This window comes from Paenibacillus solisilvae, assembly GCF_042656405.1.
Classification (GTDB): Bacteria; Bacillota; Bacilli; order Paenibacillales; family Paenibacillaceae; genus Paenibacillus_Z; species Paenibacillus_Z solisilvae.
This window is the reverse complement of the sequence record NZ_JBHSOW010000056.1, coordinates 1-57,671: the sequence shown is the minus strand read 5'-3', so window position 1 is coordinate 57,671 and position 57,671 is coordinate 1. Positions and strand designations below refer to the sequence as shown.

Genomic DNA, 57,671 nt, shown 5'->3' with positions numbered 1-57,671 from the left:
TCCGGTGTTTTCTGCTTCATCGTAATGGCCTGAAGGTCATTCTCGATCACGTCCTTGATTGTTGCCGGCATCACGCTGTCGAACACTAAGGCGTCGCCGTTCTTGGTCAGCTCGATCATTTCCTTCAAATATTTGCTTGTGTCCTGAGGCATATCTACCGTAGCCGGGACTACGATGCCCTTGCTCATCAGGTTCTGGTACAATTCAGGAGCATAGAAGTACTGCAGGAATTTGAGCGCCGCTTCTTTCTTCGCTCCTGTTAACTCTTTGCTCAGCCCGATACCGTATTGGATGACTCCGGCGCTTTTGCCCGCTGTGCCTTTTCCGCCTTCGATGGACGGGAAGAGTGCGATGCCGATGTTGTCCGGGTTTTCCGTGTTGCTGACGCGGAATTTGGTGTCGATCGTCGAGCTTGTCATCGTCATCGCCGATTTCTTCTGCAGGAAATAATCCTGCACCTGTACTTCGTCCATCGTGTTCAGGTCGGAGTTGAAGGCATCGGCTTTGTTCAGCTCATCGAGAATGCCGAGCGCCTTCAAATAGTCCGGATCTGTGAATTTTGCTTGACCTTCCTTTACCTTGGTCAGGAAATCGGTTCCGGCACTGCGGTCTCCAACTGCCGACATGAAGGTGGACTGCAGCGGCCATCTGTTCTTGTTGCCGATACCCATCGGCGTCACGCCGGATGCTTTCAGCTTCTTCACCAAATCCAGGAAATCGGCGTAGGTGGTCGGAAACGCATTGTAACCGACCTTCGCCAGCATATCTTTGTGGTAGTAAATAATATCGACAAAGGTCATTTTCGCCGGGATGGCGTACTGCTTACCGTCTACGTTGTAACCGGCCAATGCCTGAGCGGGCAGGATATCTTTCCAATTATCCATAATTTCGTCAATCGGCATCAGTACATCCGCATCGATATACGGGTCCATATCAATTCCGGGAAACAGGATGAACATATCGGGCATGCTGTTTCCGGCCGCTTCCGTGCGCAGCTTGGTGCGGTATTGCGCGGAAGGAATGTCCTGTGCTTCGATCTTGATATTCGGATTCAGCTCCTGGAACTTCTGAATCCGTTCCTTGTACAGCTGGTTGTCTACGTTAGGGCTCGACCAGTTATCCTCCATCGTGAGCGTAACCTTCTCATCGGCTGCCGCCTGAGGCTGACCGTTGTCCGCCTTGTCGTTTCCGCAAGCCGTAATGGTTAGCAGTGCAACGGAAGCGGCGGCAAGCAGTGACTTTTGAAACAAACCTTTAATCATACACATTCCCCTCATCCAATGTTATTTTTATTAACATCAACCTTACAGGACTATTATATAATGAGCGCGATTGCTCTTACTATCCCGGCCAATTATGATAACATCCAAATTTTTAATGCAAATACAGGCTTTCGCGTTGCTGCACCGCGCGCTGGGAGCTGCCTGCGGTGTGAAAAAGGCCGGAATTCACCACGCAGCCACTTCTCCGTCCGCCCTTGGTTCCGTCCCGCCTGCCAATACGCCGGTTGAGGGATCTCTCCAGATGATCTGCCCCCGGCCGAACATACCCGAATCCAGCGCGCGCTGCACCACATCCCCCTTTCTGGCCAGAGCCTGTGCGATTTGATCGGGGAACTGCGGCTCCACTTCAATTATCTTTTCTTTCATCCACCGCCATCTTGGCGCATCCAGGGTTGCCTGAGGGTTAAGATGAAAATCGATGGCATTCATGACGATCTGCACATGCGCTTGCGGCTGGATCAATCCGCACATTACGCCGAAGGGACCGACCGGCAACCCATCCTTCGTAATAAAACCCCGGAATGATCGTATGGCAGGTCTTCTTCCGTGGCTCCAGGACGTTAGCGTGTTCAGGGTCCATGGAAAATCCGGCCCCCCGGTTCTGCATGCAGATTCCCGTTCCGGGAATGACGACCCCGGACCCAAAGTCGCCGGAATGGCTTTGAATGAAGGAGACCATGCTGCCCTCTCCGTCCGCCGCTGCCAAATAGACCGTACCTCCCGTAGGCGGCTCTCCGGCCAATGGAAGCAAAGCTTCCATACCGATCAGGGATCTTCGTTCCTCAGCGTAAGCTTCGGAGAGCAGTTCCTGGACCGTAACCTTCATATTTCGCGGGTCCGTAATATATTTTATACCGTCCACATAGGCCAATTTTACAGCTTCTATCTGCTTGTGGTAGGTGGCTACGGTATCCTTTGCGTCAAAATCCATGCCTTTGAAGATATTGAGCGCGATCAGAGCGACGAGTCCTTGTCCGTTCGGCGGAATTTCCCAGATATCGTAGCCTCGGTAATTTACGCTGATCGGGTCTACCCACTCCGGACTGTATTCAGCCAAATCCTCTCTGCCAAGGAAGCCCCCGTGCTTGCGGAAGAAAACATCGATTTTCTCGGCCAGCTCTCCGCGATAGAACGACTCCGCTTTTGTCATTGCAATAGATCGCAGCGTACGGGCGTGATCTGCAGAGCACCAAATCTCACCCGCGGCGGGAGCACGGCCTTGCGGAGCAAATGTGTCCATCCAGGGATCATATAATTCATTCTTCAATGCACGGATGTTGTCATAGCCCTTCTTCCAGTATTTAGCTATTGTCGGAGATACCGGAAAGCCGTTCTCCGCGTATTCGATCGCCGGCTTCAGCACTTCATCAAATGGAAGACGACCGAATCGCTCCGACAACGCCGCCCAAGCGGCCGGCGTTCCGGGAACGGTTACCGGCAGCATGCCATAGGCCGGAATTTTGTCGTATCCGGCTGCACGGACTTTTTCAAGCGAAATCGAGGCGGGAGAAGGCCCGCTGGCGTTCAGGCCATGCAGCTTGCCATCGACCCACACAATTGCGAAGGAGTCGCCTCCGATGCTGTTGGAATTCGGCTCGACGACAGTCAGACAGGCAGCCGTCGCGATTGCCGCATCCACCGCATTGCCCCCATTCTTGAGCATATCGAGGCCCGCTTGCGCGGCAAGCGGCTGGGTGGTCGCGACCATTCCTTTTCTGGCGTAGGTTACCATCCTCCTGGAGGGGTATGGATTCCATAAGGAGTCATAATTCATACTGCTTCTCTCCTTCTTCATGGATTCAATCAGCGGGTTGAGACTCCAAAAGCTGTTGAATGCGCTTTATTTTTTGTTCACGAAAAGTTAATGTGTCTATTATAAACGGTGTCATTAAAGATCGATATCCTACGCAAATATAAAAATATCCCAAAATATTAAACGGGTTTGACGCTCCCTCACAATATATTATCTCCCATTACGAACAGTTTTCGAGGCACATCACTAGCAGCGGCGCTGATCCGTCGCTCGTCAATCCCAAACGGCGGCTCCAGCTAGGGAGATCCTGCTTACTCTTCATCCGACTTGCAGATCGGGCAGGGGCTGACCTGCAACCCGGTTAGCTGATGTTTTTACATTTCAACCTTAGCTTATTTCGTCATGCACTGATTCTGGTTTTAAACCATCATTATAAAAAAAAGAGCAGCCCACATCGGCTGCTCTGCTTCTTATATACGGATATTCAGTTGAATGTAAACAGTTTAACACAGGGCAGGGTTCAAGCTGTCTACTGACAGGGCGTTTAAGAATGATCCGCAGGGAGAGATCGGGCTCTCATGAAATGGTAAGCCGTTCCTGTCAGAACCAAAACCGCTCCAATGATTCCGAAGCCAACGGACAAACCAAAGATGCCCGATACCGCTCCGATAAAAAGCGGATTAATAAATTGCACCGAACGGTTAGCCATCGTGCGGATGCTCATTCCCATGCCCTGCTCATGCGTCTGTACAGTGTTTGCAACCATAATAAGCGCCATCGGCTGATTGATGCCGGTACAAGCTCCCCAGATGAAGATGACTACGGCTATGAACCAAACCGCAGGCTGCAGCGAAAGACCAGCCAAACATAGGCCTCCTGATACGATGCAAATAACCATCATCCATTGATAGCCTACGAATTTGAGCAGCGTTCCGACGAATGGACGGATAATAACAGCCGCAGCGCCCGATAAGGACAGCAGAACACCTACCTGCGTATTGGATAGCCCGCCCGTTGAAAGATAAATCGGCAGAAACGTCCCTCTGATGTCGACGAGGATGAACAGGATTCCGTTGAGAAGAATAGCCATGAAAAACAACCTGTTGTTCTTCATTAGACTTATTCCAATGACATAGCTTTTCCAAAATTGGTGTGTTCTGCCCATGCTCCTGACCGCATTCGACAACGCAGCTTTCGGCAGGAAGAAAGCGTTACCGAATGCGAAAGCGCTCAGAATTGCGTACAGGGAAAACACGTTAGCATAACCGCCATTATCCGAAAGTATTCCGCCCAGCACCGGACCCGACAATTGAGCAAGTGAATTAACAAAGGCGAAATTGGACAAGATATGATCGCTTTTTCCCGAGGTTTTCACTTTACTTGCTTCTATCGCCGCCGATGCCTGAAGAGCCCCCCAGGTCAATAGAGCCCCAAATCCGTTTATGATTTGTCCTGTCAGGAAGAGAAACAGGATACTCTGATTCCCGCCCACAATATACATGAATCCGCTCGCTGTACAGAGCGCGGTACCGATAAGCACCGACTTTCGGGTACCGATCCGGTCAATAAATCCGCCTGCCGGCATCGCGAATAAGAATGGAATAATCGAATTGAGAGCCAGGAAAAATCCGACCATCAGCGGCGGATAGCCTTGAGAACTGAAGTACAAGACATTGACCGGCCAAACCATGCTGATTCCAAGCCAGTACAAGATGACAGATAAAAAGAGTACACCGAAGGCCCCCCAATAGAGGGGCTTCTTGTTGGACGGATCAAATTCAGCCGAAGTCATATATCATCATTTCCCTTTGTTCGGTTTCATGTCGACCTCGTAATAATTAACCTGTGAAATCGGGTTGATATTTACATTGATCACATAATCGTAACTCGGCCAAATCGTATGCGCGGAATAATACGGCATGTATGGCAAATCTGTCATAGCGATTTTCTGCACTTCCGCGTATAACTGCTTTCTTTTTTCCGGATTTGTCTCGGAACGCGCAGCTTCCAGTTTGGTTGTCAGAACCGGGTTATCGTACCTTGCTCCGTTAAGTCCTTTGGGCACTGTATAAGACGGGTGCAGGTAGTTGAACAGTATCGTGTCTGGATTGATTGCAGGCAGCAGTCTTGAAGATATTTCATAGTCGCCCTGATTTCTCCGCTTGTTATACGTTGGCGAATCCACAAGTTCAAATTGCAGGTCGATGCCCACTTTTTTCAGATACTCTTGTTCCAACTGCAGATCTTCGGTTATGCCAGATGACGATGTTGTAAGCTGATGGATTGTAAAGCCGTTCGGATAGCCCGCTTCAGTAAGCAACTGCTTCGATTTTTCCGGATTGTAATCATACCTTGGAACATCGCTTGTATATACATCCATCCATTTTGGCAGCAAGTTTATGGTCGGCGCTTCCAACAGAGGATAAGTGGTCTTGATAATTGTAGGCCAATCGATTGCGTAAGCATAAGCCTGCCTTACCTTAACGTCATTGAGAGGCTTGACGGTCGTGTTGAATACCATGACATTAACGGCCCTGTCTTGACGGGTATTCATTAGAAAACCGGCTTGCTGCAGTCTTTCAATCGTTTCCGTACGATCAATTCGCATCGCCAAATCAACTTCACCGTTCTGCAGCGCAATACCGGCCGTGTCATCATCCTTGATGATGGAGAAAATGATTTTGCTGATCGGCGCCGGACCTTTGAAATAGTCGGCATTGCGAGCAAGCACGATTTCCTGGTTCGTTTTTAAGCTTTCCAATTCAAACGGACCGGTGCCGACCGGATTCCATTTGTACTGGTCTCCATACTTTTCTACGGCTTCCTTTTTAACAATTTGCCCCTGGTGATAGTTGGCGACGATATGAGGAAAATTGCCGTCCACTGTTTTCAGCTTATAAACGACCGTGTAATTATCGGGGGCTTCGACCGATGCAACGTTGGCGAAGTCGTTTGCGTATGGTGAAGCTGTTTTCGGGTCAATGATACGCTGGTAGGAGTATATGACATCGGCAGCCGTAAGTTCACCATATCCTTTTTGCCACTTGACCCCTTTACGCAAATGGAACGTCCATGTTTTATTATCGCTCGATTCCCATTTATCCGCGAGATCGGGAATGATTTGACCTGTCTTTGAATCATACGACACCAAACCGCTATAAATGTTGAAAGCGATATTTTCGTTTTCTGTCCGGAAAACTGAGGCAGGATCGTATCCGGCGGGATCGTCATAAGTACGGACGCGCAGCACTTTGTCTTCAGCTTTCCCCGTATCCGCGGAATTTGCTGAATTGGTTACAGCCGCATCTTGTTTGGAATCGCTGTTACTGGAACAAGCCGCGAAAATTAAAGTAAGAGATAGAAGCAATACCAACACACGAACAACTCCGAATCCTTTTTTCATAGTATGGCTCCTCTTCTTCTATTTTTAAGATTTTACTCTAACAAATTAGTTAAGCATCCCTTGGTTTTCTTAAGAAGCGGGTTTATCTTTCCTTTTATAACTTTGCCGGCTCCTTCTCCTTTCCGGAGGCAATTTCTGCAAAATATGCCGATGCTTCAAACCGGTCAATGACATCAGCGTATTTTTGATGTAAGTCGAACAGATTCACGTAGTGGGACATCTGGGTACGGTCAAAACAAGCTTCAGCCACGACACCCATATGATAGCGGTTCGTTGCGCCGTCAACTACCGTTGCCCGGACGCATCCGCTCGTCGATTCGCCACAGGCAATCAGCGTATCGATGCCCATGGAGCGAAGCTGATAAGCGAGCACCGTTCCATTAAACGCGCTCGGAGATGCTTTGCGAAGTATGACCTCTCCCGGCTGGGGTGCAACTTCTTCAACGATTTCGCTCATTCTTCTGCGAAGTTCCTCCGGGATGTTCGTCGGTCTTCTGCCTATTCTGCCGCCCCAACCGATTACACCATCCGTATCAAGTTTCGTGATGTGGATGACCGGAATGTTGTTCGCCCGGGCTGCGGCTAGCAGCTCTGCCGCACGGTCCACGGCTTCCCAGCCCTCGAGTCCCATGGCGCCGGGAAGATACTTGATTTGCTCTAGCAGCGGCTCTCTCTTCAATCCGAGAACTCCATAGTAAATGTCGATAAGTAGAAGTGCTGGGCTTTTTCCGAACCCGAAAGGTTGTTTTTTACCCCATAATTTGTAATGTTCTTTATCTTGCTCGGTAAAGAATCGTTCCCATTCTTTCGTCATATCCATTTCAAAATTCCTCCCTGTGTTTTGTTATAAAGCTCTTTCATTCGACTTTGACTGCGGCTTGGAGAAGGGCTTTTTTTGATCCCCCTCCGTTGGTTCGGCGCCTGGCGTTTTCAACTTCCATTTCAACGAGGTAAACAACGAAAATCCAAACATTGCTGCAACAAGAAACCCGCCTCCTGCATAAAAAGCAATCGATAACCCGAGCGTTTGACCCAAGATGCCGAATATAGCGGGGCTCAAAATTTGCGATATTCGATTCATGATCAGACGCATCCCCATCAGCTTGCCACGATTTGGCCCCTGGTCGTCGTCGACCATAATCATGATACTCACCGGCTGATTGATCCCAACCGCGCCTCCAATGATCATAACCACAATAATGATCCATGCCATGTGCAAACCTGCGAGCGGCGTCAACACAACACCAATAGAGGCAATAATACCGGCAATTATCAGTATTCGCTCCATAGACGCAAGGCGCATAAACCAGCCTAAACCGTATCTGGATAGCATACTTGCAAAACCTCGTATTGAAATAATGACTGAAATAAGTAATGTAGAGTATCCAAGCTCATCCAAATAAATCGGCATAAAGCTCACATACAGCGATTGAATGTACATAATCAGGAAAGTAGCGATCAATCCGAACTGAACGGAGCGAATTTTCAATAAATGCCAACCGCTGATGTAACTGTCAAGAATACCTTTTGTATTCAGCAGATCCTTAGGTTTCACGGACTTTTCAGCTTCTGCATGTTGATAGCCTTTGGAAATAATGAGCAATAATATAATAAACAGAACTGAGGTCACGCCGGCAGCGCCGAAAGTGAATTTATAGCCGAACAGTTTGTTTGCAAATAAAGAAGTTATTCCCCCGCCGATTAACGGACCCAGCATCCCGCCGGCAGACATCCACATCGAATATTTATTGATGCTGCCGTTGCGCTCCTTTTTGCGCCCTTCAGAAACCAGCACCTGGAAGCATGACGACATGATAAGGACGCAAATACCCATAAATATTTGTGATATTGCCATCATCCATAAACTCGTGGCAATCATGTTGGTAAACAGCGATAAACTAAGCGATACACTTCCGTATTTCAACATTCGGACGGGACCGACCGAGTCAATCAGCTGTCCAATCGGCATCGCGATAAAGATAGGCAGAAGCGCACGCATAGTGACCAAAAACCCGATCGAGGCATTAGAGGCGCCGACTTCCTGCGCATAGAGCGTGAAAAAGGGCTGCGCCATGCCGGTAATGGTATAAAAAAAACCGCCGCCGTAAATTCCAAATTTCCGATAAAACTCAGGAGACAACATAACAAGATACCTTTCTGTTCACTCGATAATCATCGAGTTTTGGTTTTTCTTTCATGCATCTTTCCGTTACTAGAGGACAACGGGAACTAAACGCGCATCCTGCTGGAGGGTTCGTCAAACTAGGCAGTTCTCCTTGAAGCAATTCAATATTCCTGCTCTCCTCCACCCTTGGGTCCGGCACGGGAACGGCGCTAAGCAGAGCCTTCGTATACGGATGAACGGGATTATTGAATATTTCTTCGGCCGGTCCGTACTCAACGATTTCACCCAAATACATAACCGCAATCGTATCGGAAATATAGCGTACGGTTGACAGGTCATGGGAAATAAAAATAAAACTAAGTCCCATCTCGTCTTTTAAATCGCATAACAGATTAATGATTTGAGCCCTGACGGAGACGTCCAGTGCCGATGTCGGTTCGTCTGCCACAATGACAGATGGATTCAAAGCAAGCGATCTTGCAATGCCGACGCGCTGGCGCTGTCCGCCGCTTAACTGACTAGGATAACGGTCCAAATAAGAAGATTCGAGTCCGACCTTTTGAATCAACTCTCCCACTTTCTGTTTGCGATCCTCTTTTGTGCCGATCTTTTGCACATTGAGCGGTTCCCCGATGATTTCACTGATTTTCATTTTCGGGTTGAAAGAAGAATAGGGATCTTGGAAAACGATCTGGATATTTCCCTCTATGTTGATGCTTCCTGACGTAGGCTCATCCAGATTCAGCAGCATCCTGGCGGTTGTGCTTTTGCCGCAGCCGCTTTCCCCAACAATGCCGATCGTTTCGCCTCTCTTAAGGGTCATATTAATGCCGTTGACGGCGCGTACTACCGTACTTTTCTTCCACGGGGCCAACGATGTTTTTGTAAAATGCTTGCTCAAATCCTGGATTTTCAAAACAGTGCCGCTTGCATCATTTACTTCCTTATTTTTTTCGGAATCCATTTTCTTGACGGAATATTCCTTTTTTTTGTAGCTCAAAAGTTCAGCGATTTTTTCTTCTCCTTCGCTCATTAACCCATTTTCCAACCAGCAGGCAGCCGATTGATTGCCGCCCCGCAAGGTCAAATCGGGCGAATCCCGATAACAGCGGTCGGTAGCCACAGGGCATCGTTCTTTATAAGAACAACCTGTAACTAGCAATTTCATATCGGGCGGGAAACCTTGAATTTGCAAAAGCCGATGCTTTTTTTCCCCGGCAACGCTTGGGATCGTCTTGAGCAAGCTTTGCGTATAGGGATGCTTCGGCTGACTGAAAATTTCGTGGACAGTTCCGAATTCAATGATCTTTCCGGCATACATGACCGCGACTTTTTGCGCGAACCGGGCAACCAGCCCCAAATCATGAGTAATGAACATCATGGCGGTGCCTGTCGTTTCCGCCAATTCCTTTAAAAGCTGGACAATTTGTGCCTGAATAGTTACATCCAGAGCAGTTGTCGGTTCGTCGGCAATGATCAGCTTTGGGTTGCAGGATAGAGCCATCGCAATCATGACACGCTGCCGCATACCTCCGCTGAGTTCAAACGGATAAGAGGATATTCGTTTATCCGCATCAGGAATGCCAACGCGTGTCAAAAGTTTAATGGCCAAGCTGCGCGCATCTTTAGCGTTTAATTTCAGATGCATCCGGATCGGCTTTACCATCTGATCTTCGATCTTCATGACCGGATCTAACGACGCCATTGGATCTTGAAAAATGGTACCGATTGCGCTTCCACGGAACTTATTTAAATCCCGTTCTCCCAGTCCGATGAGCTCCTTGCCTTCCAGTTTGACGCTGCCTGACACCACTTTGCCGGGAAAAGCCAGCAATTGAATCAGGGACATAGCCATTGCGCTTTTCCCCGAACCGCTTTCGCCGACAATGGCTAAACGTTCTCCGCGCAGCAGTTCAAAAGAAACGCCGTTAACCGCCTTCACAGTCCCCGAATCCGTAAAGAAGTGAGTATTCAAATCGCGAACTTGCAATATCATTTTCTTTTGAATCCCTTCCATCTCCATGTTGCGTCCTCCTCAAGTCATTCATGTGAGCTCCGTTTATTTCCTTGCTTTCGGATCCAAAGTTTGGCGAATACCGTCGGATAAAAAATGAAGGGAAATTGCGATGAGAAAAATAGAGAGCCCCGGCATCGCTGAGATCCACCAAGCTTGCTGAAGGTACTGCTGTCCTTCCTTAATAATATTTCCGAGAGACGGCTCCGGAAGCTTAATTCCTAGTCCTATAAAGCTCAAACTAGCTTCGAGCAATATCGCGTTGGCAGCGGCAATACTAGCGGCTACGAGCAGCGGTGCGATCGTATTCGGAACGATGTGTTTGGCCATAAGCCATCCCCGGGAGGCGTTCACAGTCTTGGCGGCTTCAATATAGGTTCGCGATTTTAAGCTGAGTACGAGTGAACGCTGCAGACGAATGAGCCTGGGTACGTCCGCCACCGTAATTGCGATGATCACGGGAACAATTCCAGCTCCGAGAATGGCCACCAGCATGATAGCCAGCAAAAGCGATGGGAAAGCAAGGAAAATATCGACGATCCCCATGATGATTCGGTCCACATACTTTCCGTAAAAACCCGAGATTGTTCCCAAAACAACTCCAAAAATCAGTGAAATGAGCGCAACCGAAAAGCCCACAGTTAGAGAAACTTTACTTCCCGCCAGTGTTCTGCTGAGCACGTCTCTACCAAGTTTATCTGTCCCGAACGGATGTTCCAGCGAAGGTTTTTGCAAGCTCGCCTGCACGTTAGACTCCAAAGGCGGCTGCAAGGGGAGCAATTGAGCAAACATAGTTGCAAGCACAAAAGGAATTAGGATGATCGCAGCATACAATACGCTTTTATTTACATTAAAAAACCGCAAATATGGAATAGATATATGTGCCGGTTTTCCCGCTGGGCTGAACGGCGTACCTACAGCTTTCTGATTCATTTCAAATCCCTCCTCTTGTTCAAATTAGGCTATATCTGTACTCTCGGATCGACTTTTTTGTAAATCAAATCCGTAATATAATTCGCTGAAATGAAAATAAAGGAGTAGAATAAAATGCCATTTTGGACAAGCGGATAATCCCGGCTGTTAATACCGCTGATAAGCAAAGTTCCGGTTCCCGGTATGGAGAAAATGTATTCCACAATAACCGCTCCGTTTAGCAGGTTTGCGAAGCTTAAACTAATTACAGTGATAATCGGCAGCATGGAATTTTTTAATGCATGCCTGAATATCACTACAATTTCCGACAGGCCCATCGATCGCGCCGTCCTTACGTAATCCTCGTTCAACACTTCAAGCACCGAAGTACGTGTAATCCTCGCCAGAGTGGAAATCTGTGAAAGGGAAAGAACAATAACAGGCAGCGCCAACCGTCTAATCAGCATGAAGGGATCATCGAATTGAATCGCGCCGCTTGCCGGCAGCAAGTGCAGAGTAAGGGACAGTAACAGCATCAGAAGCAGCGAGGACATGAAAGAAGGCATTAATTCCCCCACCATCGAAGCCGAGGTGAGGGCATTATCCAGCGTCCGCTTTCCTTTATTAGCGAGGAAAGCGGCGATCGTTCCAAGCGGTATGGCGATCAGGATGGAAACAATAAGAGTTAATACGGCCATCGTGAACGTGATTGGAAGAGCTTTCAAGATCAGCCCCGTAATAGGGAGGGAAGTCGTGAGCGTATTTCCCAGATCAAATCTTATAATGCTTTTAAGATAGTCGAGATATTGAATCCAAAGCGGAGCATTAAGCCCCAGCTTTTGCCGAAATACCTCTAAGGCCTCTCCGGAAAGGTTGTCCCCAGCCATAGCCGCTGACGGGTCGCCCGGAATCATACGAATGGAGAAAAACACCAGCGTAACTACGCCTAGCATCGTCACAATCAGCTGCAAAGTTCTTTTTATGGAATAGCTGAGCATCTTTTTCACCACCCGGACTGTTTTTTACCAATCAAATCATGCGATTCAAAGAGATTCGTTATATCGTTTTCAGCAGTTCACGGTTCGCGAGATGTTCCAACACCTCATCAATGTGCATCACATCGGCGTATTTATGGTGCAGATCAAACAGACTGATTTTGTGGGATAATGGACTGCGGTCAAAGCAACATTCCTCCACAACAACGGAATGGAAGCCGTGGGAGTATGCATCGACCACGCTGGCGCGTACGCAGCCGCTCGTGGATTCCCCGCAAACGATCAAGCTGTCAACGCCCATCATCGTTAAATACGCAGACAACGGAGTGCCGTAAAAACCGCTTGCCCTTGTTTTATAAATGATCAAATTTTCCGGTTCCGGTTTGAATGCATGGTATATTTCATAGGCGTCATCGCTTTTCACAGAAGTCGATTTACGGTTTGTTGACGAAAATGCCCCCGTCATCCTTGTTTTTTGGTCTCCCGTCAAATAAATGATAGGAAAACCAAGCGATCTTGCGGCCTCGACTAATTGTTTAGTAGGCTCAATGGCTTCCCAAGCATGAATACCGCAGGAGCTTGGATACTCCTTTTGCAGCTCAATAACCGGCCGGGCACCTCCTTCGTAAGCAAGGTTATACAGGTCGACCACCAGCAGGGCAGGTTTTTTTCCTACATAAGTTTCTCTCCGATACGTCTTATAAATTTCCAACAGTTCTTCACTAACCATTTCTTTCCAACAGTGATCTTCAAAATCGTACTTCATTTAAAATTCCCCTCTCCATTTAGCAAATTTGTAATACTCTTGAATGTTATGATATGTGACATCATCAGGACGTTTCCTGATATTTGTTAACATCATATTCTAATTTAAATGTCAAGTAAATTACCGAATATGAATGGTTTTATTGAAAAAACGAATGAAAGCGAATGCATTTGTCTGGAATTCTAGAATTTCAATGACAAATCCATAGTTTTACATGTTAAAATGAATATATTGCGTTATATTACATGACATCAATTATTAAAAACCTGGAGTGATGCGGAATGAATTTAGAACAAATCAGCACCTTTCTGTCCGTCTATCAAGTAGGGAGTTACACTAAAGCTGCAGAACTGTTGTATTTGCCTCAGCCGACGATTTCCCACCGCATCAGCCAGTTGGAAAAGGACTTAGGGAAGTCTTTGCTGATTCGCGGGAAAAGAAGAGTAAAGCTCACAGAAGAAGGAAAAGCTTTTCTGCCCCATGCCCAAAGTATTCTTGGCGCTTTGCAAAAAGGCAAGGAGGCTATTGAAAGGATTGGTCTGGGGGCTACAGGGACATTGTCGATTGGATGCAATAATTCATTCGCCCATGCGCTTCCGGAAATTATGGACTCATTTACTGCAGAATATCCGCATATTTCCATAAAGGTTTATTGTTATCCCACAAAAGAGCTTATACGCTTGATGAAAAACCAGAATTTCCAACTATGTATAACCCGTTACGCAAGTAACGACAGCGAGATTGTCTACCGCCCCGTACACAGCGAGCAGACCAAGCTTTTCGTATCCCCCGAGCATCGCTTTGCAAACAGTGGATACGTTTCTTTGAATGAAATTTCACAAGAACCGCTAATAACGTTCACAAGTGAAACGCAGTATCGAAAAATTATCGATGTAACGTTAAGCCAATTCAATTTGACGTATCAGGCCAAATACGAAACGAACAATTTGCAGCTAATGAAGCATTTTGTAAAAAGAAATATGGGGGTTTGTCTCGCCGGAAATTTAACGATGAGAAATGAAGTCAAACAAAAAGAGTTGGTTCAATTGGAGATTGAACACAACCCTTTTCCTCCCATCCAGATCTTTATCGCTAGTCTCGACAGAGAATTAAACAGCCTGGATTATTTGTTTTTTAAGCATTTTGAAGAAGGCATCACCAATAAATTTGAATTTCAAAAATCCTTATCTGTGTTGTCGAGCGATGTCTGGTAAAAAAATGCCTATAGTGTCAAGGCAATAAGTATGCCCTTACATCGATTGACCTTTTACTGCCTTTGCTGACTGGTTAAGTCTACCAGGGCACTGGCCCATTATCGTCGAATAATCCTCCGGTGGGGCCATACTCGTCGAGAGTGGCTAGGCGGATAGCAATAGCGGCACCTTGTTCCGGCGTGCGGGGACCGCTGAAGTTATTGAAATCGGTGGCGCAGTGGCCGGGAGCGCCAGCATTGACCTTGATCGGAGTATCAGCCAGCTCCCTGGCGTAATGCACGGTGATGGCATTAAGGGCCGTCTTGGACGTGGAGTATGAAATAAACGGTTGACCGTTGAACGCGCGCTCGGATCCGAGTGAACCGCGATAGCTCGAGATATTCACGATCCTAGCCGCAGGTGCCCGGCGAAGCAGCGGTAGCAGCTCATGGGTCACCGTGACAACACCGAAAACGTTCGTCTCGTAGACCTCACGGAACTCAGCGGCATTTACCTCGCTAGTCTTTCTCAGTTTTACCGCAATCCCGGCGTTGTTCACCAAGATATCGAGCTTACCGAACCGGTCTTCGATCTGCTGGGCGGCCACCCTGACCGAAGCCAGATCAGTAACATCGAGCTGCTGAAAAAACAACTTGCCATCACAGGACAGCTCCGTTACAGCCTGTGCTCCGCGTTCCGAATCTCGTGCGCCGAGCAGTACGGTTATCCCCTGCCGTGCCAGCCCGCGGGCGATCTCCTTACCAATCCCCTTGTTCGCCCCGGTGACCAACGCGACTTTGTTTTCATTTTTTCTCAGTTCCATGTTTCTACCTCTTTCTTGTTTTTACTGCATGATAACGTTTTTTGCGAACAATTTAAGTCTATTTCATGATATTGGTTTACATCATATTGCACTATGATTGACAAGTAAATAACCGAAAATGAATAGCATGATCTAAAAAACGAATGAATAGCATGCATTTCTTTGAAATTCCGCAAAAATTGCCCAAGCCGCCGGTCCAAGACCGCCAGCAAGGGCAATTGTTCATTTAGGCCACGGGGTGAAGTTCGCTGCCTGCTTGAGGATTCGTTCTAACTTTATTAAATTCATGCAGCAGGGCTGCCAAGTGACACGGCAGCCCTGAACGAATGTTTCGATTGCTATATCGATTGATAACCGCCGTACACTTCAAATTGTCTTATAATCGAGTCCGTAACCGGCAGTCCCAGCTGATCCATTGCCAATAAAACGGAACCGAATGCAGGCGCCATTTTCGGAATAATGAATTTAAAATGCTCATTCTGTTCTGCAATCTTGTCCTGCAAAGCAGCCAGCAGGTGCGGATTCCTTCCTTCTTGCACGACACTGCCCACCGTAACGATCGGAATTGTTTCTCCAGGAAAGCCGCCCAGTCGGCTTATCACCGAATTTGCGCTGCGACCCAGTTCGTCTCCCGCACGTCGCAGCAGCTGGATGGCCAGTTCGTCACCCTCGTCCCCTGCTTCGTGCAAAATCAGCGTCATGTCATGGGAGACTTCCATGATGTCGTTATCGAGGAAGTAATCGTATACTTGCCCCATATCGGCAAAACCAAAATACTTCGCTATTTTAACAGGCAGAATCGATGGTGCTTCCCGCATTTCCCAAGACCGGACCGCGTGACTGAATGTTTCCCTTGCCAAAGCCCCGCCTCCAGTCCGGTCGCCGAACAAGTAACCGAAACCACCGGTCTGCACCATGCGTCCCTCCCGGTTCCTTCCTGCTGCATTCGTGCCGCTTCCACAAACCAAAACGATACCAATGTTGTCCTTAGTGCCCGCGCGTAACCCCTCATACGTATCGCAAACCACGTCCCATTTTGAGAATGGCAAATTGGCCAGAGCGGGACGAAGAATATCAAAATCCTTTTGCCGGTCGGCACCCGCCAAACCGTACTGCACAAAATCAATATCCTCATAACCCAGCCCGGCCTGCTCAAGCGCCATATCGGCGGATTTCATGATATTCGCAAGCGCAGCTTCAATTCCCGGTACCTGATGATTGCCGCACCCCGCCAATCCGCGGGCAAGCAGCCGCCCCTCTGTATCCGTTATCACTGTAAATGTCTTGCTGTTTCCTCCGTCTACGCCCATAATATAAGCCATTTTCCGTCTCCCTTATCACCTATAAATATTGGAACGATCAGTCATTTGAATTTTAGTAACATTGGCATGCTGCAATCCGAAAAATAAAGCGGATGCCGCCAAACAAAGGATGAACAAAACAAGGTACAGAAAAGGTGTACCCCAATATTCCACGATAATGCCGCCTGCTGCAATTCCTATTACGCCGCCCATTCCCGAGCTGACAGCCACAAAGATGGTTTGAAACGTCGCTTTCGTATTTTTTCTGGAATATGTTTCCACAACCTCAACAAAGGTACCCGCAGCAAACGCGAAGGAGATTCCATCCAGCAATTGAACACCAAGCGTGAGGTATACATTGTGGAAAAAAAACAGAATCAGACATTTAAGCGCGTAGATAACCGCGGAGAGCGAGAGCAGACGGAATCTCCCAATCGCCTGGCTTAGTTTGGAGGCCACCCAAAACATGGGGACTTCAATCAAGGCCGCCACCGCAAACGCGCTGCCCAGAAACCGCTTGTCAAAATCCATTTCCTGAAAATAAATGGGCAGAAAGGTGGAGCTGCTGACCATGGACATGACCAGGAGCAGACAGATGGCGAGATATGCCATAAAAGGCTTGTTCCCGATCACTTCAATCGCCTGCTCGAGAAAAGTAATTTTATGAGAGAAGGTCTTGGATTTCGGAAATCCGAACAACAAGGCGAAGACCAGAACACTCACCGCAAGATAATATTCAAAAATATTAGCGTATCCGTATTTTTCATACAAGAATCCTGTGCTGATTGTCCCAAGCGAGTAACTGAGAGCCCCCCACATACGTATGCTGCCAAAATTAAATCCGGCACGGTTGCCGATTTCTACTGCGATGGAATCGCTGAGCGGTCCGGCGGAAGAATGAGACCATGTAAAAAGCACTGATAATGCGATGACAGCGCTGAATTCATTCGTGTAATGAAAGCCGAGGCCGATAACCGGCGCCGTGATGACAGAAATCATGATTATTTTTCTTGGATTGCCTATACGGTCATTTATTAGTCCCATGACGGGTTGAGCGATGATGCTGACAAATGCCCATAAGGAAAGAATCATCCCAACCGCTGCAGTGCTGAACCCTTTTTCGCTGAAGTAAAGACTTGTATAAGGCACAAAGACGGACATGGAAAGATATAAGAAAAAGTAATAGGCCGCTAAAATGCTCACAGGTGAAATCTCCTAGGTCGGTTGTGTCCGCATGACATGCGGCTACCAGGCTGCAACTTCACCGTCTGCTCGCGGTTCCGTTCCACCTGCCAGCACTCCGCTATCCGGATCCCTCCAAATGATTTGACCGCGGCCGAACATGCCGGAATCCACGGCCCGTTGTACGATATGCCCTTTTCTGGCCAACGCCTGCGCCAAATAATCCGGAAATTGAGGCTCCACTTCAATAATCTTATCCTTGAGCCATCTCCATCTCGGGGCGTCCAGGCTGGCCTGTGGATTCAAGCCGAAGTCTATCGTATTTAACAGAATTTGCACATGCGCCTGCGGTTGAATGGATCCGCACATAACGCCGAAAGGTCCGACAGGAACACCGTTTTTTGTGAGAAAACCAGGAATAATCGTATGAAATGTTTTCTTGCCCGGTTCCAAAACATTCAGGTGCTCGGGATTCAAGGAGAAACCCGTGCCCCGGTTCTGCATGCAAATCCCAGTCCCGGGGATGACCACTCCCGCTCCGAAATCGCCCGCATGGCTCTGAATGAAGGAGACCATATTCCCTTCCCCATCGGCCGCTGCAAGGTACACCGTACCGCCTTTCGGGGGTTCGCCCGGCTGAGGCATGATTGCCTGATCTCCGATTAAAGCTCTTCTATTATCGGCATAGGAATCTGAAAGAAGCTCCTCAACAGAGACGTTCATTTTTCGCGGGTCAGTAATGTACTTGAGCCCGTCGACGAATGCCAGTTTTACCGCTTCAATCTGCTTGTGATAGGTATCGACCAGATCCTTGGCCGCGAAGTCAAAGCCTTTCAGGATGTTCAACGCCAGCAGTGCCACCAAACCTTGTCCGTTCGGCGGGATTTCCCATACTTCATACCCTTTATAAGCGACATGAATGGGTTCTACCCACTCGGAATAAAATGCCGCCAAATCCGCTTGCCGGAGGAATCCCCCATGTTTGCGGAAGTGCTGATCGATCTTGTCAGCCAATTCTCCCCTGTAAAACGATTCCGCCTTCGTCTCTGCGATGGACTGAAGCGTTCTGGCATGATCATGGGAACGCCATATTTCCCCGGCGGCAGGTGCTCTGCCCTTCGGAGCGAAAGTATCGAGCCACGGCTGATATATCTCATCCTGAAGACCGCTGATGTTCCTGAAGCCGTCCTCCCAATATTTCGCAATTGTCGGAGATACCGGGAAACCATGCTCCGCATAGTCAATGGCCGGCTGCAGTACTTCCGTCAGAGGAAGACGGCCGAATCGTTCGGATAATGCGGCCCAGGAGCCGGGAGTGCCGGGAACCGTCACCGGAACCATTCCATAAGTGGGGATCCGCTCCAGGCCTTCCGCCTTTACCTTTTCCACAGATATCGATGCAGGTGACGGCCCGCTCGAATTTAACCCGTGCAGCTTCCCTTCCGCCCATACAATTGCAAACGTGTCGCCCCCGATACTGTTTGAATTCGGCTCGACTACCGTCAAACAAGCAGCTGTTGCGATCGCCGCATCGATGGCATTCCCGCCCTTCTTGAGAATGTCCAATCCCGCTTGAGCAGCGAGAGGCTGGGAAGTCGCAACCATGCCTCTACTCCCGTATGTCGTCATACGTTGTGATGGATAAGGATTAAACAACGATTCAAATTTCATAACTTAGTTCTCCTTCCCTGCAGTCAGATGAGATTGTTCCGCCACTTCTTCTGCGGTCACTTCCCGGTCAAGACGGTCGGACAAATAAATGCCCTCGCTAATAAGCATGGTTTTCAGAGCGATTTCGGCAGTAGGCAGCAGTTCGACCCTCCCCTGCAGCGCCGCTGCCCAATGTTTGGAGGAGGAATCGTATGCGTCTTCATCGGGATTCAATCTATGCCGGCGCTCGCTCATATCATTGAGATCCAGTGTACTGTCGAAATCCATATCACAGATCGTCGTGTGATAACTAAGTGCTGACTTTGGTTGAATATCCGAATAAGCCGGCAGCCGGATACCACCCTGCGATCCGACGATACTGCCGCCTTCGATCCCGTCCAGATGAAGAGACCATGTTTCGATGATATCCATGGAAATCCCGCCTTCAAAACGGACGAATCCCATGCCCGATTCCTCTACATCAAAGGCGCTTTCTTCTCTGCGTTTACTGTCCATGTCCATCTCCTGATACAGCCTTCCGGAAATTCGTTTCACCTCCGGCATGCCAAGCAAATACAGCATCTGCGCGATGTGGTACACACCCATATCCAGGATAGCGCCGCCGCTTGCAAATTCCTTGCGGGTAAAAAACTTGGAGCCGTAACCGTCAACAAAAGGCCGCCCGCGCCGCCGGAAACCGGTAGATCTGGCATGATAGAGCTTTCCAAGCCTGCCCGCGTCAATCAGCGTTTTGGCCGCCTTGGTTTCGTTCCGGTACAGGGTTCCCAACTGGATATGCAGCATTTTCCCGCTTTCCCTCGCCATATCCACCATCGCCAGGCCATCCCGGTAAGTACCGGCGATAGGCTTCTCGCAATACACATGCTTCCCCGCCTGCATAGCAGCGATCGTTGCTTCCGCGTGGAGGTTGTTATGAAGACATACATCCACTGCGATCAGATCGCCTCGTTTGAGCATCTCCCTGTAGTCGGAATATACGCTGGGAATTTTGTACTGTTCAGCTACTCTGCGGGCTTCCTGCTCATTGACATCGCACACGGCAGCAATTTCGACGCCCTCAATGGACGAGTATTGCTGAATATGATGTTTTCCTATCAAACCGACGCCGATAATTCCAATTCTGATCGATTCCATAGTCACTTCCTCTCAGGCTTGAGCCTTATGATAGAATAACCTTTTCACAGCAGCCAGCATCCATTCCATTTCTGCATACTGGTTTTCCTTTGCATTGTATTCGACAGCCCAAAACCCGTTGTAGCCCGCTTGCTCCAAGGCCCGGATTGAACCGACGACGTCACTTGAAGCCACGGTTTTCGCATCGATATGCGTATGCACCACCCACGGAGCCACGATGGCATCCCCGTCGGCAAACTCGGGTTTCCAACGTTTCAAATGCAGCAAAATGCCGAAGTTGGGGCGATCCACTGCTTCAGCAATCCGTTTGAGAAGATGCGGATTCAATGCCGCGCCCATGTGATTCTCCGGGCCGACTGTGTACCCGTGTTCCGCTGCACGGTCACAATATTCACGATACCGATTCACGATATAGTCAAAATCCTGCTCGGTGATTTCATCCGTCCGGCTGCTGCAGATATCGATCCTGACGGTTTTGGCCCCCAGGATTTCGGAGGCGCGCAAATGAAGCAGCGCATTTTGATACAGCCGCTCACGCAGATCGGCGCCCTGATCGATAAGATGCACACCGTCGAGCGCGATGTTCGCTACGGTTAACCCTTTCTCGTCGATCGCCTCCCGGATTTTGCGGATTTTCTCCTCACCCGGCAATAGGACCAGTCCGCTTTCGTCCTCCGTCCCAAAAAATCCATTCCACAAGTCGACGGTATCCAGCCGATACCGGAATTTGACCGATTCGAGGTAGCCGAAAATATCCATTTTCCCCGCCTGCATCGTGTTAAAGAAAGAAAACGCTCCAACGGAAAGCTTCAACAAACGAACCACTCTCCTTATCCATGCTATATTCGTGACCGGGAGGACTGACAATCCAGTCCTCACGGCTTCCGTATTGTGATGATTAATCTTATCTTTAGAGCAGCTTACTTGCCGGCCTTCTGTTTAATTTCATCCAACAGCTTTTGAAATTTAGGATTCATCTTTTCCAGCACTGCAGCCGGATCCTCTTCCTTGTTAAAAATCGCCTGCTGTTCGTTCAGCATGAAAGAGGTAATATCTCCGTATCCGGCTATGAGATGGTTCGGCGATTCTTTGCCCTTCTCGATCGCAGCCGTATTGACTTCCTGCAGGTACTGGACATCCGTCAAATCGCTGTACTGCTTAAACCATTCTTGATAAGCGACGCTGTCCGCCGGCGGGTAGCCGGTTTGCTTGGTCATTTCCAGCTGCATCTCGGGACTTGTCATGAATTGAACCAGTTTCCATGCGGCATCCGGATTCTTCGATTTGGAAGAAACCATGAGCGGATCCGCATAGATGAACGGCGTCGATGTTCCAGCCGGTCCGGTCGGAAGCGGAAGCACTCCGAATTTAGTTTTTGTCTCTTTAAAGCCGCCCATAGCCCAGCTGCCGACCAAAGACATGGCTACTTTGCCTGTGAGGATCGGATCCCCGATTTTGCTGATGGAGTCCAAAACTGCTCCTGTCGGCATGATTTTGTCTTTAAAAATAAGATCCTGGAAAAACTTCGTCGAGTCAACTATTTTGGGATCGGTCAAGTCGGCTGTGTCCACAAATCCGGTCGCATAGCCTTTATCAAAAATATCGAGGCCCCAGTCCCAGCTGTAAGTCAATAAATGCTCGCCCATACCATACGTGAAGCCGTATATGGCGCTTGGTTTTCCGTAATCTTTACTTACGGACTTGGCCAATTCAGCGAATTTCTCCCAAGTCCATGCAGGATCTCCCGGTTTGTAGTTCTCCACCGTAACGCCGGCTTTCTCGAATATCGCTTTATTGTAGAAAATCATGCTTGAATAGATATTAAGCGGAATACCCAATTGTTTGCCGCCGACTTTATAGATATCGAGCGTGGCTTGCGAAATATTGGGATTATTGAACTGCGACATATAAGGGGTAAGATCCAGTACCATGTCGCGGACGTTATAATCGACGAAACCGCTTTGTCCCCAGTGGCTCCATACATCCGGAGGCGTCCCGCCTGCCAGCATGGTGTTCATCTTGGAGTCAAACTGCTCGTAAGGTACGCTTATAATTTCGAGATTGATATTCGGATTGGCCTCTTCGAACTTTTTCTTAATAACGTCCGGCAGAAACTTGTCACGAATCCCGTTATCCTGTGCATTAAGCAGGGTGATTGTGACCTTCTCGCCGCTGCTGGCCGTATTGCCGCCGTTGTTGCTTGTCGATTCATTTGTTCCGGCTTCAGGGCCGTTGCCCGCATTATTGTCTGTACTTGAGCTGCAGCCGCTAAGAGCCAATACGGCCAGCATGCAGGAAACGATGGATACGCCTAACCACTTTCTCACCATGTGTAACCCTCCCATAATAGTTTGATAGTGAACAGCTGTGATGACCGCTAATCTCGACCGGCATCAGCTCCCTTCAGGGCGGCCCTCCTATTTCAATCCGGAGACCACAATCCCTTTCACGAAGTATTTCTGTGCCAGAAAGAAGATGATGATTGGAGGCAAAACGGCCATCAGCGCGGCAGCCATCAGCAAATGCCAAGGCACGATGTTGTACATGCTCGTAAAAGAAGACAATGCGATTGAAACCGTGTATTTGGAGTCGGTGTTGAGATAGATCAGCGGACCCAGGTAATCATTCCACCGCCACATAAAGCCGAAGATTGCGGCGCTTGCCAAAGCGGGACTGCATAATGGCAGCGCGATATTCCAGAAGGTGCGCAGCTCGCTGCAGCCGTCAAGTCTTGCCGCTTCGAACAAATCTACGGGAACCGAATTGAAGAATTGTCTAAGCAGGAAGATAATGTAGGCCGAGCCGAGAAAGGATGGAACATTTAACGGCAGGTAGCTGTCGATCCAGCCCAGATTTTTAAACAGTACGAATTGTGGAATCATAGTTACGGGGTATGGGATCATCATGGTGGCTAAAAGAATAAGGAACATGACATTGCGGCCGTGTCCGCGGTATCGTGAGAATCCGTAGGCCACAATAGCGGAAGAGAAGACTTCTCCGAATGTTCCGACAATTGCGTACATACCGGTATTGTAAAAATATTGACCGAACGGCCTGGCATTGAACGCTTCAATGAAATTGTGCCAAACCATCGGACTTGGTATCCACTTGGGAGGAAACAAAAAGACATCCTGCTGCGTTTTGAGTGCGGTGCTTAACATAATATAGAGCGGTATTATCATCAAAGCTGACAGAATAATCAGAATACTGAAAGCAAAAATTTTGACGGCCAGCTCTCCTGAAGATATGGAACTGCTTCGAGGGGCGGTTTGTTGTTTCAGCTGGGTTGACAAAGACAATTTATTCCCCTCCTTCATAATGAACCCAACGCTTGGACATCTTCATCATCAGCCAGGTCAGAATCCCCACGACGATGAACAGCACCCACGCCATCGCCGAAGCGTAACCGAGGTTAAACGATCTGAATGTTTGTTGGTATAAATAGTACACATAGAAGTACGAGGCATAGTTCGGGCCGCCCTTGGTCATGACATCCGCCTGGACGAACACCTGGAAAGAGCCAATGATACCGGTAATCAGAAGGAACAACGTAACAGGAGAAATCATCGGAATCGTAATATGTACCATTTGTTTGAAGCGGGACGCCCCGTCAATCTGGGACGCTTCGTATAAATTAGCAGGGACGCTCTTGAGGCCGGCCAGATAGATCACCACATTGTTGCCCAGTGTCCATAACGACATCATGATCAAGGAAGGGATGACCCAATTCTCGTCCGCCAGCCATTGGGGGCCGACCGAGCCGGTTATCTTGTAGTACAGTACGTTAACCACTCCGAAATCAGGATCCAGCAGCCAGACCCATAACAAGGAAAGCACGACGCCGGAGACGACGGAGGGGAGATAAATAATGGTGCTGAATATGCGCTGTCCCGGTATACGGACGTTCAACAGCATGGCCAGCAGCAGAGAAACCGCCAATCCGACCGGAACGCCCACCAAGGTGTAATACAAGGTGACACCCGAGGATTTCCAGAATAGTTCGTTGTGAAACAGGTTGGCGTAGTTTTGGAAACCGATGAAGACGGGATCGTGGGCGATATCGTAGCGCGTAAAACTATAGTAGCCGGATAATAGGATCGGTCCTCCCGTAAACAGGATGAGTCCGATGATCCATGGAGAAATGAAGAGGTAGAAGTATTTCGTTTCACGGAAGTCCGCTTTTTGCCATAGACGCTTGCCCGTCATATTGGGTCTCCTTTCCTTTCAATCGTTAGTAACCTCCGAAATATATAATTCTACCAGCGTACTGAAGGGAGCTGCCTCAAAACAATAGATATCACGCAACACTTTCTTTGATCGTGTTCACAGGCGGCGTCTATAATTCCGCATGCCTGCTTCCGCATTCATTGCGAGAAGCTCCTCACCTCCTGGTTGATCGATCGCATGTACGTACAGAATGGCTGAAAACCTTTTTTTCATTATATGTGTTACTACCTTTTATGTAAATATAAAAATCATAGTGATGATTACGTTCGATTGTAAATTTGTTACTTCAAGATTCTTTATTTAAATTGGGGAAGGTATTCCCTGTTTGCTTCGATGATCTCGTCCAGCAATTGTTTAGCCAGCTTCGCGCTGCCGACCAGCGGATGGATGGTCAATGCCTGCAAACCGGCCAAATAGTCTCCTTCTGCTGCCGCTTTCACGGTAAGTTCCTCGTAGGCTTTCACAATCTGAAGCAGTCCTCTGATCTGCGGTGAGACCGGCGTGTCGATTTGAATCGGATGCGCTCCCTGGGAATCGATGACGCAATTGATCTCCACGGATACGTCCTTTGGCAAAAAAGGCAGGATGCCATTGTTGCGAACATTCACCGTTTGAATATCCTTCGTATCGTTGAAGATGGACTTTATCAGGTTGACGGCCGCTTCGGAATAGTAGGCACCTCCGCGCTGTTCCAGTTGAGGAGGCTTGATTGAGAGTTTTGGATCTTTATACAATTCGAACAGCTCGGCTTCAACTCGTTTCACTTCGTCCGAGCGAGTCGTTCCTTTCTCCAGAAACTTCTTGTTCATATCTTCAAACAATCGGTCTTTCATATAATAATAACGATGATAGCTGCATGGCAGGGCTCCTACAGATTGCAGAAACTCCGCATCCCACCCGAAATCAGGTATATTCTTCATCGTCAATCCGCTCGCGCCGGCCGCTTTATTCAATACATCGGCTGTAATGTCGACACCGTCCACCACGATGCGGGTACTCCAGTTCAAATGATTGATGCCTACCATTTCAATACTGACTTTGGACACATCCACGTCGCATAGCTTGGCGATTTGCATTCTGGTGCCGATCGGGAGATTGCACAGACCCATCGTACGGATTTTGGAATACTTCAGTACGGCTTCCGTGACAATGCCCGCCGGATTCGTAAAGTTAATCATATAAGCGTCCGGAGCCAGTTCTTCCATATCTTTGGCGATGTCCAGAATGACTGGAATCGTGCGAAGGGCTTTGGCGAATCCGCCTGCTCCCGTCGTTTCTTGACCGATCAATCCGTACTTCAAAGGAATTTTCTCATCCCGGGAACGGGCGTCCAGCATACCGATGCGCATTTGGGAAGTGACGAAGTCCGCACCCTCAATCGCCTCCCGGCGATCAAACGTGGTATGAAGATTAATCGGCAGACCGGCTTTTTCGATCATCCTTCTGGCAAGGCTCCCCACCGTCTCCAGCTTACTTCGTCCCGCCTCGATATCTACCAAATACAAATCCCGGACAGGGAGAACGCTGTGATTATTGATGAAGCCTTCGATCAATTCCGGTGTGTAAGAAGACCCGCCACCCATAACCGCCACTTTCAACTGATCTTTTTTCACAATTTTGAAACCTCCATCTAGTAAATTGGTAAATCGTCGTACGGATTACATAATCGGTAGGCCATGGAAGCATTTTTCCTTTAATACTTCTGATAATTTGTTATTACATCCACAAACAAATTATAAATTCATAATAACAAATAGTCAATATAAAATATTCGTCTTTGATTGCAATATAGCTTGAAAGAGGGAAGATCGTGCAGAAAATCTCTATTGAATGGTGTTTATTGAGAATATCTCTCTCAAAAAGGGGAACCCTAAATTGTAATCTATCGAGATTCAGGAATATATGTTATTATGATTACGTTTTCAAACAAATTTGTACTTAACGACATAACTTTTACGATTACTTTGCGTCTATTGAGGAGTATCCCATGGTAAAATAATTATAAAATTTATTGCCTAAAGGAAAGCTGAGGAGCATCGACTATGTCAACAAATAAAAACATTGCGTTATATGTAATCGTGAAACAGAAACTGCGGGAGGCCATTAAAGAGGGCCTTTATCAGGAACAGCTGCCGACGGAAGATGAATTGTGCAAAATATATAATGTTAGCCGAACTACGATCCGTCAGGCGCTCCAGCAGCTGGAACTAGAAGGCCGCATCAATAAGATACAGGGTAAGGGGACGTTTATTTCGACATCCAAATCGGGCATCGTTCATCATATGATTGCTCCAATCGTCAGCTTCTCCGATCATATGCAGGAGCTGGGCCGTCGCTCGGAAACCAGAATTTTGGAGGCAACGGTTGTACCCGCCGGTCCACCGTTTCAACAGCATCTTGAAATTCCGGAACTGTCGCCTGTCACGAAGCTTGTGCGGCTGCGCTTGGCGGATGATCAGCCAGTAGCTTACGAGATCACCTATCTGCCCTGGTCCCTTGCTCCAGGCCTTTCGAACGAGAAGCAAATCGGATCGCTATTTAAGCTGCTGCAGGAAAAATACGGCCACCGAATCGACCGTTCTCTCGATACGCTGGAGCCGGTTATCGCGGACGATGAAGTTGCACAGCTGCTCAATATTGATCCAGGGTCCCCCTCCATTCACATCCAAACCGTTTCTTACCTGCAAGATAATACGCCTATCGAATACAGCGAAAGCATTTTTCGCACCAATGTATCCCGCTTTATCATTGAACGCAGATACGACCAAATGTAAAAAAGGAGCCGCAGGGCTCCCAAGGCTATGCATAAATCTTTTATCCCGCAATAAAAGGGCTGCTCTTTGTAGTAGATTTATAGATTTATCTACTCTGGTGCAGCCCTTCTGTATTCTGTATAAAGAAGGTAAGAGCCGGTTGAAGCGTTCAACCGGCTCTTACCTATGCATATCAATTAGTAACACCGATCCATATCTAACGGAAGCCGTCAAACAGCCCGTCCGCATTGCGGACGGGCTGTTTGACGCTGATTAACTCCTGATTCACGATTCGTTTAATCGTTGACCATGACCATCTTGATCGCAGAGCCGCGATCATCGCGCAGCTCCTTCATCGAATCCGCGAACCGTTCGAGCCCGAACGTATGCGTGACCAGCGCATCGCCATCTACCACGCCTGACCTCAGCAGCTCGATGCATTTCGGGAAGAATAGCGCGGGGGTGGCATGCGAAGCCCGCAGCTGCAGTTTCTTGAAATGAAACTCGTTCGCGTCGAACGTGATATTCGCGCCGGCACCGAATTCAATACCGATAAAGCCAATCACGCCGCCCGTCCGCGCCGCCTTGAAAGCCGACGTCATGTCCGTGCCGCAAATGCCGCATGCTTTCACGCGAATCAATACCTCGTCGTCGCCAATCTCCTCCAGCTCGCCTTCGCGAAGCTCAAAGTCAAAAGGCGCTTTGACATACCACGCTTTCGTTTTCAAGCAATTGCCATGGCAGCTTCCAATATTCTGAAGTTTATTTCTCAAGTTTGTGAGGATTATTCGACATATCGGCCTAATCTATATTTCCTTATGGAATATCACAATTGGAAGGCTGCCTTTGCTGATGGTTATTACATTATGAACATTTACTAAAACCGCAAACACTGCAGGTTTTGCAGCCTTCAATATTTATCAGTGAAGCCGAACCGCAGGACGGACATAAATCCGTTGAGCTGGAGCCGGCTGTGCTGTAAGGCTTGCTGCCATAAGCAGCCGCCTGTGGGACAACGGGCAGCTCCGCAGCTGTTGACCTCTGCGGAACAACCGCTTTAACCGATGCCGCCTGCTCATACACAACCTCCGGCTCTTTATTCTCAATATGCATTTCTAACGCCTTCGCTACCGCATCTGCAATTGACTCCACCCTGTTCACACCGAAGCCTATGGCACCTGTTCCGCCGATTCCTTTGAGATGCTTGATCAGCAGCATGACCTTATTCCCGTGATCTCCGTAACGCAGAAACAGCGAGCACACGCGGCCCAGCGCCTCTGCCATCGCAGACACATCGGAGCCGGCCTTGCCGACATTGAGGAAGATCTCGCCTGGAGATTCGTTGATATCATTGATGGTGATATAAGCCATACCAAAGGGTGTATTCATCTTATACGTCGCACCGCTTAGCACCTGCGGCCGTCTCTTATATTCCTTATCGAACACCTGCGGTTCCAGCGACTGAGGCAATGCAGCATTCAGATTCCCTGCAGCAGTGACGGTATCCGTCTCTCCGTTAATAAGCTGCTGCTGCCCAGAAGCCGTTTCTGCAGAGTCTGCCTGTGTGGTTTCTTCTATGGTATCAGTTACAGCCTTCTCAAGAGCACTCTGGTCCGCTTCATCCTTCTTCGTGCTCAGCACCTGCACGTCCCGGCTGCCGTCCCGATAGATCGTAACGCCTTTACAGCCGAGCTCAAAAGCAAGCTCATACAGCTTCTTCGTATCCTCAACTGTAAAATCATTCGGACAGTTGGCTGTCTTCGAGATCGAGCTGTCCACCCACCGCTGGATCGCTGCCTGCACCCGGATATGATCCTCAGCCGATAGGCTCATAGAGGTCACATAATATTCCGGCAGCTCCTCGCCCGGATTCGCATCCTTCCATTCTTGAGCAACCGGTACATACTGTTTATCGAAACCAAGCCTGCTCTGCCGGTAATATTCGAAAGCAAAATACGGCTCAATTCCCGTCGATGTACCCACCATCGTGCCTGTGCTTCCCGTCGGCGCCTGGGTAATCACCGTCACATTGCGCATCCCGCGCTTCGTAACTGCATCACCAATCTCCGGATAGGCGCTGATTAAATTCTTCATGAAGCCGCTCTGCACATATTTATCCGCCTCGAATGCCGGAAATGAGCCCTTCTCTGCAGCAATCTCTGTGGATGCCAAATAGGCTTCTCTAGCCATGAAACCGTAGAGTTTATCCAGAAACATAAGCGATTCCGGGCTGCCATAGCGGATTTCAAGCTTGATCATCAGCTCTGCGAGCCCCATCGTGCCAAGTCCGATACGGCGCTCCTTCTTCTGATTACGTTCATTTTCTTCAAAATGATACGGCGTCGCATCAATGACATTATCAAGGAAACGAACCGACCACCTTGTCACTTTACCAAGTTGATCCCAATCAACATCCTGTTTCGCCGCGTCATAGAATTTCGATAAATTCACCGCAGACAGGTTGCAGACTCCCCATGCAGGTAGCCCTTGTTCGCCGCAGGGATTCGTCGAGATGATCGGGTTGAAATACCAGCTGTTGGACATTTCATTGTAATATTCCATGAATACGACGCCAGGCTCAGCAGATTTCCAGGCTGACTCCATAATCGAATGCCAGACTTCACGCGCTGGAACGGTTTTGTACAGCATCACCTTTTTGCCCGCACGACGCCATTTCTCGAGATCTCCGTCCCATTGTTCATCATAGGAAGGATCCTTCGTATCCGGGAATACGAGATCCCAGTCCAAGTCCTCCTTCACCGCTCGCATGAAATCATTGCTGACACAAACCGACAGGTTCGCATTCGTTACCTGCCCCATCGTTTGCTTCACCGTGATGAAATCCAGGACATCCGGATGCCAATCATTCATCATCAGCATTAATGCGCCGCGCCTCGAACCGCCTTGTTCAATTAATCCTGTCGTATAGCTGAATAAGCCGCCCCAAGAGACTGCCCCGCTCGATGAGCCGTTAACACCTGCAACGATTGCCCGCCGGGGACGCAGAGAAGATAAGTTAATCCCGACTCCGCCGCCCCTTGCCATGATCTCGGTCATTTCTGTCAGCGTATTCATAATCCCGCCGCGGCTGTCCTCAGGGGATGGGATTACATAACAGTTAAATAACGTAAGCTCTTCACTTGCACCCGCTCCTGCCGCAATTCGGCCGCCAGGAACAAGCTTCCAATCCTCCAGAATGTATCGGAACCGCTCCTGCCAGAGCTTGCGCTTATCAGCACCGTCTTCAACGGACGAAACCGCCTTGGCCAGCCGATCCCACATTTCCTCCGGTGTCTTCTCTATCGTCAGCGTCAGCTTCTCTATGGATGAATCAATCGTATCGCCGCTGCGAAGCTTGATTCGAACTTTGTTTCCTTCACGAGCCAGCACTTCGCCGACTTCCTTAGAGGGAAATTTCGGATCATCCTTCGTAAGAACAAGCACCACATCACCAACGGATGTCTCGTTCGAATTTGCATTCTTCCAGGCGTAACGGTCCAGAAAAATCTTTTCACTTAAACCTTCCAGTCGTCCTGCACGTTCTGTTTCCATCCCTGTTTCTCCTCCATTTCGCTTCAAAGAGTACGGGTTATGCGATGTCCAATACATGCATATGCACAATATATGGTATGTACCTAAGATTATACCACACTATATATTGATATGAATCCGATTTAAAGTTCAAATTGGACAATCTTTGCTGCTGGAGCACCTCCGGGCTTCTATTCTCTTCATCAAGCGCAGTTTCTACCACAATTTTCACTGTAAACATTCTACTTTCATTTTTCCGCGCTGCATGTCTTATGAATTAGGTCTTCCAAGGTCATACTAGGAACATTCAAACCATTCTCTCCCTTGGAAAGGAGTTCCTCCAATTTTGCAACCGACGATCGATCCATCTCAAGGAGAAAATCCAACCGGCAGAGCTCCCACAGGGCGCATGCTTCATCCTAATGCAATGCTTCATTTTGACCGTACATGGTTTCAAAATTTAGAGGAACGTGTCAATCGAAACGGTCCTTGGGATGACTGGACCATGTATCAGCTCGCGATAGAAGCCGAGCAAACGAAGCTCGTTACCAGTTTCGATGATCTTCAATGCTTACGCAGCTTACCTTCCTTTGAACCTATGCCGCATCAAATCAGCACCGCCCGCAAGGTGTTGCATGAAATGAGCGGCCGCGCGATTCTAGCGGACGAAGTCGGGCTTGGCAAAACCATTGAAGCCGGGCTCGTGCTCAAAGAATATCTGGTCCGCGGGCTCGTGCGCCGCGTTCTCATTCTCGTGCCCGCTTCCCTGGTTCTGCAGTGGGTGCGTGAATTGAATCAGAAATTCGGCATCTCCGCTATCGCTCAGCGCAAGGAGCATACGTGGCAGCATGAGGTTGTCGTAGCTTCCATGGATACAGCCAAGCGCGATCCGCACCGGGAAATTCTATTGAATCAAGATTACGATATGCTCATCATCGATGAAGCGCATAAACTAAAAAACAAAAAAACGACGAATTATCAATTCGTGAATCTGCTGCGCAAGAAATACTGTTTGCTCTTAACCGCAACGCCTGTACAGAATGACATGGATGAGCTCTTTAATCTCATCACCCTGCTTAAGCCCGGACAGCTCGGCGGCCAAAGCGAATTCTCTTCGAATTTCGTAGTCGATAAGCGCGTTCCGAAGAACGAGGGCCAGCTTCACGAGAAGCTCTCCACCGTAATGATCAGAAATCGCCGGGGTGACGGCGGCATCCAGTTTACCAAGCGGATTGTCAAGAATATACCGCTCTCTCTTTCGGCTGAAGAGCAGGCTCTCTATGATGCGGTTACGAAGTTTGTAAAAGAGCGGTTCGACGAGAGCGAAGGCGATTTCACCAGCATGCTTTCACTTGTCACTCTTCAAAGAGAAGTTTGCAGCAGCCGTGATGCGGTGTTTCTGACACTTGTGAACATGTTCAAGAAAACCTCGGAGGACTCTCCGCTCCGTGCGAAAATTTGGGACCTGGTCGAGGTCATTCGAGGCATTCAAACGAATACCAAAGCAGAGAAAACCCTTGAGCTGATTCGCGAGATGAATGACAAGGTAATAATTTTTACGGAATATCGGGCGACTCAGGAATATCTGCTCCAATATTTCCGCGCCAATAATTTAGTCGCAGTACCGTATCGCGGAGGCATGAACCGCGGGAAGAAAGACTGGATGATGGATTTGTTCCGCGGCAGAGCGCAGGTGCTTATTGCCACGGAAGCCGGAGGCGAGGGCATCAATCTCCAATTCTGTCATCACATGATCAATTTCGATCTTCCTTGGAATCCAATGCGCGTCGAACAGCGCATCGGCAGGGTGCACCGGCTTGGTCAAACCAATGATGTGCGAATTTACAATCTATGCACCTTAAATACCATTGAAGAGCATATCGTCGGCCTGCTCCATGAGAAAATCAATCTGTTCGAGCTCGTTATCGGCGAGCTGGACCATATTCTCGAACGGTTCGAGAAGAAAGAAACGCTGGAGCAGCGGCTGGCACGTGTCATGCTGGAGACGGGCGGCAATACAGAGAAGCTGCGCGAGCAAATGGACAATCTCGGAAATTCTTTAACCCAAATTCGGCATGAGGTAGAAGCCGATGAGGTCCCTATGGAGATGGGAGCAATCCATATCATGCTGGATGCGGTAGGACAGACTGTGGAGGTGAGGCCATGAACGAGAAACAGGTTCATAAGTTCGTTCAGCGATATTTGGAAACGACGGGCTGTCATATTATGGAGAAGTCACCCGCACATTTTCAAGTCAAATTATCGCCGCAGGCAGATCGGGATTTAACTAACAGGCCCTATTATTGGAGCTTCGTGGACCGTACCGGCACTGAGCCGGAAACCATGTCCATGCTGTTCGTGACAGATAAGAGCAAATATGATCAATCCGTTGCCGCTGCTGCAGCAGTGAAGACTCCAGCTCCTGCTGCAGCCCAGCCCGGACAGCAGGCGCCGACCGGTATAGCGGCGGCAGCCGATGCAGCCATTGGCCGGACATTCGGCTACTTGAACAGCTCACTGAATGCAGCAGGTGTCCGCATCAACCGGGAGGATCTTCATTATGGATCCCGGCGGCTTGACCAGCTGTTTGAATCGGCTAAATCCAGCGGGAGCTATGTCTGCCTCTTTCAGGAGCCGGATAAGCGCAGCGCGCACCCGCTTCAGTCTACCGCTTACAGCGCTTGGCTCGGCGTTAATCTGAAGGTGGAATTCGCCTGCGATATGAAACGCGAGGAGATCCATTCCTTTGGCATTTCACTGGCGACAGGTCAATGCGTGGAGAAATTCCACGATCAGCTGCTGCAGCATAAAATGACACCGAAGCTGCCGCCGAACGTTCATACCGCGAAGAATGCGCTAACCTTGAACAAGGCCGCGTCGATCGCTGAACAAACGCTCGAGCGCAAACTGCGGACCTATGATTACAAATGGGCAGAGGAAGCTGCGGCTAGATTGGATATTGAGCTGTCAACCATCGGCCACTATTATGAGCCGTTATTGGAATCGGCGGAAGAAGAAAATCGTCAGACGCTGACAGAACAATTCGAAAGGCGTCAAGAAGAAATCAAATGGCAGTACGAGCCCAGGGTGACGGTATCTGCTATAAATTGCGGTGTCTTTTACCTTCAGGGTATTGGCTGACGATAATGCGACAAAGATTGGCTGTACCCGTCATTACTTCGCAGGAATATGGCAAAAATAGAACGGGGCTTGTCCGCATTCGCGCGACAGGTTCCAACAGCCTTTTCGATTGCTGGCGGGGTACAATGACGATAAATCCAAAAACTTATGGAAAAAGGTGAGCACCTATGCGTAAATGGTTCCCGTTATATGCAGCCTTGATCATATTAATGGCAAGCAGCCAAGTGTCGGCAGCGGCGCAGACAACGATTAATCAGCCCGGACAGGAGCAGTCCAGACTTGAGCAGCAGGTTCAGGCTTGGACGAATATACTGGCCGCTGAGCCTCAATTTAAGTCCTGGAAGATAGCTTCTACGACTATCGCCCCTATTGGACCTGGCATGCATGGCTGGCTTGTAACCTTTCAATTGAACCGAAAGCCGGTTGGTTATATGATTGTGAACGCAACTCAGGACGGCGGCTTCGCGCTGAGTGAATACGGAGTTGGCGATCATCCCGCCTATGATCCCAATACCCTTTATAAATCCATGATCAGGCAAGGTTATTACACATCGTATGCGGACGCAATAAAAAAGCCGCTTCAGATTGAACGTTTATACGTTCATCCGCTGCTGGCTGTGTGGAAATGGATTGCTCCTGACGGACAAGCCGTCTATATGGATGCGTGGAGCGGTGAATCGCTCCCCATCGATGATCAAATTTGGTCCAAGCAGGCCAAGTTATCAGCTATCTCAACTCAAGCAGAGCCAATAAATGCGCCCGCACTTTCGCAGCTTTCTTCCTCGCGGACCAATGTTACCTTTGATCCTTACGAGCGGATGCCTTGGCTGACCAAGTCCCCGCTCTCAATGGAACAGGTAAGTAAGCTGCCGGACCTCCTTAACCACAAGACTGAAATTCGTTTTACTGCAGAGCTGTATGATGCCTCAGTTCTATTCGTCTATCCGACGATAGGCTATCATGTTTGGAACGGAAAATTCGTTTATGCTGCCTTCGATCAAGAAGGAACACGTTATGTGTCCCTAAGCTCGATTCAAAGCAAAGGCCGTTTTTATAAATAATACTTTCTACTTGTTCATTACTCCATTAAACTGTTATCCCGAATATCTGTGCGGATCAGTTCCGGATTGCGCTCGCTTTTGCCGCGCCACCATAAGACTAATCCGAATGCACCGACACCGAACCATCTCGTCAGCCAAGGCTCCCTCTGGGCTTTGGCTGTTTCCCGTTTGCCCTTTCTCACTTCCTGCGGTGTTTCCATATACGCGACCAGCTTCTCGGTCATATATTTGATGTATTCATCATTCTCTTTCTTCGCCATTAAGGATTCATCTCCCCGTTATTAGTCCTTGCTATAAGTGTCCCCTTTAATCCTTTTGTTCAAACATGAATGAGTTTCCTTGGTTCGTGCCACGCTAACGATAGCATTCTTGGTATTGGAGGGCATACATCAGCATGAAATTCCACATAAAATCAAATCGGTGCCTAATGACGATTTCAGCGGCTGCACTCATGTTGACAGTTTCTCTTGCTGCATTCGGATTTGCTCCGTTCATTCATGCAGCTCCAGCAGATCACAATGAACCTTCTGTCCATAAGCAGCACGCCACCTATGATCAGGATCAGTCCATCCTTCTGCCTCCCCAATATCAGCGGGCCCTGCCTACAGCTGAGGTTCTGATCGATGTTGGTCATGGCGGCATTGACGGCGGCGCGCATCATGAGAATCTGCTGGAGAAGGACATTAATCTGGCCGTATCCAAAAAGCTTTACACAAAGCTGCGGGCCAGCGGAATCCGCACCATCCTAAACCGAAATGGAGATTATGCGCTAAGCGACGACAACCGCTGGCATAGAAGCCATTCCAGGCATCAGCGTGATCTGTCGCAGCGCAGCCAGCTCACTAAGGAAATTCAGACGCAAATCGTCGTCAGCCTGCATGTAAATTGGGCGGCGGACAGCACAGCAAGAGGCCCTCTCGTGCTTCATCAGAATGAAGGGGAGAGCGCCTTTCTCGCCTTTTGCATTCAGGATACGCTGAACCGCGGACAAAGAACGCGCCAAATGCCCCGAATCGGCAAACCGTTCTACCTGCTCAACGTCGTTAAGCAGCCTGCCGTCATTGTAGAGATGGGTTACATCAGCCATGCCGGAGACCGCCAGATGCTTACCGATCCCCGTGAACAAGCCAAAATTGCCGATGCTATTGCCTCAGGGGTGAGGAATTATATCCTTCTCCGCTGAGGGAATAAGCATCTCCGACAATCGTACGAAACTGGTATTTTGCAGCATCCGCGGGATGGAATCCTTTAAAACTGCCGCTGTTTTCTTTCCCGGAGGACCAACATGACCGATGACGACACAAGTTTCATGCGAATCCAGGTGCCGCTTGGCTACACCTACTTGCTTGGTGATATGCTCCATCGTATAGACATCGTCAAGGAATATTTCATTGGACAACAGCGGAACGCCAAGCTCTGCGCTCAGCTTAGGAATGACCGTCTTGAATGTGGTCCGGCTGTCCAGAAAGAACATGCCATGCGCTCTAACTACGGACAACACGATCCGCATCACGCGCTCATCAGCCGTTACTTTCGAACCCATATGATTATTCATGCCGATTGCGTAAGGCACTTCCTGGATTGCAGCCTCCACACGGCTGCGGATTTCTTCATCGCTAAGATTCGTCATAATAGCACCCGGTCCCAGCCATTCCGGCTTCCCGCGGTTCGGCTCCATCGGCATATGGATGATCACATCATGTCCAAGCTTATGCGCCAGCTCCGCATCCTGCTTCGTTGTCGGCATGAACGGCATGACAGCAGCAGTAATGTGGATCGGAAGCTGCATCATCTCAGAGGTTCCGGTCATGGAATTGCCAAAGTCATCAATAACGACCGCCAGCTGTTTACTAGGTGCTTTGGAGCCCGGATCTTGTCCATGGCCTGCAGCTCCACGATTCAGCTCGGTACCCCACGTACTGCTTGGCCATAGCCCTGCCGTCATTAATACTGCCATTCCAATCTGAAGCATTCGCTTCATAGCTGCTCGCCTTCTCTCTAAATGAGTTACCCTCATTGTTTGTGAGCAGCCGTCAAAATATGTAGACCATAAAAAAAGAAGAAGGACATTCCTCCTTCTTCTTCTTCCTCTTCATTAAACTTCGTACACAGTTGCACTCAGGTTAATTGGACCGATAACGGTTGCAGCTGCTCCAGCAGTCAATTTTTCAATATACAACGAGTAACCATGAGCACCAGGCGCAGCATTGATATCAATGACTTGAAGCGTTGTCAAATAAAATTGCTCGAAGCTAGATTCGAACCCTTCACGTGCATAGTAAATTTCTTGGTTGTCGCGGAATACACGGAACAGAACACTTCCTGTACCTAATGTTCCTTTCCAGCCGACAGTCGCTTTTAATTCTACACGATTATTGTTTGCAGCTTCTGGAAGTATGAAGATGCCAAGCTCTGCCAAAATGACTTTAGCAGGGGTTTGAGGTACTACGATAGCTACAGCATCTGTCACCACTGCAGGCACACTTACATTGTAATTCAATACTTTTGTCATAATTCGATTCAACTCCTTTCCTACCGAATACTGCATTCTATGAAAATAGCAATGCTTCGGTGTGGACGAGTTAACCGAATTATATGATTTCACTGAAATTAGAAACGAAAGAAGATGCTAGTTAGTCAGAACTCTGTTTAAAGCGTGGCATAGCAGCAGAATCATTTGATCAATTTCATCCTTCGTTACAACTAGAGGCGGCATTAAACGGATTGTGTTCGGGTTTGGCGAATTGATCAGCAGCCCTTCCTTCAAGCATTCAGCAACCAGCTCGGCCCCTTTATCCGACGGAAGGTCAAATGCAAGCAGCAGTCCCTTGCCGCGGATACGGCTTAATTGGAAGATCGGCGATATTTGGTGCAGCCTCTCTTGTATATATTCTCCTTGGATCTCTGCGTGCAGGGGCAGATTGCGCTGAATCACTTCATTCACAACAGCTAATCCAACCGCCATCGCCAGCGGCTGACCCGAATATGTCCCTCCTTGATCCCCCGCATCAAAGATATCAAAAGTTTCCGTTGTCAGCATAGCCGCCAGCGGAAACCCGCCCCCGATCCCCTTGCCTAATGTCATTACATCCGCTAGAATGCCATAATGCTCATAGGCGAACATCTTTCCCGTTCTTCCGATTCCTGTTTGGATCTCATCGATTATTAGCATAAGTCCGTGATCGTCGCAGGCTTTGCGCACCAGCTTCAGGTAATCTGCATCGACGGAATGAACGCCGCCCTCCCCCTGCACTAGCTCCAGCATAACGGCACAAGTGTTTTCATTTATCGCATGGTTAAGCGCCTCTGCATCATTAATTGGGACATGCTTAAAACCAGAAACTTTCGGTTCAAACAGCAGCTGCCACTGTTTTTTTCCAGTCGCCGACATTGCAGCGAGTGTACGCCCATGGAAGCCGTTGACTAACGTTATGATTTCATAAGCGCTGCCAAGATTTTTTGATCCGTGTTTTCTGGCCAGTTTTATGGCACTTTCATTGGCTTCGGCACCGCTTGAAGTAAAGAAAACTTTATCAAAGCAGGTAATTTCCGTCAGCAGACGCGCAAACTCCACCATCGGTTTATTGTAAAATGACGGGCTGGAATTCACCAGCCGGGCAGCCTGCTCATTCAAGGCTTCGCTGATGACTGCAGGAGAATGTCCTAATGCATTCACCGCCCATCCCCCAATAAAATCGAGATAGGCTTTGCCTTCAGTATCCCATACGTAAAGCCCGGATCCCCGCTCCATTATAATATCCGGACGTATGGCCGTATGCAGCGTTGACTTCTTCGCTTGTATGAGCAAGTCAGAAGTTGCCAGGGTTGATAGTTGACCGTGCAAACTCATTCCATCACCTCATGCATTAATATATATTCATATATCTGTATTTTTATACATTACATGAATCAAAAGAAATTTTCAATCTTTATCTGATTATTGTTCGCCAGGATTCGTCTCAGATAACAGGCTTGAATCGGTTGACGGAGATCTGCCCTTTCATATAGACGAAGATCCCGGCTCAAGAACCGGGATCTTCGTCTTTTGTTATGTCTTCGCTAGTTTAACGATATCTTTGCTCTCCAGGATGTTATCCTTATAACCCCCGGTAACCGTATGTATCATCGCGAGACCAAGTTCTTTCAGGGTAATAACATGTTTGGGCAGAAGAACCTTCAGCATGGGATACATCCAAGATAAAGCTTTATAATAACGGTGGGTGTTACTGAGCCCCGGTGTTGGGTGAATATAGCCCGGACGGAACATATAGGCTCTTTTGAAAGGAAGCTGCAATAACTCGTTTTCTGTCCTTCCCTTCACGCGCGCCCACATGCTTTTCCCCTTCTCCGTGCTGTCTGTTCCGCTCCCGGATACATAACAGAACACCATGTCAGGATTCAACTCTGCGAGCAGGTTTGCCATATGCATCGTTAGATCATATGTCAACCGCGCATAATCCGCTTCCTTCATCCCAACAGATGAAACGCCCAAACAGAAAAAACAGGCATTGTAAGAAGTTAATTGAGAGGCAATCGCAGATAAATCAAAGAAATCCGGCTGCAATATTTCTATTAATTTCGGATGTGACACTCCGCATGGCTTCCGGTTGATGACTAAGACCTGCTCGACATCCGAATGGCTGAGACATTCATGCAGGACACCTTCACCAACCATGCCGGTCGCACCTGTAATAATTACTCTGATAAGAGGTTTTGATACATTCGACTGCAGCGTCAATTATTCTCCTACTTCCCCTAATGAGATCGTAACGGTATGAAGGGACAAGCCCCTCTTAAGCCTAGCTTTTACCATCAGCTACAGCTGCTTTTTAAGGTAAAAGGGGTCTATAGTACCGGTATTCTGATTCTTTTGATTCATTTTTCGTATTTACTGTAAAAAAGGCGGAAAATGTCGATTATAACTTCAGCAGGATTTACTAACTTGGGAGGCTATGATTATGGAGTTTATTGTTGAGAAACGGATTGCATTAACAGGAAAGGAAAACGGCAATCAATGGAATGGGAAGTCACACAAGATGACGGTACCATGGATTGTGACGGCAATCGTATTCAGCATACTAAGTGCCGTATCGTATATGTACATATTCAATCGAACAGATCAAACCTTACATCAGGCATCGAATACGGTTAATGTCAAGACTGATTTCAATGCCAAGGGTGACGGCCTTCATGATGACACCCAGGCCATTCAAGCAGCGTTAAATGATGTAGATAAAGGCGGTACCGTCATCATTCCTCCAGGCGTTTATAAAGTGAGTAAGAATATGGCGAATAAAGTCAGCACCGGGTACGGTACCAGTTACTCTGCTTTTAAAATTACCAAACCCGCCACAATTATTATGCAAGGCGCTGTCTTCCAGACACAAACGAAAGATCAATACGGCGTTTTCTGGATCTATAAGACATCAAATGTCTCTCTGAAAGGCGGCTCTTTAAAAGGGGATACACTTCCTGCAGATGGAATATATACGTCAAGAGTGGGCGTATTAATTCAAGAATGCGATCACTGTTCCATAGATGGAATGTATCTCAAAAACTTTTCGCAGGGAATCAATATTTATAAATCGCAGTTTAGTACCCTACGAAATGTGACTTCGGAGTTCAACAAAGGCTCGGGTATCATTAATTTTCTATCCAGCAATTCGCTGATCGATTCCTGTACGATAAGAAATTCCGGTGATGGGCATTTATCGCTTTATGGCGGAGGAAAGAATAATACGGTGACCAATTGTACGATTATTGAAAATCGGACTGAGGAATCGGGTCAACAGGGCATTACGTTGGAAAAAGAAAAAAACAGCACCATTAATAATAATACAATTACAGGCTTTTATTACGGAATTGATATTAAAAATGGCTCGGATTCATGTACGATTGACAATAACAACGCCTATAACAATCAATTTAATATTGCCATTCGACCTGGAGATCCGGGGAGAAACGGTCAATTAACCAGCAACAATATAAGAATTATTAATAACACGGTCATTAAGCCTCGCAATCAAGCCGGAACTGGCGGAATTCTTATTAAAATCGGAAGCGGTCATCTTGTTCAAGGCAACACGATTGAAGAAGGAGGACTCCTAATGACAGGAGGCGTTTCGATTAAGAGCAATCTTGAATTCAATAATAATAAGTTTATTGATAATCTATTTGTTAAAAAAAGCGACTCCTAGATAAACCCCAGCCTTATTACAACTGCAGAAGGAGTCTCTCCTTCTGCAGTTCTCCATCTTGCTCAGATTATCAATCTGCAATTTCCACTGCAACGCCTGTGTCCATACATGCCTGATACAGTATCTGTTCCGGCAATCTGTCTGTCACCATTCTCTGCACGCCTGATAACGAAGCGAAGGAGACGAGCACCTTTGCTCCAAATTTGGTATGATCCAGTACGATCGTGGTTTCAGCGGACTGCCTTATAGCGATCTGTTTGATTTCTGCTTCATAGATATTGGAGTTGCTGAATCCATGTTCGATATTAACACCCGTTGCGCCAAGAAAAACATGGTCAAAAGCCATTCCCGCCAAGGTTTGGGCCGCGACAGGCCCTACCAAAGAATGTGTGGCCTCCAGCAGCATGCCGCCTGTCATCATGGTTGGAATTTGTTTGGCAGCCAGCTCTGCCGCTACGTTCAGAGCGTTGGTTACGACGGTAATCTTCATCCCCGGGGACAGGAACCTCGCTACCTGCAGGGTCGTCGTTCCTCCGTCAATAAATACGGAGTCTCCGGGTTGTATAAACGCGGCGGCCTTCCGGCCAATCCTCATCTTCTCTTCCATCAAAATGACAGAACGTTCCTTCAGCGCGACATCCTGCCCTACGAAGATTGCACCTCCAAATGTACGCTTGATTGAACCCGCTTCTTCAAGCTTCTCCAAATCGCGCCGAATCGTCATCTCCGTCACCGGAAAGGACTCTCTCAAGTCTGCGATCCGAACTTCTCCATCCGAAGCGATGCGGTCTAACATTTGCTGTTGTCTTGAATTCAGTTGAATATGGACATTACGTCTCATTCCTTGCGGCCTCCCGGCAGTAACTTGCACATAATCCCTCTATTATCGCTCGAATGCTTGGCTGTGATCAACACCAATGTCGCTGCCAGCCGATATACAACGAGGCTTACTCGTTTTCCTTATCCTCAATGATGATTGGGATCCGCACGATTGCCTTATCCGTAAAGATATCCAGCTCATCCCGGCTAGTGCTGGAGAATTCGGATACTACAGCCCCTTCCAGTCCTCCCTGAAACCAGTGCTTGGTGCCAGGCGGGATGGTATACTGCTCACCCGGATTCAAAATAATCTCGTGATACACCGTATAGCTGTCTTTGCTCTGAACGGGGGCCACCGCCTGGATTTGGTTAGTCGCTTCACCTTCAACGTAAAGATACACACTGCCCCAGCGGCAGCGGAACGTTTCCATTTTGCCAGGCTCTCCGTTTACAGAGGGATGAAGATGCTCCGGACAGGTTTGTCCCGGAAATAGAACAAGTTCCTTAGCGCAGTAACGATCCGTATTAACATAGGTAATCAGTTCAAGTCCTTGCTCTTCCAAATTCCCCAGTCCAAATCCCGCTACCTCAATACTGCTTTGTTCTTCGGCCGTTAGTACGATGCCTGCGCGGGCGAACAGCTCCAACGTCCGCTCCTGTGCCTGCTTTACCTCGCTTCGCAATAGCATTCACAATTCCCCTTTGCTTAAGTAGATGATTGATGAATAAGTCAGCGCTTTAACTCCCATATTCCTTGACGAATCCCATACGTCCAGCCGGGAAGCGGAACGCTTCTATTACTGTGCTCCCAATCCGAGTGGATTCGTTCCTGCACATCGGACCAGCTCCGGATGCCGCTTACCGCATCCGCCTTCTCAACGCAGCAGGCACCGGTGCCTACCGCTCCCAGCAGCACTTCCTCAACCGCAAGCCCCTTCGACAAGCCGCCGAGGAAACCTGCAATCGTGCAGTCTCCAGCTCCCGTCGTACCGATGACTTCAACCTGAAAGCAGGGAGCCAGCAACTCTCTGTCCTGCCAGGCTGACAAGTTATCCTCATTCGGCGCACACGGCCCCATCGCGATAAGCCGCTCCCGCTTACCTGTCGTCCGCAGATAAAAACCATACTCACCAAGCTTTAAGCCTACCATTGCCGCGCCCATGTCCAGCAGCTCCTCAGAAAGCGATCCGAGTATGGAACCGTTTGCAAATGCAAGCAGCTCGGACGTCCCATGAAGCTCTGACAGCTCTCGATAGGTGTCAGGCTGGAGCATATACAGAATCTCCTCGAAGCTGGGTAAGAATACATCAACAGAGGGCAGGACGCGGGCAAGAATGCCTCTCCAGTCCGCCTGTCCCGCCTGGGACTGCGGATCCGGGCGTGCCATATCCAGCGAAACGGTCAGCCCCTGAGCTTTAACCTTTGTTAATAACGTCTCGAGCTCGGCTCCTCCATCCTCATACATTCTTCGCATCAGAGGCGGATAACCAAAATGAAACAGCTTTGCCCCCTGCAAAGACTCCACCGTTACATCCTCTGAAGCAAAACTGTCGTTCACTCCGGTACAGTGCAGGAAAATCCGGTCGATGCCCGGCGGATTGATGACTATCGTATAAGAGCTGCTCCCTTCCGCAGCTGTGATCATGCTGCCGGCAAGCTCTTCCCCATGACCCTTCAAGATGCTTAAGATCAGGCCGCCGAATAGATCATCCCCGATCTTGCCCATGAGCTTGACCGGAAATCCAAGCCGGTATAAGGCCAACCCCGTATTAGAGACTGCACCGCCCGTAGCTAGCACTGCTGCACCGACATCAAGCAGTTTACCGGGAACAAGAAGCTCCCCGAGTCCGGCTGCTTGATTGTTTCCGTGAATCTTTGGAATAATGTCCAGACAAATATGTCCTGCGATCACGATATCGGCCGCAGCCGCTTGCAGAGCGCCGCTCACGCCAAAGCCCCACAGTCCACAATCGCCGTTGTGCCTGTTCGATGCGATTCCAGCGCTGCGGTAAAGAGTCGATGGCTGTCAAGCGCTTCTTCGGGTGTGGCGCAGGTGAATGGCTGCGTCATTTCCTGAGTACCGTGCACCAATTCGTCGCAGAATGCAGCCCACATCTGCAGGATGGAATCAGAGAATCCGAATTCGAAGATCGCTCCCGTTATCGTCCCGTATGCGGATTTATATGGCGCGTCTACGATATGCCAAGCTTGTTGTCCGCCAGCAACGTAAGGCAGTGATGAAACCTGCTTCGGGTTCTTCGTGGTAAACTCCGCGGAGAACGCTGTCCCTTGAATGCGGATAAACCAGGTATTGGCATGGCCTGGAGCAATCCTCTTGGTCGACAATACCATCGGGAATTGCTGATCTTCGGTCTTCACTTCACAAGCAAGAATCGCATTGTCCCAGGTCTCGCACGGTGCAGTGCCTCCCCTTCCGTCGGGACGCTCTTCCACGATCTTCGAGAGAAGGGCGCGTACGTTAGCAGGCTTCCATCCAAAGCGCAGCGGCAGGTGGAGTACATGCAGCCCGAGATCGCCCATGCAGCCATATTCCCCATTGGTGTCAATACGTCGTTTCCAATTGATCGGCTTCGTCGGATCGAGATCGCTGGAGTGCCAGAAGCCGGCCTCCACTTCGATAATCCGCCCAAACCTGCCTTCATTCACCCACTTCACAATCTGCTGAGCACCCGGAAAAAACGGGAATTCCGAGGAACTGCGGACGATGACATGCGGATTTCTTCTTACCGCTTCTGCTATGGCTTCATTCGCCTTTCGGTCGATACCAAACGGCTTCTCACCCAGCAGATGCTTGCCGGCATTAATAATATCGATATAGATCTGTTCGTGCAGGTTGTGAGGAACCGCGCAATAAATGGCTTCCACATCAGGGTCGGACAGCAAATCTCTATAATCCATATAAGCTTGTGTCACACTCGGGACATTATCTTGAAACCACTGCGCCGCTGACTCGTTGGCATCGCACACGGCCACAATCTGAGGCTCGAAATCCACGTCTGTCAGATGGCACCAACGGGCAGCTGCGCTTGCAAACTCCCTGCCCATAAGCCCGCAGCCGATGAGTCCGAATCGAATGACCTTCTTCACTTGACCTCTGCCCCCTTCAAAATCGCTAATGCCTGCTCTGCAGAAGCATCTTCATGGACGATAGCCATAAGTGCCGAAGTCATAGCTCCCGGATTGGGATGCTGAATCACGTTGCGCCCATATACAATACCGGAGGCGCCCTGCTTCATTAAATTTTCCGTTCGGTGCATAATCTCCTCATCGCTTGCGCGGCCGCCGCCTCGTACGAGAACGGGAACACCGGACGCAACCTCGATCACGCGGTGATATTCGTTCACATCATCCGACGGATCCGCCTTGATCACATCCGCACCCAGCTCTACCCCTTGACGAACGAGTGCCATGATTTTCTGAATGTCGCCATCCGTCATATAACCGCCCTTAAGCTCATTCGCGAGCATCACCAGCGGCTCTACCATAAGCGGCATTCCGTACTTCTCGCATTCAGACTTTAGGAGTGTTATATTCCGCACACATTGATGATGCAATTCCGGTTGAGCCGGAAGCAGCAGCAGATTCACACAGACAGCGACGGCATCCAAGCGAACGGCTTGTTCGATGGCCCGGTCAATTAACTCGCTAAATAGATATTTCGGTAATTCGGTTCCATAAATGTTGGCCGCGTCAGTTCTCAGCACCAGCCCCGGCTTTTGCTTGCCTGGAATTTCCTGGAGCAGCCGCGCCTCGCCTGCACTTAACTGAATGCAGTCAGGACCAGCCTTAACAACCGTATCAATAGCGCTTCTCATATTCTCAATACCGGACAGAAAAGAAAATTCATTGAAAAAACCGTGATCGATAGCAACATCAAAGCATTTACCTTGAACGCTAAACATGCGGTTCAACCGAGCTTTCGTAGACATAACAGCGCAGCTCCTTTATTTATAACATAATAATGTTCGTTTATAACATTATCATAGATAGAAATAACATTGCAATCCATAAAGTTGAGAAAGAACCTTATTTGCCTAATTACCTGAACGAGTTTGATTGAGGAATAGCGGGATAAACCACGTTGTGGATGAAACAAGAGGCGGTTTTTGAGGGAGCATCTTCTTCTATTCATTGGAGCCGGAAAACGATGACAAACAAAAAAGAAGCCTTTGCAAGCAAGGCTTCTCGGATTTAAAATTTGGTGCGGTCGAGAGGACTCGAACCTCCACGGCTGTTACACCACTAGAACCTGAATCTAGCGCGTCTGCCAATTCCGCCACGACCGCATCTGGCAGTATGCTTCCTGTTTTTGCTAAACATATTGATGAAGCAACGAAAAATAATATATCACAGAAGCTGTCTAGAAGTCAACCAATTTGACTGGATAATTTCTCTGCATTTTGATTATCCACTATTTCCCATGTTTAAAACCGTTACGGATGTGGTTAAGCTTAAAAGTTGCCTCATTCTCCCCACTCATCAAATGCATCCATTTTCGTTATCCTGTGATTAAAATAACAAAATTGGAAATAGTATGACAAAAAGGACTGACACCTACATGATTGTAATGAACAACGTTAATAAGGTTTATGCAGATGGTTATCAAGCGTTAAAGAATATTAATCTTGAATTCAAGCAGGGCGAACTAACCGTCCTGATTGGCCCGAGCGGCTGTGGAAAATCGACAACGATGAAAATGATCAACCACCTCGTCACTCCGACCAGCGGTTCGATATTAATCAACGGCAAAGATACACGTGACATTGACCCTGTAGAGCTCCGCCGCGGTATTGGTTATGTCATTCAAAGTATAGGCTTGTTCCCCCATATGACAATTGGAAGAAACGTCGGAGTTGTGCCCCGTTTGAAAAAATGGAAAACGAGCCGGATCGAAAGCCGTGTTGATGAGCTGTTGAATCTTGTCGGGCTGGAGCCTGAAACATACCGGGACCGCTACCCGTCAGAGCTCAGCGGCGGCCAGCAGCAGCGAATCGGCGTTATCCGTGCTTTCGCAGCGGATCCGGATATCATTCTTATGGACGAGCCATTCAGCGCTCTGGACCCGATTAGCCGCGAGCAGCTGCAGGACGAGATTGTCCGGCTGCAGCAGGAGCTTCATAAAACCATTATTTTTGTGACGCATGATATGGATGAGGCACTCAAAATTGCCGACCGAATCGTACTGATGAAAAGCGGTGAGGTCGTGCAAAGCGACACACCTGAGCGAATATTGCGGCATCCTGTAAACGAATTTGTAGAGTCCTTTATCGGTCAGAAACGTCTGCATCAGGAAGATAACCAATATGACAGCCCGACCGTAAATGAGGTCATGGTCACCCAGCCCGTAACGGCTTTTCCCAACAAAGGGCTGGCTGAAGCGATTACCATTATGGAGCGCCGCAAGGTTGATACGCTGTTTATCATTGACCGCCAAAGGCTCCTTAAAGGAATCGTATCCATCTATAACGTTCTAGAGCATTATGGTGAAGAAAATATTACGGTGGCTGATGTTATGCGGCCCGTTAGCTTTTCCGTTCGGAGCGGCTCCCTGCTTTCTGAGTCTGTGGAGATCATGAGCCAGAATCAGCTGTCTAATCTGGCAGTAATCGACGATCAGAACCGACTCGTCGGACTTATTACAAGGGGAAGCGTCGTTCGGCATCTGGCCGAGGTCTTTCCTGTCCTTACAGAGGAGGTTTAACGAATTGCTTGCCTATTTTGATTTTTTGCAGGAACGCTACTCGGACATTCTGAATGCTCTGGGTCAACATTTAGCCATTTCACTCACAGCGATCGTTCTAGGTACAATCATCGCTGTCCCGCTCGGAATTACGCTGGTTTACAACCAGATTCGATGGGTCAACAGCATCGTATTCTTCGCTGCCAACCTACTGCAGACCGTGCCAAGCCTGGCACTTCTGGCTGTACTCATCCCGCTAATGGGAATCGGAACGAAGCCGGCTGTTCTCGCCTTGCTTCTGTACACCATAATGCCGATCCTTCGCAATACGTATGACGGCTTTGAGTCCGTAGACCGAAACGTTCTCGAATCCGCCAGAGGCATGGGATATGGAACGATGCAGCGTGTCCTGCTCATCCAGCTCCCTCTCTCGCTTCCTTATATCATGTCGGGAGTAAGAGTGACAATGGTCTATATCATCAGCTGGGCAACACTTGCTACCTTAATCGGGGCGGGAGGTCTAGGCCAATTGATCGTGTCAGGGATGGCCGTTAACAAGCCTGAGCTTATCATTACCGGAGCCCTTGGTTCCATTCTACTTGCTTTAATCGTGGATTTACTGCTTGGCATACTTGAGAGATGGTTAACCGGCCGGTTTGGCGGGGCAAAGAGAATGACGATTTAAATATGGAGGAAACTGATGATTGCAAAGCTGACCCAATCTATCGCGGTGCTTGGTATGAGTGTAATGCTGATTATACTCAGCGCCTGCGGCACGGGCAATACATTCATAATTGGCGCACAAACCTTTACCGAAACCAAAATATTGGCTGAAATGTACAAAGCACTGATCGAGGAAAAGACTGATATTCAGGTGGAGATCATTCCGGATCTGGCTTCAAGTCCAGTCGTCCTTCAAGCCATCAAACGAAATGATCTTCAGATGGGGACACTCTACTCCGGCGAAATCTTCAATAACCATTTTCCGATTCAGAATACAAAGGATCGGAAGAAAGTGCTCGCGCAAGCACAGGAAGGTTTTAATAAATATTACGATCTCAATTGGATGGATCCATTAGGCTTTGAGAACACCTATGCCTTTACCGTGCGGGAGGATCTTGCCAAAGCCAAAGGATATGAGAATATATCTGATATTAAACCCGATGCACCTAACATGCGTCTTGGCGTTGACACGTCATGGCTTGAGCGCCCGTCTGATGGATACCCCGCATTCTCTAAATTTTACGGAATCACCTTCGGCAAGACATTTCCGATGGAATTAAGTCTGGTCTATAACGCGGTTGCCCAGAATCAAGTCGATATTGTACTTGCATACTCGACCGACTCCCGTCTAAAAGCGTATAACCTGAAAACATTGAAGGATGACAAGCATTTCTTCCCTCCTTATGACGCTTCGCCGGTTATCCGCAATGATGCCGCCAAGAAGTTCCCAGGCGCGGTAGAAGCCATTTCGGTGCTGATCGGAACGATCAATGAACAAACGATGATTGACCTGAACTATGAAGTCGACATCGAGAAAAAGAGTGAACGTGAAGTCGCCCTCGCCTACTTAAAGCGGGTTGGCTTACTTAAACCGTAGGGAGGAATACGAATGACTGGACCAGATTTGACGTTTTGGGATTTCATTGATTATGTGCATCGAAACTCCGGAATGTTATGGGGATATCTGTATCAGCATATCATGATGGTGCTCACCGGTGTCGGGATTGCTTTCGTGGTTGGCGTTCCTCTAGGAGCGCTTTGTACACGTAATCGAGCTCTGGCTCGCATAATCCTGGCTGTCATGAATATCCTGCAGGTTGTCCCGAGCTTAGCAATGCTGGTATTACTTTTACTCATCATGGGACTTGGGTCTACTACAGTTACCATAGGACTGTTTCTCTATTCGCTTAATCCAATTGTTCGCAACACCTACATTGGACTGCAGCAGATCAGTCCCAGTTATGTTGAAGCTGGGCGCGGCGTAGGCATGAGCCAAATGCAGCTGTTATTCCACGTACGCTTCCCGCTCGCCTTGACCTTTATCATGACCGGGTTAAGAATTTCCGCCGTTATTGCGATCGGGGTTGCAACGATCGCCCCGCTCGTAGGCGGAAGCGGCCTTGGCCGAGAAATCTATGCGGGAATCAATAACGGCAACTCGCTGCGCATCTTTGCGGGAGCAATACCCGCTGCGCTGCTTGCGATTGCCGCCGATATCGTACTGGGCTTTCTTCAGCGAAGGCTGAAGGTTGAAGGAAGACGTTCCAAAAATATCCTTCCTCCAACGCCTAAGGCACAAGGATAGTTAATCCGTCTAACTATCCTGTGGAATCAACAAAGCTCCCCTAGTTTGACCGGGGAGCTTTGTTTTGCTTGCCTAATATGTATTCCACCAAAGAGCCTCATGAATAAACCTGTAAAAACAAAAAAAGCCTTGCTTAGCGAGGCTTCCTAGTTCATAAAGTTGGTGCGGTCGAGAGGACTCGAACCTCCACGGCTGTTACACCACTAGAACCTGAATCTAGCGCGTCTGCCAATTCCGCCACGACCGCATCTGGCAGTATGTTCTGCATCTGATCTGCAGAACGTTTCTCATATTAACATTGTGAAAATAGGAAGTCAAGCTGTATTCCCAAAGTCTAAATTTTCTAACATTTCAGCAGTGAGAATAGCGTCTGATACCAGCCCTTGGCGGAGTTGTGAGTTTCCTGAATCGAACAATCAAACTAAGAAATAATGCGTTCTTCTATTATTAATAACCTGCAGAGATTACGATCCCTGCAGGTTATCAACCTTCAATCAAACAAATCGCCAAAAACGTCAAACATCGTTTTTTTCTTCCTATATGGCTTGGACTGCTTATCATGACCGCCATGCGTGTAACCCTTGCCGATATCGGAATAGCTCTGTTCAGGCTGCTGAAACTGCGTCGAAGAGCTCCTTCGATACGTAGAGTTTCCGCTGGCATGCTGCTCCATTCGTTCATATTCGTCACGAAGCTCGCGCATGCCAAGCATAAGCTTGTCTAACTCACCGCGATCGAGCCACATTCCTTTACAATCAGGGCACACGTCGATCAATACGTTATCTTTCTCAACTTCCCGCATTCGGACATTTTCGCAAACCGGACATTTCATTGTACATTTCCTCCATTCGCAATCATTACGTATGGTAAATAAGCACTGTAATATGTTCTACGGTTAAACGGTCCTGATTGTTTCATTAATTTCATTCATCGATGATATTTGTTCTCGGCACTGAAGCAGGTTCATAGTGATAGGATCTGCTCAGCTTCACAACTTTACGGCTCACTTTGCGCACGACAACACTTTCTTCATCCCAGGCAACGACGATACCAATCACGTCATTCGTTTCTATACCGTCTCTGACCACCCGGATTTTCGTTCCTTCCACCCGGTAAGAATCCAACTGTTCTTCTGAAACCACCTGATGCCGCCTCCTATTTTTCTCTATGTATTTAATAATAGATAAAAAACCTCAATGACGCATTCAACAGCACCATTGAGGTTCAATTGTATCCTTCTTAAATTTATGATCTAGCTGACATGTTCTTTGGAATCATTCGTTTCATACCACTCGTCCAGTACGCGTGAGGACATGACCCGGCTTGTAATATATTCGCCCTGCTTCTGAGTAAACTGCTGCTTCCAATCCATCTCGAGCTCTTCGGACAGCTTCACAATTGTGAGCAGCTCTGACCAAGCAACATAACGTTTGTACCAGAAAAATTGCGGATGCTCGATCATATAGGGATACAAGTCATCGAATTCTGTATGCTTGCAGTCAAGTGCTCTCTCAAAATGATTTTTGGCGTCAGACAACTTGGTTACTAAGAATTCCGCAGATATATTTCCCATATTCTTGTGCCTCCCCTCGGTCACTTATGAATATTATAATTCAAAACACGATCGTCGAATAGGTGCTGTTTATGGAACTTTCTCCAGAGCGGCTATTCGAAGCGAATTTTGCCGTCTTCAAGCGATGCAATTTTGACTAAAGACTCCACTTGAATGCCCTGTTCACGTATGGTTCTTGCGCCTGCCTGGAATGATTTTTCAATAACAACACCAAGTCCGGCAAGAGCAGCGCCAGAACGTTCAATAATTTTGATAAGACCGCGAGCTGCATCACCATTCGCAATAATATCATCAATGAACAATACATGATCGTCTGGTGATAAAAACTGACGGGAAACCATAATATCAGTTACGATCCCTTTTGTAAAGGAAGGCACTCTCTCACAATACGAATCCGGATCAGCTATCAGCGTCTTCTTGCGTCTTGCGAATAATAAGGGAACACCCAGTGCAATCGCAGTTGCAAATGCCACCGGTATTCCGGATGATTCAATGGTAATTACCTTTGTTATTGGCTGTTCAGCATACAATCTTGCAAACTCTTTGCCCATTTCCATCGTAAGCAGCGGATCGACCTGATGATTGAGCAGTGCATCCAGCTTCAGAACATCATTATTCGTAACCGAAGCCTCACGCAGAATGCGTTCTTTTAACAGTTCCATTCGCTTTCCCTCCACGTAAACCCTTTTCAATTTAACGTACCATACACAGGTACAACTTCGCAACCTGACACCTAAAAACGTCTGGCAATAAGATAATGCTCTGCAACTTTTTCCCAATAACTGCGTCTAATTAGGTACTTGAGGTGTAATATCATAATGAATGCATTAATGGACTGCCGATATAATCTCATACCTATTACTCGGAGGTGTATTCAGCTTGAAACCTTTACCAGTGAAACCTCTACGATACGCGATTATCACAGCAGCTGCAGTGATGATCTCCGGCTGCCAAATATCATTGCCCTATTCAAATGCAGAAAACAGTACCTATCAACCTAAACCTAATCAAGCCACAGCCGTCTCTGATCATGTGAGCAACAGTCCGCAGAAATCTTTCGACAACAAGGATAGTATCGGAGGAGAAGTCCCCGTGGTGAATGCCGTGGCTGACGATACGAAAGCAAGCGCACCCGATGCCCAAACAGAATCAACGACAGCTGCAAACAAAACACCTTCTTCGCAAGCAGCGAAGGAAGAGAAACAATGGGATTCTAAAGCTCCCAAGCTGCATGGTATAGCAATTGATGATTCAAAAGCCATTATCGAAACCAAGCTCGGCAAACCTTCCGATTCCTATACGTATGATGACGAGGACGAAACATTGACCATTAATGAGTATGTAACCTTCTCAGTCGGCTTTGGCAAAAACAAAAAGGTGAAATTTATTGAAGTTTTCGATCGAAAATGCGTCACTGATTTGAATGGTCTTCGCGTTGGCGATAATGAAACCGCAGCGGTTAAAGCGCTTGGCAAGCCGGATACGCATACAACAAGTGTGCTCACATATCAAGCAACGAATTCATTGCTCAAGCTGGATCTGGATCCGGATAACAATGAAATTATTTCGATTAAGTTATTTTTGAATTCCGAAAAACCATAACGTAATCAAAGAACAGATTAAGATCGGGAATGTAAGCAATAGACCATATTTCATATACTCCCGCCACGACATATGAATGCCGCCTTTACGCAGCAGCTGAAGCCATAATAGTGTTGCTAAGGAGCCGATCGGGGTGAGTTTTGCACCGACGGCTGTGCCTAATAAGCTGGTATATGGCAGATAAGCCGGACCGTTCACTTGATCGATCGCAAGTGAGGAAACCAGCACTGCCGGTAAATTATTGACTGCTGCCGCCAGCAGGGAGAATATAACCCCCGAACCGATTATACCCGTGAAAGCATCGCCGGATGCCACGGGACTCAATAGATTTGGAAACCAATCCACTGCCCCATGCAAATATAGGCTGTACACAATAAGATTCATAGACAATGCAAATACAACAATGAGCCAAGGCGCGCCGAAAAAGGTCTGCCTCGTATTGACATGCCCGAACAGCGCGCCTGCTGCCCATTGTACAGCTGCACCGCTGAGGGCGATAAAAGCTACCGGAACGCCAAGCGTTCCCGATAACAAATATCCTGTCATCATCATAGCGATAACAATCCACGATAACCAGAATAAACGTTTATCAGCAATTACCGAGACAGCGGCAGGAAACGCAGCAGGCGCTTCTTCCCTCCTCTCCTCCATCCGGATTCTTCGCCCGAAAAAGCCCGCTGTAACAAACACGGTCGCGAATATGGCGGCAATTCCCGGCATAAGCATGTTTCTAGCATATTCCCCAAATGAGATATCAAAGAAATCCGATGTCAAAATATTCGTCAGATTACTCATCATAAGCGGTGCGCTGGCCGTGTCAGCCATGATTCCGATTCCCAGCAGGAAGGCTACTCTAGCAGTACGGGTCAGCTTGAGCAGTGCGGTAACCTCAAGCACGATCGGAACCATGATGAGAATCGTCCCGTCATTGTTGAAGAAAACCGTTATACAAGCCGCCAGCATCGATAATCCGATCAACAGCCGGAGCTGACGATGATGAAACCGGTTGACGATGTGCAGCGCTGCCCAGCGGAAGAATCCATTCTGTTCAAGCATGGAGGTAAATAACATAATACCGATTAAAGAAAAGGTGGCATTCCAAACAAATCCCCATATATAAGCAGCATCCTCCAGCAAGAGAAGCTGTGCGGCAAATAGAATGCCGGCTCCAGCTAAAGCGACCCAAGCCTCATTGATCCCTTTGGGTTTAAGTAGAATGAAAACTAAAGCTGATAAAAACACAAAGATCGTTATGCACATCGACATAGAGGAGAATCAACTGCTTTCTGCTTAAAAGAGTCATGCCTGTCCCCGTTTGGACATACCTTGGTAAAGTATAGGCGTATCACGTCCCCTATGAGGATCGTGAAACAATTGTTCTCCTACGGTTATCTATGTATGTGAAGGAAAGGCAGGCTAATAAACGATGAAAAGACTAGGAACAGTACTGCAAATCGCTTTTACTTATATGGGAACCGTAGTCGGTGCGGGATTTGCAACCGGACAAGAAATCTTGCAGTTTTTTACCCGTTTCGGTTATTGGGGAGCACTCACCATCATTCTGTCGACGATCATGTTTGTTTGGCTTGGAGCGAAAATGATGCTCATCGCCAACGAAGTGAAAGCCAAATCATACGAGGACGTCAACAAGGTTCTGTTCGGTGACCAATTCGGCCGATGGGTCAGTCATTTTATGCTGGTCGTCCTGTTTGGAGTTACTGCGGTTATGTTAGCCGGTGCCGGATCGATTTTTTACGAGAATTGGAATGTTACGTATCAGTCTGGTCTGCTCATTACGATTGTTGCCTGCTTCTTCCTGCTCCGCAAAGGAATGAATGCCATTCTGACCGTAAATTCGATCGTTGTTCCCACGATGCTTTTCTTCACGGTGCTCATCATCATCGATACGATAAAAACACCAGGCGCAAGCAGGTGGCTGCTGTTATCCAGCGATTATTCCCCCATAGCTGCATGGGCTTCGCCATTCTTGTACGCCGCATTTAATCTATCCATGTCCCAGGCGGTGCTCGTTCCGTTGGGGGCTGAAATGAAGGACCGGAAAAGCATTGTTTATGGCGCTTGGGTAGGCGGGATCGGAATCGGCTTCATGCTGCTCGCCGGCCATATTGCTCTATCTGTCTACATGCCCGGCATCCAACAATTCGCCATTCCAATGGGCGGAATCGCCCGCCAGCTGGGCAGCAGCGTGCAGTGGCTGTACATTTTCCTCATTTTCGCTGAAATCTTCACGACGCTCATCGCAGATGTCTACGGACTGACGCTCCAGCTGCAGGAAAGGTTAAAAATGTCACGGACCCTGCTAACGGTTTGCGTGCTCATTGCCTGTTATTTAGCCAGCCAGATCGGCTTCGGCAAACTCCTTGCCACCCTCTATCCTTTATTCGGCCTCTTCAGCCTCGGCTGGCTTGCCCTGCTGATCTGGCAGCGCCCTCCGCTAAGAGGGCGCTAAAGATTGCTGCAATTTTCAAAGGCTAAGCGAGTCTGACCAGCTGGGCATTCGGCAATTTGTCCATCATGAGATCCCGCACATGGTCGTGGCAGGTGAGCATAATGATTTGCCTCCGGCCGGAGAGCTCGGCTATTACTTGTACGGCGGCCTCCAGTCTTTGTTTATCAAAGTTAACGAATAAGTCGTCTAAGATCATTGGGAGTTCGACAGCTGCTGACGCTTCATCCGCAAGAGCGAATCTCATGGCTAGATAGAGCTGCTCTGCTGTTCCTCTGCTCAAAAATGGACTGTCCACCAACCGGCCATCTGCCATCTCCAGCAGAATGGTCTGTTCGCCTTCCGGAACAGCAATTCGCCTATACTTCCCCTCTGAAAGCAGTGCCATAAAGCGGGATGCTTCCCGAATGACAGCAGGCTGACGCTCTTCTTCCATCACTCTTTTGGTACGCCCAATCAGGGACATGCTCATGGCAAGCACAGCGTATCGTTCAATTAACTGTTCAAGCGCAGCTGCAGTTTTTTCACGTTCTGCTGTTAACTGCTGCCGGTCTCTATCCCGAAGAAGAAGCTCCAGCTGCTGCTGCAGCCGTCCGCTCTTCTCCAGCAGCTCACTTTTTCTTTTTTCCTGGTTGGTCCATTCTTCATCCGCCCCTGCTCTCATAGCCTCCAGCTGCTGAGCATCTGATTCGGCAAACCAATCTTCAATGATCTGGAGCTGTTCCTCTGTCAGTCCTGCAGTCAGCTCTGCATTGCGTTTATACAGCTCGCTCTCAATCTGATGAAACCGCTCAGATTTAGCCAATATTTCGAGCAGCTGCAATTCGCCGGCTGCTTCAGAGGCTAAGAACCATTGCTCCTGCTGGAGCATTAACCGTCCAAATTGGGTTTCAAGCTCAGCTCGTTTAAGGTCGTACTCCGTATATTTGTTATGCAGATCACCCAGCTGTTTATTGATCTCTGCGTGACGGATGGCTTCGTTATGCAATAAACGGAGTGCAATCGCAGAATCGCCGGCTGCCGTCTTGGCAATGGCAGGAAAGGCATCCGCTAAATGATCAGCAGCCGTTTCAAAAGCTGCCAGCTCCAAATCCAGCGCAGCCGCTTTAGCCGTGATGCGATCAAGCGTTTGGAGCCGGAGCATGGCTTGCTCGGCCAAATCAAAGGTCTCCATAGCCGCTTCCGGTGAAAGTTCAGGCGGAAGCGATCGGTTTATGAGCCAATCGCGCCATTCATCAGCGATTGTGAAAACCTGCCTCGCGGCTGTTTCTGCCGCCTGCCGCTGGAACTGCTCCTGCGCCTGCAAGCGGGCTCGCCGGCGTGACAGCTCCTTTCGCCGCTGCGTGTCATGTTCGCTGCTGCGCAGCTCATCAAGGCGTGCATCGATTGAGACTCGCAGCCGCTCGAGCAGCACAGCTGTGCTTGGCATGTCCGCTCGGCTGGACAGCTTCGCGCTGGACAGCCGAGCGCCTGCGGCGGAGGCAGCCGCTGCTTCTTCCGCGTAGGCGCGGGCCGCCGCGAAGCTATCGCCGCGGCTGTGTCCGGCGTAGCCGGGATGACGGCTGCCGGAATTGTCGGCTGCCGTTTGGTTTGCAAGCAGCGCGGCGAGCGCCGCACTTGGCTCGCGCACCAGCGAGGCAAGTGCGGCCGCGACGCGGCGCTCTGCGGCGGCCAGCCGCGCCGTTGCAGCGCCAGCCGCTGCGGCGGCGGGCGCAGCGCGCTCCGCGGCCAGCGGC

50 protein-coding genes, 2 tRNA genes and 1 pseudogene (1 of these 53 running past the window's edge) are annotated in these 57,671 nt (G+C 48.6%); 13 read left to right on the top strand and 40 right to left on the bottom strand.

Features of this window, described 5'->3' with window-relative positions:
- The 10 genes and pseudogenes from ACFPYJ_RS15375 to ACFPYJ_RS15330 all read right to left on the bottom strand — a co-directional run.
- Positions 1 to 1,262, bottom strand: the 5' portion of a protein-coding gene (locus ACFPYJ_RS15375; protein WP_379189032.1) for an extracellular solute-binding protein. Its footprint begins 46 nt before the window's first position; only the first 1,262 of its 1,308 coding nucleotides appear in the window; the start codon lies at positions 1,260 to 1,262; its stop codon lies beyond the left edge, outside the window.
- A gap of 186 nt (positions 1,263 to 1,448) precedes the next feature.
- A pseudogene (locus ACFPYJ_RS15370) lies at positions 1,449 to 3,057 on the bottom strand (gamma-glutamyltransferase family protein).
- A 523-nt stretch (positions 3,058 to 3,580) separates the two neighbouring features.
- Positions 3,581 to 4,828: an MFS transporter gene (locus tag ACFPYJ_RS15365; RefSeq protein ID WP_379189031.1), complete on the bottom strand. Its 1,248-nt coding sequence runs from the start codon at positions 4,826 to 4,828 to the stop codon at positions 3,581 to 3,583.
- Between the two features lie 6 nt (positions 4,829 to 4,834).
- A complete protein-coding gene (locus ACFPYJ_RS15360; protein ID WP_379189030.1) occupies positions 4,835 to 6,439 on the bottom strand; it encodes an ABC transporter substrate-binding protein in 1,605 nt (534 codons plus the stop codon).
- A gap of 94 nt (positions 6,440 to 6,533) precedes the next feature.
- Positions 6,534 to 7,259: an isochorismatase family protein gene (locus tag ACFPYJ_RS15355; RefSeq protein WP_379189028.1), complete on the bottom strand. Its 726-nt coding sequence runs from the start codon at positions 7,257 to 7,259 to the stop codon at positions 6,534 to 6,536.
- Between the two features lie 24 nt (positions 7,260 to 7,283).
- Positions 7,284 to 8,582, bottom strand: a complete 1,299-nt coding sequence (locus tag ACFPYJ_RS15350; RefSeq protein ID WP_379189027.1) for an MFS transporter — start codon at positions 8,580 to 8,582, stop codon at positions 7,284 to 7,286.
- Positions 8,569 to 10,587 carry an ABC transporter ATP-binding protein gene (locus ACFPYJ_RS15345; protein WP_379189026.1) on the bottom strand — a complete coding sequence of 673 codons (2,019 nt, stop codon included), beginning with the start codon at positions 10,585 to 10,587 and terminating at the stop codon, positions 8,569 to 8,571. Before ACFPYJ_RS15345 ends, ACFPYJ_RS15350 begins: the two co-directional genes overlap by 14 nt.
- 36 nt (positions 10,588 to 10,623) lie before the next feature.
- Positions 10,624 to 11,511, bottom strand: coding sequence for an ABC transporter permease (locus ACFPYJ_RS15340; RefSeq protein WP_379189025.1), 888 nt, complete (start codon positions 11,509 to 11,511; stop codon positions 10,624 to 10,626).
- A gap of 29 nt (positions 11,512 to 11,540) precedes the next feature.
- Positions 11,541 to 12,488 (bottom strand): ABC transporter permease, encoded by a 948-nt coding sequence (locus tag ACFPYJ_RS15335; RefSeq protein WP_379189024.1) that lies wholly within the window; start codon positions 12,486 to 12,488, stop codon positions 11,541 to 11,543.
- Positions 12,489 to 12,546: 58 nt separating this feature from the next.
- A complete protein-coding gene (locus ACFPYJ_RS15330; RefSeq protein ID WP_379189023.1) occupies positions 12,547 to 13,251 on the bottom strand; it encodes an isochorismatase family protein in 705 nt (234 codons plus the stop codon).
- Between the two features lie 281 nt (positions 13,252 to 13,532).
- On the opposite strand from ACFPYJ_RS15330, the gene ACFPYJ_RS15325 reads away from it, so the two are divergent.
- Entirely contained in the window at positions 13,533 to 14,465 is a 933-nt protein-coding gene (locus tag ACFPYJ_RS15325; protein WP_379189022.1) for a LysR family transcriptional regulator, read from the top strand.
- Positions 14,466 to 14,544: 79 nt separating this feature from the next.
- Here ACFPYJ_RS15325 and ACFPYJ_RS15320 read toward each other — a convergent pair whose 3' ends face one another.
- The 10 genes from ACFPYJ_RS15320 to ACFPYJ_RS15275 all read right to left on the bottom strand — a co-directional run bounded on the left by ACFPYJ_RS15320 (position 14,545) and on the right by ACFPYJ_RS15275 (position 26,395).
- Positions 14,545 to 15,267, bottom strand: a complete 723-nt coding sequence (locus ACFPYJ_RS15320; RefSeq protein ID WP_379189021.1) for an SDR family oxidoreductase — start codon at positions 15,265 to 15,267, stop codon at positions 14,545 to 14,547.
- Between the two features lie 338 nt (positions 15,268 to 15,605).
- Positions 15,606 to 16,589 carry an N-acetylglucosamine kinase gene (locus tag ACFPYJ_RS15315; protein WP_379189020.1) on the bottom strand — a complete coding sequence of 328 codons (984 nt, stop codon included), beginning with the start codon at positions 16,587 to 16,589 and terminating at the stop codon, positions 15,606 to 15,608.
- Positions 16,590 to 16,604: 15 nt separating this feature from the next.
- Entirely contained in the window at positions 16,605 to 17,771 is a 1,167-nt protein-coding gene (locus ACFPYJ_RS15310) for an MFS transporter (protein WP_379189019.1), read from the bottom strand.
- A gap of 42 nt (positions 17,772 to 17,813) precedes the next feature.
- A complete protein-coding gene (locus tag ACFPYJ_RS15305) occupies positions 17,814 to 19,421 on the bottom strand; it encodes a gamma-glutamyltransferase family protein (protein ID WP_379189018.1) in 1,608 nt (535 codons plus the stop codon).
- 3 nt (positions 19,422 to 19,424) lie between these two features.
- On the bottom strand, positions 19,425 to 20,555 hold the full coding sequence (locus tag ACFPYJ_RS15300) for a Gfo/Idh/MocA family protein (RefSeq protein WP_379189017.1): 1,131 nt from the start codon (positions 20,553 to 20,555) through the stop codon (positions 19,425 to 19,427).
- A 12-nt stretch (positions 20,556 to 20,567) separates the two neighbouring features.
- The gene (locus ACFPYJ_RS15295; RefSeq protein WP_379189016.1) at positions 20,568 to 21,371 is read right to left on the bottom strand and encodes a sugar phosphate isomerase/epimerase family protein; all 804 of its coding nucleotides are present in this window, start codon (positions 21,369 to 21,371) and stop codon (positions 20,568 to 20,570) included.
- Positions 21,372 to 21,475: 104 nt separating this feature from the next.
- The gene (locus tag ACFPYJ_RS15290) at positions 21,476 to 22,885 is read right to left on the bottom strand and encodes an ABC transporter substrate-binding protein (RefSeq protein ID WP_379189015.1); all 1,410 of its coding nucleotides are present in this window, start codon (positions 22,883 to 22,885) and stop codon (positions 21,476 to 21,478) included.
- Positions 22,886 to 22,972: 87 nt separating this feature from the next.
- A complete protein-coding gene (locus tag ACFPYJ_RS15285; RefSeq protein ID WP_379189014.1) occupies positions 22,973 to 23,854 on the bottom strand; it encodes a carbohydrate ABC transporter permease in 882 nt (293 codons plus the stop codon).
- Position 23,855: 1 nt separating this feature from the next.
- Positions 23,856 to 24,761 (bottom strand): carbohydrate ABC transporter permease, encoded by a 906-nt coding sequence (locus tag ACFPYJ_RS15280; RefSeq protein WP_379189013.1) that lies wholly within the window; start codon positions 24,759 to 24,761, stop codon positions 23,856 to 23,858.
- Positions 24,762 to 25,078: 317 nt separating this feature from the next.
- The gene (locus ACFPYJ_RS15275; protein WP_465263359.1) at positions 25,079 to 26,395 is read right to left on the bottom strand and encodes a 6-phospho-beta-glucosidase; all 1,317 of its coding nucleotides are present in this window, start codon (positions 26,393 to 26,395) and stop codon (positions 25,079 to 25,081) included.
- A 429-nt stretch (positions 26,396 to 26,824) separates the two neighbouring features.
- Between ACFPYJ_RS15275 and ACFPYJ_RS15270 the strand changes: the two genes are divergently transcribed.
- Positions 26,825 to 27,556: a GntR family transcriptional regulator gene (locus ACFPYJ_RS15270; protein ID WP_379189012.1), complete on the top strand. Its 732-nt coding sequence runs from the start codon at positions 26,825 to 26,827 to the stop codon at positions 27,554 to 27,556.
- Positions 27,557 to 27,831: 275 nt separating this feature from the next.
- Here ACFPYJ_RS15270 and ACFPYJ_RS15265 read toward each other — a convergent pair whose 3' ends face one another.
- Both ACFPYJ_RS15265 and ACFPYJ_RS15260 read right to left on the bottom strand, forming a co-directional pair.
- The gene (locus ACFPYJ_RS15265) at positions 27,832 to 28,308 is read right to left on the bottom strand and encodes a hypothetical protein (RefSeq protein ID WP_379189011.1); all 477 of its coding nucleotides are present in this window, start codon (positions 28,306 to 28,308) and stop codon (positions 27,832 to 27,834) included.
- A gap of 91 nt (positions 28,309 to 28,399) precedes the next feature.
- Entirely contained in the window at positions 28,400 to 31,087 is a 2,688-nt protein-coding gene (locus tag ACFPYJ_RS15260) for an adenosylcobalamin-dependent ribonucleoside-diphosphate reductase (protein WP_379189010.1), read from the bottom strand.
- 388 nt (positions 31,088 to 31,475) lie between these two features.
- Here ACFPYJ_RS15260 and ACFPYJ_RS15255 point away from each other — a divergent pair, with 388 nt between their 5' ends.
- From ACFPYJ_RS15255 to ACFPYJ_RS15245, 3 genes are all read left to right on the top strand, one after another.
- Positions 31,476 to 33,233, top strand: coding sequence for a DEAD/DEAH box helicase (locus tag ACFPYJ_RS15255; protein WP_379189042.1), 1,758 nt, complete (start codon positions 31,476 to 31,478; stop codon positions 33,231 to 33,233).
- Positions 33,230 to 34,207: a YqhG family protein gene (locus ACFPYJ_RS15250; RefSeq protein WP_379189009.1), complete on the top strand. Its 978-nt coding sequence runs from the start codon at positions 33,230 to 33,232 to the stop codon at positions 34,205 to 34,207. Before ACFPYJ_RS15255 ends, ACFPYJ_RS15250 begins: the two co-directional genes overlap by 4 nt.
- Positions 34,208 to 34,374: 167 nt before the next feature.
- The gene (locus ACFPYJ_RS15245) at positions 34,375 to 35,268 is read left to right on the top strand and encodes a hypothetical protein (protein ID WP_379189008.1); all 894 of its coding nucleotides are present in this window, start codon (positions 34,375 to 34,377) and stop codon (positions 35,266 to 35,268) included.
- 17 nt (positions 35,269 to 35,285) lie between these two features.
- On the opposite strand, the gene ACFPYJ_RS15240 is transcribed toward ACFPYJ_RS15245, so the two are convergent.
- A complete protein-coding gene (locus ACFPYJ_RS15240) occupies positions 35,286 to 35,528 on the bottom strand; it encodes a YqzE family protein (protein WP_379189007.1) in 243 nt (80 codons plus the stop codon).
- Positions 35,529 to 35,662: 134 nt separating this feature from the next.
- On the opposite strand from ACFPYJ_RS15240, the gene ACFPYJ_RS15235 reads away from it, so the two are divergent.
- Positions 35,663 to 36,451, top strand: a complete 789-nt coding sequence (locus ACFPYJ_RS15235; RefSeq protein WP_379189006.1) for an N-acetylmuramoyl-L-alanine amidase family protein — start codon at positions 35,663 to 35,665, stop codon at positions 36,449 to 36,451.
- Here the strand turns inward: ACFPYJ_RS15235 and ACFPYJ_RS15230 are convergent.
- From ACFPYJ_RS15230 to ACFPYJ_RS15215, 4 genes are all read right to left on the bottom strand, one after another.
- Entirely contained in the window at positions 36,419 to 37,249 is an 831-nt protein-coding gene (locus tag ACFPYJ_RS15230) for a divergent polysaccharide deacetylase family protein (RefSeq protein WP_379189004.1), read from the bottom strand. The genes ACFPYJ_RS15235 and ACFPYJ_RS15230 overlap by 33 nt on opposite strands.
- 114 nt (positions 37,250 to 37,363) lie before the next feature.
- Positions 37,364 to 37,780, bottom strand: a complete 417-nt coding sequence (locus ACFPYJ_RS15225; protein ID WP_379189002.1) for an exosporium protein C — start codon at positions 37,778 to 37,780, stop codon at positions 37,364 to 37,366.
- Between the two features lie 117 nt (positions 37,781 to 37,897).
- The gene (locus ACFPYJ_RS15220; protein ID WP_379189001.1) at positions 37,898 to 39,118 is read right to left on the bottom strand and encodes an aspartate aminotransferase family protein; all 1,221 of its coding nucleotides are present in this window, start codon (positions 39,116 to 39,118) and stop codon (positions 37,898 to 37,900) included.
- Positions 39,119 to 39,316: 198 nt separating this feature from the next.
- On the bottom strand, positions 39,317 to 40,000 hold the full coding sequence (locus ACFPYJ_RS15215; protein WP_379189041.1) for an NAD-dependent epimerase/dehydratase family protein: 684 nt from the start codon (positions 39,998 to 40,000) through the stop codon (positions 39,317 to 39,319).
- Positions 40,001 to 40,226: 226 nt separating this feature from the next.
- Here ACFPYJ_RS15215 and ACFPYJ_RS15210 point away from each other — a divergent pair, with 226 nt between their 5' ends.
- Positions 40,227 to 41,465 carry a right-handed parallel beta-helix repeat-containing protein gene (locus ACFPYJ_RS15210; protein WP_379189000.1) on the top strand — a complete coding sequence of 413 codons (1,239 nt, stop codon included), beginning with the start codon at positions 40,227 to 40,229 and terminating at the stop codon, positions 41,463 to 41,465.
- 70 nt (positions 41,466 to 41,535) lie between these two features.
- Here the strand turns inward: ACFPYJ_RS15210 and ACFPYJ_RS15205 are convergent, their stop codons facing one another.
- From ACFPYJ_RS15205 to ACFPYJ_RS15180, 6 genes are all read right to left on the bottom strand, one after another.
- Entirely contained in the window at positions 41,536 to 42,306 is a 771-nt protein-coding gene (locus ACFPYJ_RS15205; protein WP_379188999.1) for a DeoR/GlpR family DNA-binding transcription regulator, read from the bottom strand.
- A 106-nt stretch (positions 42,307 to 42,412) separates the two neighbouring features.
- Positions 42,413 to 42,973: a D-lyxose/D-mannose family sugar isomerase gene (locus ACFPYJ_RS15200; RefSeq protein ID WP_379188998.1), complete on the bottom strand. Its 561-nt coding sequence runs from the start codon at positions 42,971 to 42,973 to the stop codon at positions 42,413 to 42,415.
- 41 nt (positions 42,974 to 43,014) lie between these two features.
- Positions 43,015 to 44,232, bottom strand: a complete 1,218-nt coding sequence (locus ACFPYJ_RS15195) for a carbohydrate kinase family protein (protein WP_379188997.1) — start codon at positions 44,230 to 44,232, stop codon at positions 43,015 to 43,017.
- A complete protein-coding gene (locus ACFPYJ_RS15190; RefSeq protein WP_379188996.1) occupies positions 44,229 to 45,392 on the bottom strand; it encodes a Gfo/Idh/MocA family protein in 1,164 nt (387 codons plus the stop codon). Before ACFPYJ_RS15190 ends, ACFPYJ_RS15195 begins: the two co-directional genes overlap by 4 nt.
- On the bottom strand, positions 45,389 to 46,234 hold the full coding sequence (locus ACFPYJ_RS15185; protein ID WP_379188995.1) for a class I fructose-bisphosphate aldolase: 846 nt from the start codon (positions 46,232 to 46,234) through the stop codon (positions 45,389 to 45,391). The genes ACFPYJ_RS15190 and ACFPYJ_RS15185 overlap by 4 nt, the downstream gene beginning before the upstream one ends.
- 270 nt (positions 46,235 to 46,504) lie before the next feature.
- Positions 46,505 to 46,591 (bottom strand) — tRNA-Leu (locus tag ACFPYJ_RS15180).
- A 272-nt stretch (positions 46,592 to 46,863) separates the two neighbouring features.
- On the opposite strand from ACFPYJ_RS15180, the gene ACFPYJ_RS15175 reads away from it, so the two are divergent.
- Genes ACFPYJ_RS15175 through ACFPYJ_RS15160 form a run of 4 tightly spaced genes read left to right on the top strand, consistent with a single transcriptional unit; the run spans position 46,864 to position 50,293 of the window.
- Positions 46,864 to 48,006, top strand: coding sequence for an ABC transporter ATP-binding protein (locus ACFPYJ_RS15175; protein WP_379188994.1), 1,143 nt, complete (start codon positions 46,864 to 46,866; stop codon positions 48,004 to 48,006).
- A gap of 4 nt (positions 48,007 to 48,010) precedes the next feature.
- Positions 48,011 to 48,670 (top strand): ABC transporter permease, encoded by a 660-nt coding sequence (locus tag ACFPYJ_RS15170; RefSeq protein ID WP_379188993.1) that lies wholly within the window; start codon positions 48,011 to 48,013, stop codon positions 48,668 to 48,670.
- 15 nt (positions 48,671 to 48,685) lie between these two features.
- The gene (locus ACFPYJ_RS15165) at positions 48,686 to 49,585 is read left to right on the top strand and encodes a glycine betaine ABC transporter substrate-binding protein (protein WP_379188992.1); all 900 of its coding nucleotides are present in this window, start codon (positions 48,686 to 48,688) and stop codon (positions 49,583 to 49,585) included.
- Positions 49,586 to 49,597: 12 nt separating this feature from the next.
- Positions 49,598 to 50,293: an ABC transporter permease gene (locus ACFPYJ_RS15160; RefSeq protein WP_379188991.1), complete on the top strand. Its 696-nt coding sequence runs from the start codon at positions 49,598 to 49,600 to the stop codon at positions 50,291 to 50,293.
- A 160-nt stretch (positions 50,294 to 50,453) separates the two neighbouring features.
- Here ACFPYJ_RS15160 and ACFPYJ_RS15155 read toward each other — a convergent pair.
- The 5 genes from ACFPYJ_RS15155 to ACFPYJ_RS15135 form a co-directional block, all read right to left on the bottom strand.
- Positions 50,454 to 50,540: transfer RNA gene (locus ACFPYJ_RS15155), tRNA-Leu, on the bottom strand.
- Positions 50,541 to 50,783: 243 nt separating this feature from the next.
- Positions 50,784 to 51,125, bottom strand: a complete 342-nt coding sequence (locus ACFPYJ_RS15150; RefSeq protein WP_379188990.1) for a TFIIB-type zinc ribbon-containing protein — start codon at positions 51,123 to 51,125, stop codon at positions 50,784 to 50,786.
- 91 nt (positions 51,126 to 51,216) lie between these two features.
- A complete protein-coding gene (locus ACFPYJ_RS15145) occupies positions 51,217 to 51,435 on the bottom strand; it encodes a hypothetical protein (protein WP_379188989.1) in 219 nt (72 codons plus the stop codon).
- A gap of 110 nt (positions 51,436 to 51,545) precedes the next feature.
- Positions 51,546 to 51,866: a hypothetical protein gene (locus tag ACFPYJ_RS15140; RefSeq protein ID WP_379188988.1), complete on the bottom strand. Its 321-nt coding sequence runs from the start codon at positions 51,864 to 51,866 to the stop codon at positions 51,546 to 51,548.
- A 92-nt stretch (positions 51,867 to 51,958) separates the two neighbouring features.
- Complete coding sequence (locus ACFPYJ_RS15135) at positions 51,959 to 52,528, bottom strand: xanthine phosphoribosyltransferase (protein WP_379188987.1); 570 nt, start codon at positions 52,526 to 52,528, stop codon at positions 51,959 to 51,961.
- A 217-nt stretch (positions 52,529 to 52,745) separates the two neighbouring features.
- On the opposite strand from ACFPYJ_RS15135, the gene ACFPYJ_RS15130 reads away from it, so the two are divergent.
- Positions 52,746 to 53,468 carry a hypothetical protein gene (locus ACFPYJ_RS15130; RefSeq protein ID WP_379188986.1) on the top strand — a complete coding sequence of 241 codons (723 nt, stop codon included), beginning with the start codon at positions 52,746 to 52,748 and terminating at the stop codon, positions 53,466 to 53,468.
- Here the strand turns inward: ACFPYJ_RS15130 and ACFPYJ_RS15125 are convergent.
- On the bottom strand, positions 53,442 to 54,734 hold the full coding sequence (locus tag ACFPYJ_RS15125; RefSeq protein WP_379188985.1) for an ArsB/NhaD family transporter: 1,293 nt from the start codon (positions 54,732 to 54,734) through the stop codon (positions 53,442 to 53,444). The two genes, ACFPYJ_RS15130 and ACFPYJ_RS15125, sit on opposite strands and share 27 nt — an antisense overlap.
- Before the next feature lie 160 nt (positions 54,735 to 54,894).
- Between ACFPYJ_RS15125 and ACFPYJ_RS15120 the strand changes: the two genes are divergently transcribed.
- Positions 54,895 to 55,938 carry a YkvI family membrane protein gene (locus ACFPYJ_RS15120; RefSeq protein WP_379188984.1) on the top strand — a complete coding sequence of 348 codons (1,044 nt, stop codon included), beginning with the start codon at positions 54,895 to 54,897 and terminating at the stop codon, positions 55,936 to 55,938.
- 22 nt (positions 55,939 to 55,960) lie between these two features.
- Here the strand turns inward: ACFPYJ_RS15120 and ACFPYJ_RS15115 are convergent.
- Positions 55,961 to 57,671: ATP-binding protein (locus ACFPYJ_RS15115; RefSeq protein ID WP_379188983.1), on the bottom strand; the 1,711-nt coding region annotated here is incomplete at its 5' end.

Bases quoted from the DNA above. Each gene is read 5' to 3' on its own strand.
- ACFPYJ_RS15365 (WP_379189031.1), bottom strand. From the start codon at position 4,828: ATGACTTCGGCTGAATTTGATCCGTCCAACAAGAAGCCCCTCTATTGG.
- ACFPYJ_RS15360 (WP_379189030.1), bottom strand. From the start codon at position 6,439: ATGAAAAAAGGATTCGGAGTTGTTCGTGTGTTGGTATTGCTTCTATCT.
- ACFPYJ_RS15355 (WP_379189028.1), bottom strand. From the start codon at position 7,259: ATGGATATGACGAAAGAATGGGAACGATTCTTTACCGAGCAAGATAAA.
- ACFPYJ_RS15350 (WP_379189027.1), bottom strand. From the start codon at position 8,582: ATGTTGTCTCCTGAGTTTTATCGGAAATTTGGAATTTACGGCGGCGGT.
- ACFPYJ_RS15345 (WP_379189026.1), bottom strand. From the start codon at position 10,587: ATGGAGATGGAAGGGATTCAAAAGAAAATGATATTGCAAGTTCGCGAT.
- ACFPYJ_RS15340 (WP_379189025.1), bottom strand. From the start codon at position 11,511: ATGAATCAGAAAGCTGTAGGTACGCCGTTCAGCCCAGCGGGAAAACCG.
- ACFPYJ_RS15335 (WP_379189024.1), bottom strand. From the start codon at position 12,488: ATGCTCAGCTATTCCATAAAAAGAACTTTGCAGCTGATTGTGACGATG.
- ACFPYJ_RS15330 (WP_379189023.1), bottom strand. From the start codon at position 13,251: ATGAAGTACGATTTTGAAGATCACTGTTGGAAAGAAATGGTTAGTGAA.
- ACFPYJ_RS15325 (WP_379189022.1), top strand. From the start codon at position 13,533: ATGAATTTAGAACAAATCAGCACCTTTCTGTCCGTCTATCAAGTAGGG.
- ACFPYJ_RS15320 (WP_379189021.1), bottom strand. From the start codon at position 15,267: ATGGAACTGAGAAAAAATGAAAACAAAGTCGCGTTGGTCACCGGGGCG.
- ACFPYJ_RS15315 (WP_379189020.1), bottom strand. From the start codon at position 16,589: ATGGCTTATATTATGGGCGTAGACGGAGGAAACAGCAAGACATTTACA.
- ACFPYJ_RS15305 (WP_379189018.1), bottom strand. From the start codon at position 19,421: ATGAAATTTGAATCGTTGTTTAATCCTTATCCATCACAACGTATGACG.
- ACFPYJ_RS15300 (WP_379189017.1), bottom strand. From the start codon at position 20,555: ATGGAATCGATCAGAATTGGAATTATCGGCGTCGGTTTGATAGGAAAA.
- ACFPYJ_RS15290 (WP_379189015.1), bottom strand. From the start codon at position 22,885: ATGGTGAGAAAGTGGTTAGGCGTATCCATCGTTTCCTGCATGCTGGCC.
- ACFPYJ_RS15280 (WP_379189013.1), bottom strand. From the start codon at position 24,761: ATGACGGGCAAGCGTCTATGGCAAAAAGCGGACTTCCGTGAAACGAAA.
- ACFPYJ_RS15270 (WP_379189012.1), top strand. From the start codon at position 26,825: ATGTCAACAAATAAAAACATTGCGTTATATGTAATCGTGAAACAGAAA.
- ACFPYJ_RS15260 (WP_379189010.1), bottom strand. From the start codon at position 31,087: ATGGAAACAGAACGTGCAGGACGACTGGAAGGTTTAAGTGAAAAGATT.
- ACFPYJ_RS15255 (WP_379189042.1), top strand. From the start codon at position 31,476: ATGCTTCATCCTAATGCAATGCTTCATTTTGACCGTACATGGTTTCAA.
- ACFPYJ_RS15250 (WP_379189009.1), top strand. From the start codon at position 33,230: ATGAACGAGAAACAGGTTCATAAGTTCGTTCAGCGATATTTGGAAACG.
- ACFPYJ_RS15245 (WP_379189008.1), top strand. From the start codon at position 34,375: ATGCGTAAATGGTTCCCGTTATATGCAGCCTTGATCATATTAATGGCA.
- ACFPYJ_RS15240 (WP_379189007.1), bottom strand. From the start codon at position 35,528: ATGGCGAAGAAAGAGAATGATGAATACATCAAATATATGACCGAGAAG.
- ACFPYJ_RS15235 (WP_379189006.1), top strand. From the start codon at position 35,663: ATGAAATTCCACATAAAATCAAATCGGTGCCTAATGACGATTTCAGCG.
- ACFPYJ_RS15230 (WP_379189004.1), bottom strand. From the start codon at position 37,249: ATGAAGCGAATGCTTCAGATTGGAATGGCAGTATTAATGACGGCAGGG.
- ACFPYJ_RS15225 (WP_379189002.1), bottom strand. From the start codon at position 37,780: ATGACAAAAGTATTGAATTACAATGTAAGTGTGCCTGCAGTGGTGACA.
- ACFPYJ_RS15220 (WP_379189001.1), bottom strand. From the start codon at position 39,118: ATGAGTTTGCACGGTCAACTATCAACCCTGGCAACTTCTGACTTGCTC.
- ACFPYJ_RS15210 (WP_379189000.1), top strand. From the start codon at position 40,227: ATGGAGTTTATTGTTGAGAAACGGATTGCATTAACAGGAAAGGAAAAC.
- ACFPYJ_RS15205 (WP_379188999.1), bottom strand. From the start codon at position 42,306: ATGAGACGTAATGTCCATATTCAACTGAATTCAAGACAACAGCAAATG.
- ACFPYJ_RS15200 (WP_379188998.1), bottom strand. From the start codon at position 42,973: ATGCTATTGCGAAGCGAGGTAAAGCAGGCACAGGAGCGGACGTTGGAG.
- ACFPYJ_RS15185 (WP_379188995.1), bottom strand. From the start codon at position 46,234: ATGTCTACGAAAGCTCGGTTGAACCGCATGTTTAGCGTTCAAGGTAAA.
- ACFPYJ_RS15175 (WP_379188994.1), top strand. From the start codon at position 46,864: ATGATTGTAATGAACAACGTTAATAAGGTTTATGCAGATGGTTATCAA.
- ACFPYJ_RS15165 (WP_379188992.1), top strand. From the start codon at position 48,686: ATGATTGCAAAGCTGACCCAATCTATCGCGGTGCTTGGTATGAGTGTA.
- ACFPYJ_RS15160 (WP_379188991.1), top strand. From the start codon at position 49,598: ATGACTGGACCAGATTTGACGTTTTGGGATTTCATTGATTATGTGCAT.
- ACFPYJ_RS15150 (WP_379188990.1), bottom strand. From the start codon at position 51,125: ATGAAATGTCCGGTTTGCGAAAATGTCCGAATGCGGGAAGTTGAGAAA.
- ACFPYJ_RS15140 (WP_379188988.1), bottom strand. From the start codon at position 51,866: ATGGGAAATATATCTGCGGAATTCTTAGTAACCAAGTTGTCTGACGCC.
- ACFPYJ_RS15135 (WP_379188987.1), bottom strand. From the start codon at position 52,528: ATGGAACTGTTAAAAGAACGCATTCTGCGTGAGGCTTCGGTTACGAAT.
- ACFPYJ_RS15125 (WP_379188985.1), bottom strand. From the start codon at position 54,734: ATGTCGATGTGCATAACGATCTTTGTGTTTTTATCAGCTTTAGTTTTC.
- ACFPYJ_RS15120 (WP_379188984.1), top strand. From the start codon at position 54,895: ATGAAAAGACTAGGAACAGTACTGCAAATCGCTTTTACTTATATGGGA.